Raw genomic sequence first — 57671 nt, forward strand, 5'->3', positions numbered from 1 at the left:
GGAAAAACGCTTCAAAATTACCTGCTTTGTCGGACACGACATCCGCAGCCTGGCGTTAGCTGAGCACTATTTTGGTGCCACTCACGACTGCGAAGACTCCATTCTGGTGCGTGTTCACCGCGGGACAGGGGCAGGTATTCTGTCAAACGGCAGGATTTTTATCGGCCGTAACGGCAACGTGGGCGAGATCGGTCATATCCAGGTCGACCCGCTGGGCGAGCGCTGCCATTGCGGCAACTTTGGCTGTCTGGAAACTATCGCTGCGAATGCCGCCATTGAAGGGCGAGTGCGTCATCTGCTTGAACAGGGCTATAACAGTCGCTTAACGCTTGATGACTGCAACATTGTGGCGATTTGCAAAGCGGCCAACAAAGGCGACGCGCTGGCCTGCGAAGTAATAGAGCACGTGGGCCGCCACCTTGGTAAAGCCATCTCTATTGCCATCAACCTGTTTAATCCGCAAAAGGTAGTGATTGCAGGCGAAATTATTGCAGCAGAAAAAGTCCTGCTCCCCGCCATTGAAGGCTGCATCAACACCCAGGTGTTAAAAGCGTTCCGCAAAAACCTGCCCGTCGTGCGTTCACGCCTTGACGACCGCTCCGCGATCGGCGCTTTTGCGCTGGTAAAACGCTCCATGCTGAATGGCATGCTGTTGCAGCGCCTGCTGGAAAGTTAACGCGGGCAAGCGCCGATTTGCGTTATAGTTAGAACCTTTAGATTTTGAGTTGCAGCCAGGCGACAGGGAGCCGATCCCAGGAGCTTACTTAGGTAAATGACCGGGATTAGTCAGTGCGGTCAACAGCGCTGCAGCTTGACAGATGAAGGTTATACGCCTTCTGTGAATATGAGCCGGATTAGCCAATGACCCTCCAGAATGTAATTTGTGATATTGACGGCGTGCTGATGCATGACAACGTCGCCGTACCGGGCGCCAATGAGTTTCTCGCCCGCATCCTTGAAAAAGGTTTACCGCTGGTTCTGCTGACCAACTACCCTTCGCAGACCGGACAGGACCTGGCAAACCGCTTTGCATCGGCGGGCATAGACGTGCCGGACAGCGTGTTCTATACCTCGGCTATGGCGACCGCAGATTTCCTGCGTCGACAGGAAGGCAAAAAAGCCTATGTTGTGGGTGAAGGCGCGTTAATCCATGAGCTGTATAAAGCGGGATTCACCATTACCGATATCAATCCAGATTTTGTCATCGTTGGCGAAACACGTTCCTATAACTGGGAAATGATGCACAAAGCCGCGTACTTCGTGGCAAACGGCGCGCGTTTCATCGCTACCAACCCGGATACTCATGGGCGCGGTTATTACCCGGCCTGTGGCGCGCTCTGCGCGGGCATCGAGAAAATCTCCGGCCGGAAGCCTTTTTATGTCGGCAAGCCCAGCCCCTGGATTATCCGTGCGGCGTTGAATACAATGCAGGCCCATTCCGAACATACGGTTATTGTGGGTGATAATTTACGCACCGACATTCTGGCGGGCTTCCAGGCCGGTCTGGAAACCATTCTGGTGCTCTCCGGGGTTTCGACGCTTAACGACATCGATGCGATGCCTTTCCGTCCTTCATTTATCTACCCGTCCGTGGCCGAAATCGACATCATCTGAATGCTGCCTTGCTGATGTAAAAGCGCCCGGCACCCGTCGGGCTTTTTTATGTTTCTTACTTTCCGCCCTTCTTTGGTTTACCCGCCATCAATAAAAACGCTTTAAAATTAAGAATTCGATAATTATTTAGCCTTTTTAGTCGTTAATTTTCACAAATCAGCAAACGCTATTGCGGTATTTAGTCGTGAAGCGGTAAATCACTTGCTTTCCCGCTAATGATTGCGCAAATTCGAATGCATGCAACGCAGCAACGCCGCTAAAAATAAATAAACGGCAATGCGACATCACGATTAAACAGCCTAAGCGCAGTGTTACGGAGAAAGCTCTATGTGTTCTATTTTTGGTGTGCTGGATATTAAAACCGACGCGGTTGAATTGCGTAAAAAAGCGCTGGAATTGTCGCGTCTGATGCGCCACCGCGGCCCGGACTGGTCAGGGGTTTACGCCAGCGATAGGGCGATTCTGGCCCACGAACGCCTCTCTATCGTTGACGTCAACGCCGGTGCCCAGCCGCTTTATAACAAACAACAAACCCACGCGCTGGCCGTAAACGGAGAAATCTACAACCATCAGGCGCTGCGTGCCGAATATGGCGATCGCTACGAATTCCAGACCGGTTCAGACTGCGAAGTTATCCTCGCGATGTATCAGGAAAAAGGCCCTGAATTTCTGGACGATCTACAGGGCATGTTCGCCTTCGTACTTTACGACAGCGAAAAAGACGCATACCTGATTGGTCGTGACCATATCGGCATTATCCCGCTGTATATGGGATACGACGAACACGGCAACATGTACGTTGCTTCTGAAATGAAAGCTCTGGTGCCGGTTTGCCGTACCATTAAAGAGTTCCCGGCTGGCAGCTATCTGTGGAGCCAGGACGGCGAGATCCGCAGCTATTACCAGCGCGACTGGTTCGATTACGAGGCGGTAAAAGACAACGTTACCGATAAAAACGAACTGCGCCAGGCGCTGGAAGACGCCGTCAAAAGCCATCTGATGTCCGACGTGCCATACGGCGTGCTGCTTTCCGGTGGTCTGGACTCTTCCGTTATCTCCGCCATCACTAAAAAGTTTGCCGCTCGTCGTGTAGAAGATGAAGAGCGCAGCGAGGCATGGTGGCCGCAGCTTCACTCCTTCGCGGTCGGCCTGGTAGGTTCACCGGATCTTAAGGCTGCGCAGGAAGTGGCAAACCATCTGGGCACCGTTCACCACGAAATCCATTTCACCGTGCAGGAAGGCCTGGATGCGATCCGTGACGTTATCTATCACATCGAAACCTACGATGTGACGACGATCCGTGCGTCTACACCGATGTACCTTATGTCCCGTAAAATCAAAGCGATGGGCATTAAAATGGTGCTTTCCGGTGAAGGTTCCGATGAAGTGTTTGGCGGCTACCTCTACTTCCACAAGGCGCCAAACGATAAAGAACTGCATGAGGAAACCGTGCGTAAGCTGCAGGCGCTGCACATGTTTGACTGCGCGCGTGCCAACAAAGCGATGTCTGCCTGGGGCGTTGAAGCCCGCGTTCCCTTCCTGGACAAAAAGTTCCTCGACGTGGCGATGCGCATCAACCCGAAAGACAAGATGTGCGGCAACGGCAAGATGGAAAAACATATCCTGCGTGAATGCTTCGAGTCCTATTTGCCGGCAAGCGTGGCATGGCGTCAGAAAGAGCAGTTCTCAGACGGCGTGGGTTATAGCTGGATCGACACGCTAAAAGAAGTTGCCGCAGCTCAGATAACAGATCGGCAGCTGGAAACCGCGAGCTTCCGTTTCCCTTACAACACGCCGGGTTCGAAAGAAGCTTATCTCTATCGTGAGATCTTCGAAGAATTATTCCCGCTGCCAAGCGCTGCAGAATGCGTTCCGGGCGGCCCATCCGTTGCCTGTTCTTCTGCTAAAGCGATTGAATGGGATGAAGCGTTCAAAAGCATGAACGATCCGTCGGGCCGTGCGGTGGGCGTCCATCAGTCTGCCTATAAATAAGCGCTCCATATTAAGCAACGGGCCTGCGGGCCCGTTGTTATTTCTGCATCAAACTCGCCGTTTCCCGGCCGATTTTTCGCTTAGAAATGCCCGAAATAACCGATTGTTGCCGATATTTCCACCAAGCTGTTCGCAAGCTGGTCAAACAGACCATTTCAGCCCCTTTTCGGGAAAAAATTTGTTGACGCTGTTCGGTCAACTACGCATAATGCGCCCCGCAACGCCGATAAGGTAGCGCAAAAAAAGAAGGCTACTTAGCTCAGCTGGTTAGAGCACATCACTCATAATGATGGGGTCACAGGTTCAAATCCCGTAGTAGCCACCATCTTTTTAAGCCGCGGGAGTGGCGAAATTGGTAGACGCACCAGATTTAGGTTCTGGCGCCGCAAGGTGTGCGAGTTCAAGTCTCGCCTCCCGCACCATTTTATAGCGTTGCATGGATGGGGTATCGCCAAGCGGTAAGGCACCGGTTTTTGATACCGGCATTCCCTGGTTCGAATCCAGGTACCCCAGCCAATTTTTTCGATATATGCGCGCTGCGCACGGGTTTTGGGGTATCGCCAAGCGGTAAGGCACCGGTTTTTGATACCGGCATTCCCTGGTTCGAATCCAGGTACCCCAGCCATCGAAAAGGTTGTATCGGCTACGTAGCTCAGCTGGTTAGAGCACATCACTCATAATGATGGGGTCACAGGTTCGAATCCCGTCGTAGCCACCATATTATTGGGGTATCGCCAAGCGGTAAGGCTCTGGTTTCTGATACCAGCATTCCGAGGTTCGAATCCTCGTACCCCAGCCATAAAAAAGACGTTTGCATTTGTGAACGCACCCCGTTGGGGTATCGCCAAGCGGTAAGGCTCTGGTTTCTGATACCAGCATTCCGAGGTTCGAATCCTCGTACCCCAGCCACTATAAAAAAAGCTCGCGCTCGCGAGCTTTTTGCTTTTCTGCGTTCAGCTAGCTTAAAAGGCGGTTTCCCGCCTGCTAATCATAAGCCGAGCGCATACTTAAGCGCCTGACGTTTCAACACGCCACCGCGTTCGGCAGCCATCAGACCCAGATTACGCACCACGCGTAATGGCGTAAGGTTGTTGCTAAAGCCTGCATAAAACAGATCCATGCCGCTTTGCATAATAAAGTTATCCATCTGGCGGCGGGTCTGATAGCGTTTCAAAATATGGGCATCAGCCCAGTTTTCACCGAAGCTTCGCGCGTTAATCATCACCTCAAGCAAGGCATCTACGTCGCGATAGCCCAGGTTTACGCCCTGCCCCGCCAGCGGATGAATGGTATGCGCTGCATCACCAATCAGCGCCAGACCCTGTTGCGTATACCGCAGCGCATGTCGACGAGTCAGCGGAAATGCCCCACAGGCAACCGGCGTCACCTTACCCAACCTTTGTGGGAACGTTGCGGCAATAGCTTTCTGGAGCTGTGGCATCGTCATCGATTTTAACTGGCGGATACGCGCCGGGGTGTCATACCACACCAGCGAAGCCCAGTTATCAAATAGCGGTAAGAAGGCGTGCGGCCCTGTCGGCGTAAAGTGCTGCCAGGTACTGTCGCCGGGCGCATCTTCGCACTGAACGGCGATCAGCATACAGGACTGACGGTAATCCCAGGCGTGAATGCCAATCCCGGCCCACTGACGGACTTTTGAATTCGCGCCGTCTGCGCCAATCACCATCGGCACGGTTAACGTTTCACCCTGCGCAAAGCTCAGCGTCCAGCGCCCTTCTTTACTTTGCATATGCGTTAACTGCGCCGGGCACATCAACGTGATATTTGGGTGAGCTGCCAGCGCTTTCCACAGTGCAACCTGTAAAACATGGTTTTCCACCATGTAGCCCAGCTCAGGCAGACCAAGATCCGCGGCAGTAAAAGAAACGTGCGCGCTTTCCCACTCCCAGGTTTCCAGTTGGCGATAAGCATGGCTGCGCATAGAGCGAATCGCGTCCCATACGCCCAACGATTTAAGCAAAGCCACCGAAGCGCTGCTGATTGCAGAGATACGCACGTCAGGTTGGCTGTTACTCTCAAATGCTGTCGGCGCCTGGCGTTCGATAACTGCTATCCGAAAGCCATTTTGTGCAAGCCCGAGCGCTGCCGCCGCACCGACCATTCCCCCGCCGACAACCGCGACGTCGATTGGTTGATTTGCCATGGTTATCCCGTCCTTATTTTGTCTACGCTAATTCTACCGGATTTTTAAGCGAGTTACGCAGGCTGGTCACATCTCCCGCAAAGCATTACAATACGCGCCCAAGATTTCGGGCTTAACTGAGCAATGGCAAAGTCGATGACAAAAAAACTCCATATTAAAACCTGGGGCTGTCAGATGAACGAATACGATTCATCGAAGATGGCCGATTTGCTGAACAGCACCCATGGCTATGTCCTTACGGATGAGCCAAAAGAAGCGGACGTATTGCTGCTAAACACCTGTTCTATTCGTGAAAAAGCCCAGGAAAAAGTATTCCACCTGTTAGGCCGCTGGAAACTCTTAAAGCGAAAAAATCCTGACCTTATTATCGGCGTCGGCGGCTGCGTTGCCTCCCAGGAAGGCAAGCTTATTCGCCAACGCGCTAATTATGTCGATATCGTTTTCGGGCCGCAGACGCTGCATCGCCTGCCTGAGATGATCAACAAAGTGCGCGGCACCCGTAGCCCGATCGTTGACGTCAGCTTCCCGGAAATCGAAAAATTTGACCGCCTTCCGGAACCGCGCGCGGATGGCCCGACGGCCTACGTTTCTATTATGGAAGGCTGTAACAAATACTGCACTTACTGCGTGGTGCCTTATACCCGTGGTGAAGAAGTCAGCCGCCCATGCGATGACATCCTGTTCGAAGTCGCACAGCTCGCGGCACAGGGCGTGCGCGAAATTCACCTGCTGGGCCAGAACGTCAACGCCTGGCGCGGCGCGGCTTATGATGGCGGCATCTGCTCCTTTGCTGAGCTTCTGCGTCTGGTCGCGGCGATTGACGGCGTTGACCGCATTCGCTTCACCACCAGCCACCCGATTGAGTTTACGGACGATATCATCGACGTTTATCGCGATACGCCGGAGCTGGTGAGCTTCCTGCACCTGCCGATTCAAAGCGGTGCGGATCGGGTGCTAAACCTGATGGGCCGCACCCACACGGCGCTGGAATATAAAGCTATTATTCGCAAGCTGCGCGCGGCGCGTCCGGACATTCAAATTAGCTCTGACTTTATTGTAGGCTTCCCTGGCGAAACGCAGCAGGACTTCGAGCAAACCATGAAGGTCATTGCGGATGTGAATTTTGACGTCAGCTACAGCTTTATCTTCTCTGCCCGTCCGGGTACGCCTGCGGCAGATATGGTCGATGACGTGTCGGAAGAAGAGAAAAAGCAGCGCCTGTATATTCTGCAGGATCGCATTAACCAGCAGGCAATGGAGTGGAGCCGTAAGATGGTCGGCACCACTCAGCGCATCCTGGTGGAAGGCACGTCTCGCAGAAGCATTATGGAGCTGACCGGACGCTCCGAAAACAATCGCGGGGTAAACTTTGAAGGTACTCCGGATATGATCGGTAAATTTGTTGATGTAGAGATTACTGAAGTCGCTACCAACAACTCCCTGCGCGGCAAGGTGGTACGCATCGAGGAAGAGATGGGCCTGCGCATGACAGAAACACCAGAATCAGTCATTGCACGTACCCGCAAAGAGAACGACATCGGCGTAGGCCTCTATCAGCCGTAATTCCGCCCTGCTCTGCCCATCGGATCGCTAACACGGTGAACCGATGGGCGTTTTCATTGTTTGCACTTGCATTCTGAATCCGCCACCCAAATATCAAAACCGAGGCTTGCGCCATTAACACTCGCCGTAAATAATCTCTTTATGGCCTGATGAGAGCAGGCAAGGCATGACAATGACTACTGAACCGGCCCTGAGTGACCCAGAGGATAAGTTTGAATATCGAAACACGTGAAATTACGCTGGAACCCGCAGATAATGCTCGTTTACTAAGCCTGTGCGGTCCGTTTGATGACAACATTAAACAGCTCGAACGCCGGCTGGGTATCGAAATCAACCGTCGTGAAAACCACTTCAAGCTCACCGGTCGTGCGTTACTGGTGAATGCCGCCGCTGATATCCTGCGCAATCTTTATGTTGATACGGCGCCAATGCGTGGCGAAACCCAGGACATTGACCCGGAACAAATTCACCTGGCGATTAAAGAAATTCGCGTGCTGGAACAATCGGCGGAACACGTTCCGGATTACGGCAAAGCGGTCAACATCAAGACCAAGCGTGGCGTGATTAAACCCCGCACGCCGAACCAGGCGCAGTATATCGCCAACGTGCTTGACCATGATATCACCTTTGGTATCGGCCCTGCCGGCACCGGTAAAACCTACCTTGCGGTAGCGGCCGCCGTTGACGCGCTGGAGCGCCAGGACATCAGACGTATTCTGTTGACCCGTCCGGCCGTTGAGGCAGGTGAAAAACTCGGCTTCCTGCCAGGCGATCTGAGTCAGAAAGTGGATCCCTATCTGCGCCCGCTTTACGACGCCCTGTTCGAAATGCTCGGCTTTGAACGCGTTGAAAAACTAATGGAACGCAACGTTATCGAAGTGGCACCGCTGGCCTACATGCGCGGCCGTACCCTGAACGATGCCTTTATCATTCTTGATGAAAGCCAGAACACCACCATCGAACAGATGAAAATGTTCCTGACGCGTATCGGCTTTAACTCCAAAGCGGTGATCACCGGCGACGTTACGCAGATTGATCTGCCACGCAATATGAAGTCGGGTCTGCGCCATGCCATCGACGTGCTGGCGGAAGTCGATGAAATCAGCTTTAACTTTCTGAATAGCGAAGACGTCGTACGTCATCCTGTGGTCGCCCGCATCGTCAATGCTTATGAAGCATGGGAAAACGCCGAGCAAATCCGTAAAGATGAGCTGGCCGCTGAGCGTAAGCGTGAAGCGATGGCGATTAATTCCGCCGCGCAGGAGAGCAAATGAGTCAGGTTATTCTGGACTTACAGGTTGCCTGTGAAGAAGCCGCGGGCCTGCCCGCCCAGGCGCAGTTTCAGGCATGGCTTGATGCAGTCATACCGCAGTTCCAGGAAGAATCAGAAGTGACGATTCGTCTGGTAGATGACGCGGAAAGCCACGAGTTGAATCTCACTTACCGGGGCAAAGACAAATCCACCAACGTTTTATCCTTCCCCTTTGAAGCGCCTCCGGGCATTGAACTGCCGCTGCTTGGCGATCTCATTATCTGCCGTCAGGTAGTAGAAAAAGAAGCGCAGGAGCAGGACAAGCCGCTGGATGCGCACTGGGCGCATATGGTTATCCACGGTAGTTTACACCTGCTGGGCTATGACCATATTAAGGACGAAGAAGCCGAAGAGATGGAATCCCTGGAAACAGAGATAATGCTTGCTCTTGGGTATGCCGATCCGTACATTGCCGAGAAAGAATAGTCGCCGCCGTCAACCATGACTGCGGCGCAACAGGTGCAGGTAGCGACCCATCCAACTGCCTGCTATCTATCCATAATCGAGGGGCCAAAAACCTAACGCCATGAGCGACGACAATTCACAAAACAGCGACACGCCTGCCAGTAAAAAGGGATTCTTTTCCCTGCTTCTCAACCAGCTATTTCACGGTGAGCCAAAAAACCGTGACGATCTGCTAGAGCTCATCCGTGATTCTGAGCAAAACGATCTTATCGATCAGGACACCCGCGACATGCTCGAAGGCGTCATGGATATTGCCGACCAACGCGTCCGCGACATCATGATCCCGCGCTCGCAAATGGTGACGCTCAAACACAACCAGACGCTGGACGAATGCCTCGATGTCATCATCGAATCGGCACACTCCCGCTTCCCGGTGATAAGCGAAGACAAAGATCATATCGAAGGGATTTTGATGGCAAAGGATCTGCTGCCGTTTATGCGCAGCGATACCGAGCCGTTTAGCATGGAAAAAGTGTTGCGTCAGTGCGTAGTTGTGCCTGAGAGCAAGCGTGTAGACCGCATGCTGAAAGAATTTCGTCAGCAACGCTACCACATGGCGATTGTGATTGATGAGTTTGGCGGCGTCGCAGGCCTCGTCACTATTGAAGATATTCTCGAACTGATCGTCGGTGAAATCGAAGATGAGTACGACGATGAAGAAGACAGCGATTTCCGCCAGCTAAGCCGCCACACCTGGACGGCGCGGGCCCTGGCCTCTATCGAAGATTTTAACGACACCTTTGACACCCATTTTAATGACGACGAAGTAGATACGATTGGCGGTCTGGTTATGCAGGCGTTTGGGCATCTGCCCGCGCGCGGCGAAACCATTGAAATAGATGGTTACCAGTTCAAGGTCGCCATGGCCGATAGCCGCCGTATCATTCAGGTTCACGTCAGAATTCCGGACGATTCGCCGCAACCGAAACTGGAAGATTAATTTAAAAATGGCAATTGCCTTACTACTACAGCGCCAGCGCGTGCGTCTGCTGCTGGCGCTGCTTTTTGGCGCCTGCGGGACGCTGGCCTTTTCCCCGTATGATTTCTGGCCTGCCGCCATTGTCTCTCTGGCAGGTCTTCAGGGTCTGACCCTCAACCGTCGTGCTATTCAAAGCGCCTGGATAGGCTTCTTTTGGGGGCTTGGCCTGTTTGGCAGCGGCATTAACTGGGTTTATGTCAGCATCGCGCAGTTTGGCGGTATGCCGGGGCCGGTCAACGTCTTCCTTGTGGTACTGCTCGCCGCTTACCTGTCGCTTTATACCGGTCTGTTCGCGGGTTTACTGAATAAGCTGTGGCCAAAGACAAGCTGGTGGCGTGTGGCGATTGCTGCCCCGATGCTGTGGCAGTGCACCGAGTTCCTGCGAGGCTGGGTGCTGACGGGCTTCCCGTGGTTGCAGTTCGGCTACAGCCAGATTGACGGCCCGCTCAAAGGCATAGCGCCGATTTTGGGGGTGGAAGCCGTCACCTTCCTGCTGATGATCATAAGCGGCCTGCTTGCCTTTGCCCTGCAGCAACGCAGCTGGCGTCCGGCGGTTATTGCTGCCGCCCTGCTGCTGCTGTCGTGGCCGCTGCGTTCTGTGCAATGGTTTCAGCCAGAAGAAGCGCGCGCCGTTGATATTGCTATGGTACAAGGAAATATTCCGCAGTCCCTGAAGTGGGATGAGGATCAGCTCGTTAACACGCTGAAAATCTATCTTGATAAAACCCAGCCGCAAATGGGCAAAGCCCGGCTGATTATCTGGCCTGAGTCAGCGATTCCCGACCTTGAAATCAACCAGCAGCAGTTCCTGACCATGATGGACGATCTGCTGCGCGCTAAGCACAGCGCGATGATCGCCGGTATCGTGGACGCCCGGCTCAATAAGCAAAACCGTTATGACACCTACAACACCATCATCACGCTGGGTGAAGGTAACCCGTACGGTTACAACAGCGCGGATCGTTACAATAAGAACCATCTCGTTCCCTTTGGCGAGTTTGTTCCGCTGGAATCCATCCTGCGCCCGCTTGCGCCATTCTTTGACCTGCCGATGTCCTCCTTTAGCCGGGGGCCGTATTTGCAGCCCCAGCTGCACGCCAACGGTATTAAACTGACGGCGGCCATCTGCTATGAAATTATTCTTGGCGAACAGGTGCGGGACAATTTCCGCCCGGACACCGATTTTCTGCTTACCATCTCCAACGATGCGTGGTTCGGCAAATCGATTGGCCCATGGCAGCACTTCCAGATGGCCCGCATGCGTTCGCTGGAACTCGGCCGCCCGCTGCTGCGCAGCACTAATAACGGCGTAACGGCCGTTATTAACGCCAGCGGCGACGTTGAAGCGATAATTCCTCAGTTCACCCGTGAAGTGCTCGAAGCAAAGGTCACGCCTACGACGGGTCTTACGCCTTACGCCCGCTTCGGAAACTGGCCGCTGTGGATTATCACGCTGGTCTTCGGGTTCAGCGCCGTTCTGATGAGCTTACGTAGCCGCAAGAAATCGTAATTTCCCCGTGCAAAGGCCAGCTAATCTGCTGGCCTTTTTTATTTCTGGCACATCAATTGCTTTGTAATAACTGACAAAACGTCAAATGGCGAAGTAATAACAAAGCTTCAATTACCGCTGCACCACTTTAAACCGCCGCAAGCACCATTCTGGTGCAACGGCAGATATTTGCCTTTAAACGGTGCGGCGCACTTCGCAAAAATAAACATCTGCATAGCAATAACTTTACATTCAGCTACGTTAAATGTTAACAAAAGGCGAAGATTCGCCCGTTTTTATCGCCACACAACAACAAAACACAACGCTCACATCGGGTATCAGTGCCGTCCATGGCACGAAGATTAAGGAGTTGGAAATGCAATTGAGAAAATTTGCCGCAGCAATGTTAGTTATGGGAATGAGCGTCGGGATTGCGCATGCAGAAGATGCTAAGCCTGCCGCAGCGCCAGCGGGTGACGCACAGCAAAGCACGCTGGATAAAATCAAAGCTAACGGCGTGATCGTCGTCGGCCACCGTGAATCTTCCGTCCCGTTCTCTTACTACGATAACCAGCAAAAAGTCGTCGGTTACTCTCAGGACTACTCCAACGCCATCGTTGAAGCCGTCAAAAAACAGCTTAATAAACCGGATCTGCAGGTTAAGCTGATTCCAATCACCTCGCAAAACCGTATTCCATTGCTACAAAACGGCACCTTCGACTTTGAGTGCGGTTCCACGACCAATAACCTGGAACGCCAGAAACAAGCCGCGTTCTCAGACACCATTTTCGTTGTCGGTACTCGCCTGCTGGTGAAAAAAGGCGGCCCGATTAAAGACTTCGCTGACCTGAAAGGCAAAGCGGTTGTCGTCACGTCCGGGACAACATCCGAAGTTCTGCTGCATAAGCTGAACGAAGAGAAGAAAATGGATATGCGTATTATCAGCGCCAAAGATCACGGCGACTCCTTCCGTACGCTGGAAAGCGGCCGTGCGGTTGCCTTTATGATGGATGACGCCCTGCTCGCCGGCGAACGTGCTAAAGCGAAAAAACAGGATAACTGGGAAATCGTTGGCACGCCTCAGTCCCGTGAAGCCTACGGCTGTATGCTGCGTAAAAACGATCCGGAATTCAAAAAGCTGATGGATGACACCATTGCGAAAGTGCAAACCTCCGGCGAAGCAGCCAAATGGTTTGATAAATGGTTTATGAACCCAATCCCGCCGAAAAATATCAATATGAATTTTGCCCTGTCTGACGATATGAAAGCGCTGTTCAAAGAACCAAACGATAAAGCTCTTAACTAATTAGAACCACAGGGACGGGATGAACCGTCCTCCCGATTGACGAACTGAAGCTCGGACAGACTATGCGTTGGGTGGTCGTTCCCTACCCAACGTGAAAGTACCTGATAAACCCAGGCAAAGACCTGAATAGGTACAAGCTTCTCATCAATCTTCGAGGCTAGCGCTGCTACCCTCACTTGCTGACGAACGGCCAGAAACGGAGTTTTTGGCCGTTCGGGGTAAACCAGATGACAGCATGCTTAGTTTTTAATCGTTCTGCTTTCAGCGGCCTTTAATCACGAAGTTCTTTGTCAATGGTCTTAGGGTAGCGCTGCTACCCTCATTTTTTCGGAGTCGTTTATGTCTATAGACTGGAACTGGGGAATCTTTTTACAGCCCGCCCCGTTCGGCAACACCACCTATCTGGGCTGGATCTGGAACGGCTTCCAGGTCACCGTCGCCCTTTCCATCACCGCATGGATCATTGCCTTTTTCGTCGGTTCTCTTTTTGGCATTCTCCGTACCGTTCCTAATCGCTGGCTTTCAGGCCTGGGCACGCTTTACGTTGAATTATTCCGTAATGTGCCTTTGATTGTTCAGTTCTTTACCTGGTACTTAGTGGTGCCGGAATTGCTGCCGGAAAATCTCGGCATGTGGTTTAAAGCTGAGCTGGATCCGAACGTACAGTTCTTCCTGTCGTCGATGATTTGTCTGGGCTTGTTCACCGCCGCTCGCGTCTGTGAACAGGTTCGTGCTGCCATCCAGTCGTTGCCTCGCGGGCAGAAAAACGCGGCGCTGGCAATGGGCCTGACGCTGTCGCAGGCGTATCGCTATGTCCTGCTGCCGAATGCGTATCGCGTGATCGTCCCGCCAATGACCTCTGAAATGATGAACCTGGTGAAAAACTCGGCCATCGCTTCCACCATCGGTCTGGTCGATATGGCAGCCCAGGCCGGGAAACTGCTGGATTATTCAGCCCATGCTTATGAATCTTTTACGGCAATCACGCTCGCCTACGTGCTGATTAACGCCGTTATTATGCTGGTGATGTACGTGGTGGAACGCAAAGTTCGCCTGCCTGGCAATATGGGAGGCAAATAATGTACGAGTTTGACTGGAGTTCAATTCTTCCGGCCATGCCTTACCTGATTCAGGGGCTGATTATTACCCTGAAAATCACCGTAACCGCCGTGGTTGTTGGTATCGTGTGGGGCACGCTGCTTGCCGTCATGCGTCTTTCAAGCTTTAAACCCGTCGCCTGGTTTGCCAGCGCTTACGTTAACGTTTTCCGCTCCGTGCCGCTGGTGATGGTGCTGCTGTGGTTCTATCTGGTGGTGCCAGGCTTTCTGCAAAAAGTGCTGGGCCTGTCGCCACAGACCGACATCCGCTTAATCTCCGCTATGGTTGCTTTTTCGATGTTCGAAGCCGCCTATTATTCTGAGATTATCCGGGCCGGTATCCAGAGCGTTTCTCGCGGACAGTCTAACGCTGCGCTGGCGTTAGGCATGACGCACTGGCAGTCGATGAAATTAATTATTCTGCCGCAGGCGTTCCGCGCCATGGTGCCGTTGCTGTTAACTCAGGGCATCGTGCTGTTCCAGGATACCTCGCTGGTGTATGTTTTAAGCCTCGCCGACTTCTTCCGCACCGCCTCCACCATTGGTGAACGTGACGGAACCCAGGTAGAAATGATCCTGTTTGCCGGCCTGGTCTATTTTGTTATCAGTCTTAGTGCCTCGCTGTTGGTCAGCTATTTGAAGAAAAGGACAGTGTAATGATTTCCCTGAAAAATGTTTCTAAATGGTATGGCCACTTTCAGGTGCTAACCGACTGCTCAACCGAGGTAAAAAAAGGCGAAGTGGTGGTGGTTTGCGGACCTTCTGGCTCAGGTAAGTCGACGTTAATTAAGACCGTTAACGGCCTGGAGCCGGTGCAACAAGGCGAAATTGTCGTTAACGGCACGCAGGTAAACAGTAAAAAAACGAACCTTGCCGAGCTGCGTTCCCACGTCGGCATGGTGTTCCAGCATTTTGAGCTGTTTCCTCACCTGTCGATTATTGAGAATCTGACGCTGGCGCAGGTCAAGGTGCTTAAGCGCAATAAAGCAGAGTCGCGTACAAAAGGCCTTAAGCTGCTTGAGCGTGTCGGCCTGACGGCCCATGCCGATAAATACCCGGCTCAGCTCTCTGGCGGTCAACAGCAGCGTGTGGCTATCGCGCGTGCGCTGTGCATGGACCCTGTAGCTATGCTTTTTGACGAACCGACATCGGCGCTAGATCCGGAAATGATCAACGAAGTGCTGGACGTTATGGTCGAACTGGCGCAGGAAGGAATGACGATGATGGTGGTGACCCACGAAATGGGCTTTGCCCGCAAGGTGGCAAACCGCGTAATCTTTATGGACGAAGGCAAAATCGTCGAGGATTCGAATAAAGAAGACTTCTTTAACAATCCGCGGTCCGAGCGCGCGAAAGACTTCCTGGCGAAGATCCTGCACTAAACAGAAAGCGCCTTCTGCAAAGAAGGCGCTTTTACCTTACGGCTCAAAAGGCCGACGGTGAAACTGGTTGTGCCCGCATTTCGGGCAAACCGGCAGGACGTCCGGCGTATAGATAGCCAAATGAAAATGACAGTTCTCACAGACCAGATTTCCTAACCCGACAACCTCACCGCTGTGGTAAACGCCGTGATGATTAAGATCCTGGAAAACTTCCCGCCACTCTAACTGCGTTTTATCGGTGATATCCGCCAGTTCCTGCCAGAGGCTTTCTTTAATTACGCGCATGAATACGCTGTCGGTAAACTCATCCTGGCTTTCGTTATAACTACGGGCAAACTCTTCCAGGTCGCGGCGTACCGCACGGGTGACTTCATCCACTTCCGTTTTGGTCAGCTCCCCGGTATCGTTCATGCGTTTGCGTGCGCTGGCGACCAGTCCATCAATATCGCGTTCCCCGCTGCGTAATCGTTCGGTGAGCGAGGCCACCAGTTCACGGTAAAATTGAGCAACCTTGTTCATCTTCTGTCTGCCTCCTTGAAGAGATTCCGGTATTCATGGTATGTAACCTGCTCTAATAGTAGACCTTAATCGGTCATCCCTTTGTCAGATTGTCCACAAGCCGCGTAAAAAAGCGCAAACGAGAAAAGGGCTTGAGGGGTGTCGAAAGGCTGTTTTGCCGCTGTCTTATCAGCTATGCTATGCGGATCTGAAACCTAATACGTTACAGGCTACAACTTGTAGCTGTCTTTCATTACAGGACCACTGGCCGCCATGCAAGAGCAATACCGCCCGGAAGAGATAGAATCCAACGTACAGCTTCACTGGCAAGAGAAGCGTACCTTTGAAGTCACCGAAGACGAAGGCAAAGAGAAATACTACTGCCTGTCCATGCTCCCCTATCCTTCTGGCCGACTACATATGGGCCACGTCCGCAACTACACCATTGGCGACGTTATCGCCCGCTACCAGCGTATGCTGGGTAAAAACGTTCTGCAGCCAATCGGCTGGGATGCGTTCGGCCTGCCTGCGGAAGGTGCCGCGGTAAAAAACCATACCGCACCCGCGCCGTGGACGTATGACAACATCAATTACATGAAGAACCAGCTCAAAACGCTGGGCTTCGGCTACGACTGGAGCCGCGAGCTGGCGACCTGCACGCCGGAATACTACCGTTGGGAACAGCAGTTCTTTGCCCAGCTGTATAACAAGGGGCTGGTCTACAAAAAAACGTCCGCCGTTAATTGGTGCCCGCATGACCAGACCGTGCTGGCGAACGAACAGGTTATCGACGGCTGCTGCTGGCGCTGCGACACCAAAGTTGAGCGCAAAGAAATCCCGCAGTGGTTTATCAAAATCACCGCTTATGCGGACGAGCTGCTTAACGATCTGGATACGCTGGACCATTGGCCCGATCAGGTCAAAACCATGCAGCGCAACTGGATTGGTCGCTCCGAAGGCGTGGAAATCACTTTCGACGTTGAAAACAGCGCGGAAAAGCTGAAGGTTTACACTACCCGCCCGGATACCTTTATGGGCGTGACCTATCTTGCCGTCGCTGCCGGTCACCCGTTGGCCCAGCAGGCGGCGGTAAATAATCCGGCTCTGGCTGAATTTATCGAAGAATGCCGTAACACTAAGGTTGCCGAAGCTGAAATGGCAACCATGGAGAAAAAAGGCGTCGCCACCGGCATTAACGCTATTCATCCGCTGACCGGCGAAGCGGTTCCTGTTTGGGTCGCGAACTTCGTGCTGATGGAATACGGCACCGGCGCGGTAATGGCGGTTCCTGGCCACGACCAGCGCGACTGGGAATTTGCCACCAAATATAGCCTGCAAATCAAACCGGTTATTCTGAACGCAGACGGCAGCAAACCTGACCTGTCCGCGCAAGCAATGACTGAAAAAGGCACCCTGTTCAACTCTGGCGAGTTCGACGGCCTGGACTTCCAGAGCGCCTTTAACGCGATTGCTGACAAACTGGCAGCCAAAGGCGTCGGCGAACGTAAGGTTAACTACCGTCTGCGCGACTGGGGCGTTTCCCGTCAGCGTTACTGGGGCGCCCCAATCCCGATGGTCACGCTGGAAGACGGCACCGTAATGCCAACGCCAGAAGATCAGCTGCCGGTTATCCTGCCGGAAGACGTGGTAATGGATGGCATCACCAGCCCAATCAAAGCCGATCCTGAGTGGGCGAAAACCACCGTTGACGGTAAGCCTGCGCTGCGTGAAACCGACACCTTCGACACCTTTATGGAGTCTTCCTGGTACTACGCGCGTTACACCTGCCCGCAGTACGACAAAGGCATGCTTGATGCTAAAGCAGCTAATTACTGGCTGCCGGTTGATATCTATATTGGCGGTATTGAACACGCCATCATGCACCTGCTCTACTTCCGCTTCTTCCACAAACTGATGCGCGACGCGGGCATGGTCACCTCAAACGAGCCGGCTAAACAGCTTCTGTGTCAGGGTATGGTGCTGGCAGACGCCTTCTACTATACCGGCGTAAACGGCGAGCGTAACTGGGTCTCCCCGGTAGATGCTATCGTTGAGCGCGACGAGAAAGGCCGCATTGTCAAAGCCTCTGACGCGCAGGGCCATGAACTGGTCTATGCTGGCATGAGCAAAATGTCGAAGTCGAAAAACAACGGCATCGACCCGCAGGTGATGGTGGAGCGCTACGGCGCGGATACCGTTCGTCTGTTTATGATGTTCGCCTCACCAGCAGATATGACGCTTGAGTGGCAGGAATCCGGCGTTGAAGGAGCTAACCGCTTCCTGAAACGCGTCTGGAGGCTGGCTTACGAGCACACCAGCCGTGGTGCCGCTCCTGCGCTGGATGTAACAGCATTAAACGATGATCAAAAATCCCTGCGTCGCGACGTTCACAAAACTATCGCCAAAGTGAGCGATGATATCGGCCGTCGTCAGACCTTCAATACCGCGATTGCCGCGGTTATGGAGCTGATGAACAAGCTGGCGAAGGCGCCGCAGGATGGCGACCAGGATCGCGCGTTGCTGAACGAAGCGCTGTTGGCCGTCGTGCGCATGCTGTATCCGTTCACGCCGCACGTCTGCTTCGATATGTGGCAGTCTCTGGGTGGCGAAGGCGATATTGATAACGCGCCGTGGCCGCAGGCTGATGAAAAAGCGATGGTGGAAGATTCTTTGCTGGTTGTCGTGCAGGTTAACGGCAAAGTGCGCGGCAAAATCACCGTCCCGGCTGATGCTACAGAGGCACAGGTCCGTGAACGTGCGGGTCAGGAACATTTGGTAGCGAAGTATCTTGAGGGCGTAACCGTGCGTAAAGTGATTTACGTACCGGGTAAACTGCTGAACCTGGTTGTGGGCTAAGCGCAGGAGGAACCGTGCGACATCCCTTTATTACCTTGTTAGTTACTTTGGCGGTGCTTCTCACCGCCGGATGTGGGTTTCACCTACGTGGCAGCACGCAGGTGCCCGATCAGCTGAAAACTCTGATCCTTAACTCCAGCGACCCTAACGGGCCGTTAACGCGTGAAATCCGCTCTCAGCTACGGCTAAACGGCGTGACCCTCGTTGAGGATACGAAAACCGGCGTTCGCAAAGATATTCCTTCGCTTCGCGTGCTGGGAAGCTCCTTGGGTAAAGATACCGCTTCTATCTTCCAGGACGGTCGTACCGCGGAATATCAAATGGTGATGGTAGTCAGGGCGCAGGTCTTAATTCCAGGCCATGATATCTACCCGATCAGCGCCAAAGTGTATAAGTCATTCTTTGATAACCCGCTGACTGCCCTGGCGAAAGATGCCGAGCAGGATCTGCTTATCAAAGAGATGTACACCAACGCCGCGCAACAGTTGATTCGCAAACTGCTTTCTGTCCACGCAGCGGACGTTGCGGAAACAAACAAAGCTGAAGCAAACCCGGCTGACGGCGCAGCGGTTAACGCCGAAACGACCTCCGGTCGCGTCACCACTACGCTTCCGGCCACTGCCGGTAGCCAATGATTCGGTTGTATCCTGAACAACTCCGCGCGCAGCTCAATGAAGGGCTGCGCGCGGCGTATTTGCTGCTTGGTAACGATCCTTTATTGTTACAGGAAAGTTATGATGCGGTGCGCCAGGCGGCCGTCGCTCAGGGCTTTGAAGAGCATCACCGGGTACAGATCGACACCAGCACAGACTGGCAGGCTTTATTCTCCATTTGTCAGGCGCTGAGCCTTTTCGCCAGCCGCCAGACTCTTCTGCTTCAGCTACCCGATAACGGCCCGAATGCGGCTATCAATAGCCAACTGGAAACGCTTATCGGTCTGCTGCATGACGACATCCTGCTGCTGGTTCGTGGAAATAAGCTTACCAAAGCGCAAGAGAATGCCGCCTGGTATGCCCGACTGGCGGATCGTAGCGTGCTGGTGACCTGCCAGACACCGGAACACGCGCAGCTTCCGCGCTGGGTGTCGCTGCGTGCGAAACAGATGAACCTCGCGCTGGACGATGCGGCAAATCAGCTCCTTTGCTACTGCTATGAAGGTAATCTACTGGCCCTTTCCCAGGCGCTGGAACGGCTTTCGCTTATCTGGCCGGATGGAAAATTAACGCTGCCACGCGTAGAGCAGGCGGTAAGCGATGCGGCACATTTCACGCCGTTTCACTGGATTGACGCCGTTCTTGGCGGAAAAAATAAGCGCGCCCTGCATATTTTGCAGCAGCTCAGGCTTGAAGCAAGCGAGCCGACGATCCTGCTGCGCACCATTCAGCGTGAACTGATGCAGCTGGTGAACCTCAAACGCCAGGCCGCGCATACGCCTTTGCGCACGCTATTTGACCAACAGCGGGTCTGGCAAAATCGTCGGGCGCTGGTTACCGAAGCCCTGAATCGCCTCAGCGTAGAGCAGCTTTACCAGGCCGTGCGCCTGTTAAGCCAGATTGAACTGACGCTAAAACAGGATTACGGGCAGTCGGTTTGGGCCGAGCTGGAAGGGCTTTCTTTGCTGCTGTGTCATTCTACCCTGCCGGAAATCTTTATTGATGGCTAGCCCAGTCCTTCCGCTGTGCGCGATCTACGGCGGAACATTCGACCCGATCCATTACGGGCACCTGAAGCCCGTTGCCGCGCTGGCAACGCAGGTGGCGTTGCATCGGGTTACTATTATGCCAAATAACGTTCCGCCGCATCGCCCTCAGCCTGAGGCCAATAGCCAACAGCGCAAGGCAATGGTGGAACTGGCGATTGCAGGAAATTCACTTTTCAAACTTGATGCGCGCGAACTGGCGCGATCCACGCCTTCTTATACCGTTGAGACGCTGGAAGAAGTGCGCGCCGAACAAGGCTCGCAGCAGCCTCTGGCTTTTATTATCGGTCAGGATTCGCTGCTGAGCCTGCAACGCTGGCATCGCTGGGAAAGCCTGCTCGATCTGTGTCATTTGCTGGTCTGCCAGCGTCCGGGTTACTCAGTTGCCATGGACACGCCCGGGCAACAGCGCTGGCTGGACAGACACAGCACAACTTCGGTTGACGAATTGCATGCCGCCCCTGCCGGGAAAATTTATCTGGCACAAACGCCAATGTATGACATTTCCGCCACCGCTATTCGCCAGCGGCTGGCGCAAAACCTGTCGTGCGGCGATCTTGTCCCTGCCCCGGTGCTGGCCTTTATCCAGCAACATAATTTGTATCAGCGATAGCGATGAAATTGTGGTTAGTGCGTCACGGAGAAACCCGGGCAAACCTTGATGGCTTATATAGCGGTATTTCGGAAACGGAACTTACGGAGCTGGGCATAAACCAGGCGCTGGCCGTTGGGCACATGCTGCGCGGCGTCGCTTTCGAAAAAGTACTCTGTAGCGAACTGGGCCGGGCGCAGCATACGACAAGATTAATTCTGCAAGGGCGCGATATCCCCGTTGTCACCGAGCCACGCCTGAACGAAATGAATTTTGGCGACTGGGAAATGCGCCATCATCGCTGCCTGCAACGTGAAGATGCGCAAAATTATGCCGCCTGGTGCAGCGACTGGCAAAACGTCATTCCGAAAAACGGCGAAGGTTTTCAGCGATTCAATCAAAGAGTCAGCGAATTTAGCAGGTCGATAAAATTGCGCCAGCATAATGAAGAAAATATCCTGATTGTCAGCCATCAGGGCGTGCTGAGCTTGTTCCTCGCGACGTTGCTAAATATGCCGCCCGCTTCCCTGTGGCACTTTGCTATCGAACAGGGAACGTGGAGCGCGGTGGAGATCCATAACGACTTTGTCACGCTAAAAACGCTTAATAGCCGCGCGGAATACCTGACGCTGACAAAACCCCTGACGAGTTAATCTTGTCAGCCATTGACACGGCACCTCAGGCTGTTATGCTCCGCTGCCATAATTTCCTGCCCGTAAGCATGACTTTTCGAAAACAGTTTTACAAAAATGGCGATGCAAACCAGGCCATCCGGTGGGATGATAGCCCACTTTGAGCGCCTCGCCGCCAATTTTCGGCCAGCTCAGCCAGCAATTAAGTATAATGGCTTTTGTTACGGGCCACATTGAACACTTTTATTCTCCCAGGGGGAACACTTGCAGGGTAAAGCACTCCAGGATTTCATCGTTGATAAGATCGACGATCTCAAGGGCCAGGACATCATCGCGATTGATGTTCAGGGCAAATCAAGCATCACCGATTGCATGGTTATTTGTACCGGCACCTCCAATCGCCACGTTATGTCCATCGCTGAACACGTTGTCGAGTCCGTTCGTAAAGAAGGTCTGGATGCGCTGGGCGTAAAAGGCATCAACGCGACCGACTGGGTAGTGGTGGACCTGGGCGAAGTTATCGTCCATGTGATGCAGGAAGAAAGCCGTCAGCTGTACGAACTGGAAAAGCTCTGGGGTTAATGAGTGAAGCTGCAACTGGTGGCGGTCGGAACTAAAATGCCTGACTGGGTGCAAACCGGTTTTACCGAGTACCTGCGTCGTTTTCCTAAAGACATGCCGTTTGAACTCGTTGAGATCCCGGCAGGAAAACGCAGCAAAAACGCTGATATCAAACGCATCCTCGATAAAGAAGGCGAAATGATGTTGGCGGCAGCCGGTAAAGGCAACCGCATCGTCACCCTGGATATCCCCGGTCAGCCGTGGGATACGCCACATCTTGCCACCCAGCTTGAACGCTGGAAGCAGGATGGTCGTGATGTCAGCTTGTTGATTGGTGGTCCGGAAGGACTGGCTCCGGCCTGTAAAGCCGCCGCGGAACAGAGCTGGTCGCTTTCTACGCTGACCCTGCCGCATCCGCTGGTGCGGGTTCTGGTGGCGGAAAGCCTTTATCGTGCCTGGAGCATAACGACCAATCATCCCTATCACCGTGAGTAAACATCGAGCCTGGTAAAACAAACCTACGGATGAAATTACAGAATTCTTTTCGCGACTATTCGGCTGAGTCTGCGCTCTTTGTGCGCCGGGCGCTGGTCGCTTTTATCGGCATTTTGCTGTTGACCGGCGTGCTTATCGCCAACCTTTATAATCTGCAAATCGTCCGTTTTACCGACTACCAGACCCGCTCAAACGAAAACCGCATCAAGCTGGTGCCGATCCCGCCAAGCCGCGGAATTATTTACGACCGTAACGGCACGCCGCTTGCGCTCAACCGCACCATCTATCAGGTCGAGATGATGCCGGAGAAAGTGGATAACGTGCAGGCCACGCTTGACGCGCTGCGCCCGGTGGTCGATCTCACCGATGACGATATCGCCAACTTTAAAAAAGAGCGCGCCCGCTCGCACCGCTTTACGTCCATTCCGGTAAAAACGAACCTGACCGAAGTGCAGGTCGCCCGTTTTGCCGTGAATCAGTACCGTTTCTCTGGCGTGGAAGTGAAAGGCTATAAGCGTCGCTACTATCCGTATGGTTCCGCGCTGACCCACGTCATTGGCTACGTATCTAAGATCAACGACAAAGACGTTGAACGCCTCGACAAAGACGACAAGCTCGCCAACTATGCCGCAACCCATGATATCGGCAAGCTGGGTATAGAGCGCTATTACGAAGAGGTGCTTCACGGGCAAACCGGCTATGAAGAGGTTGAGGTTAACAACCGCGGTCGCGTTATCCGTCAGCTTAAAGAAGTGCCGCCGCAGGCCGGGCACGATATTTATCTGACTATCGATCTGAAATTACAGAATTACATTGAAACCCTGCTGGCAGGCAGCCGTGCGGCCGTAGTGGTTACAGACCCACGCACCGGCGGCATTATGGCGCTGGTTTCTATGCCGAGCTATAACCCAAACCTGTTCGTTGACGGTATCTCCACGAAAGATTATTCCGGGCTGCTTAACGATCCGAACACGCCGCTTATCAACCGGGCAACGCAGGGCGTCTATCCGCCAGCCTCAACGGTTAAACCTTATATGGCCGTGTCTGCGCTGAGCGCGGGCGTGATCAACCGTAACACCTCGCTGTTCGACCCGGGCTGGTGGCAGCTTCCAGGCTCCGAGAAACGCTATCGTGACTGGAAAAAGTGGGGCCACGGCCGCCTGAACGTTACCAAATCTCTCGAAGAGTCAGCGGATACCTTCTTTTATCAGGTCGCCTACGACATGGGCATCGACCGCATCTCCGAGTGGATGGGCAAATTTGGTTACGGGCACTTCACGGGCATCGACCTTTCCGAAGAGCGTTCGGGCAATATGCCTACGCGCGAATGGAAGCAAAAGCGCTTTAAGAAGCCGTGGTATCAGGGCGATACCATCCCGGTTGGCATCGGCCAGGGTTACTGGACAGCCACGCCGATTCAGATGAGCAAGGCGATGATGATCCTGATTAACGATGGCATCGTACGCGTCCCTCATCTTCTACAAAGCACCGCCGAAAACGGCAAACAGGTTCCCTGGACGCAGCCGGTGCAGCCGCCTGTCGGCGACATTCACTCAGGATTCTGGGAGATAGCCAAAGACGGCATGTACGGCGTCGCCAACCGTCCGAACGGTACGGCGCACAAGTATTTCGCGAATGCGCCCTATAAAGCCGCGGCAAAATCCGGTACCGCGCAGGTATTTGGCCTGAAGGCCAACGAAACTTACAACGCGCATAAAATTGCCGAGCGTTTACGCGACCACAAATTAATGACCGCATTTGCTCCCTATGAGCATCCGGAATATGCCGTGACCATCATTCTGGAAAACGGCGGCGTCGGTCCTGCGGTAGGTACGATTATGCGTCAAATCCTCGACCACCTGATGCTCGGGGATAACAACACGGATTTGCCGGCTGAGGCGCCTGCCGCACCCGGCTCTGAGGATCAATAACCATGACTGACAATCCGAATAAAAAGTCGCTGTGGGATAAAATCCATATCGACCCGCTTTTCCTGGTCACTATCCTTGCGCTGCTGGTCTTCAGCGCGCTGGTCGTCTGGAGCGCCAGCGGCCAGGATATGGGCATGATGGAGCGTAAAGTCGGCCAGATCCTGATGGGCCTGATGGCGATGATTGTTATGGCTCAGATCCCGCCCCGCGTCTATGAAGGCTGGGCGCCTTACCTGTATATCATCTGTATTATTTTGCTGGTCGCGGTTGACGCCTTCGGGGCTATCTCTAAAGGTGCGCAGCGCTGGCTGGACTTGGGCATCGTGCGCTTCCAGCCGTCAGAGATTGCGAAAATCGCCGTCCCGCTGATGGTTGCTCGCTTTATTAACCGCGACGTTTGCCCGCCGACGCTGAAAAACACCGGTATCGCACTGGTACTGATCTTCATGCCAACGCTGCTGGTCGCGGCCCAGCCGGACCTTGGAACCTCCATTCTGATTGCGGCTTCAGGCCTCTTCGTCCTGTTCCTCTCCGGCATGAGCTGGCGTTTAATTGGTATCGCGGTGCTGCTGCTCGCGGCCTTTGTCCCGATTCTTTGGTTCTTCCTGATGCACGACTACCAGCGTGCGCGCGTGATGATGCTGCTCGATCCGGAAACCGATCCGCTCGGGGCGGGCTATCATATTATTCAGTCCAAAATTGCGATCGGCTCCGGCGGCTTGCGGGGCAAGGGCTGGCTACACGGTACGCAGTCGCAGCTTGAGTTTCTTCCCGAACGCCATACGGACTTTATTTTCGCCGTGCTGGCAGAAGAGCTGGGGCTGGTTGGCGTCCTGGTATTACTGGCTCTTTACCTGCTGCTTATTATGCGTGGGCTATATGTCGCCGCCCGGGCACAAACAACCTTCGGCCGCGTTATGGCAGGCGGGTTAATGCTGATTTTATTCGTATATGTGTTTGTTAATATTGGCATGGTTAGTGGTATCTTACCGGTGGTCGGCGTGCCGTTGCCGCTGGTGAGTTACGGGGGCTCGGCCCTCATAGTACTGATGGCCGGGTTTGGTATCGTGATGTCGATACATACCCACAGAAAGATGTTGTCGAAAAGCGTGTAACGAGGTGCGCAATGGTTAAGCATTGGCCAGGAATTTTTGTAGCAGCCGCCATTCTGGCTGGCTGTTCGTCCGGTGATGACGAACAACCGCAGGTAAACCAGCAGCCGCAACCAGCGGTTTGTAATGGTCCGACGGTAGAAATTAGCGGTGCTGAACCGCGCTATGAGCCGTTGATTCCTTCGGTGAATCAGGATTACGAAAATAACGGTAAAAGCTACAAGATTGTCCAGAATCCGGCCAATTTTAGCCAGACTGGCCTGGCGGCTATCTATGATGCGGAACCCGGAAGCAATCTGACGGCCTCAGGCGAACCCTTTGATGCCATGGCGCTGACAGCCGCGCATCCAACGTTGCCTGTCCCAAGCTATGCGCGCATAACCAACCTCGCTAACGGCCGCATGATTGTGGTGCGCATTAACGACCGTGGCCCTTACGGCAACGATCGCGTGATTTCGCTTTCCCGAGCCTCTGCGGATCGCCTTAACACGTCGAACAACACTAAAGTAAGAATCGACCCGATTCTGGTGGCGCAAGACGGCACCCTGTCAGGTCCGGGTACCGCCTGTACCACCATAGCTAAACAAACTTATGCCCTGCCCGCTCGCCCGGATTTAAACACCGGCATGGGAAGCGCCTCTTCTGCTCCAGTGGATGCGCCGCAAGGCGATGTTCGCGCCATCAGTAACGCTTCGTTGCAAAGCGAAGAGACAACCGGTGCACCAGTGAACAGCGGCGGTTTCCTGGGTGCGGCAACGCCGCTTGCGGCAGGCGTTATTGAAACCGAAGAACCCGCGCCAGCACCGGCCGCTGAGGCTCCAGCTCCAGCCCCAGCCCAGCAAACTGCCGCGCCTGCTGCTCCGCAGGCTCCTGTGACGGCCCCAGGTTCCGTACAGGGGTCCGTTCAGGCCGCAGCGCCAGCCGCAGCTTCAGGGCGCTACGTGGTTCAGGTAGGTGCCGTAAGCGACCAGGCGCGCGCAACGCAATGGCAGCAGAAACTCAGCCAGCAATTTAATGTGCCGGGCGCTGTTTCAAGCAACGGCGCGGTTTATCGTGTGCAGCTCGGCCCCTTTGGCAGCCGTAGCGAAGCCGCAGCATTGCAGCAGCGGCTGATGAGCGAAGCTCAGCAACAGTCATTTATTACCAACGCACCTGCTATGTAAGAGAAACTTACCGGCATCCACAATGCGTAAATTAGTGTAAAGCTCATTAACAAATCATGCGCAAAGTCGGATGCCAGTAAAAATCGCTTTTGCTATAGTAAGGCACTTTTTTAATTCCATCACGGATGTCGTTGTTCTTATCATGAATACAGCCCTTCCTGTACGTTTTGTTAAGCGCCTGGCGCTCTCTACGGCCCTTACTCTTAGTGCTTTGGCTTGCGCTCAAGCTGACGACCTGAACATTAAAACAATGATCCCAGGCGTTCCGCAGATTGATGCGGAAGCGTACATCCTGATCGATTACAACTCAGGGAAAGTGCTGGCCGAATCTAACGCTGACGCCCGCCGCGATCCGGCAAGCCTCACCAAAATGATGACCAGCTATGTAATTGGTCAGGCGATGAAAGCTGGCAAGTTCGATGAGAACGCGGTAGTCACCGTGGGCAACGACGCCTGGGCGACCGGCAACCCGGTCTTTAAAGGCTCATCGCTGATGTTCCTCAAACCCGGCATGCAGGTGCCGGTGGCTCAATTGATTCGCGGGATTAACCTGCAGTCCGGTAACGATGCCTGCGTGGCGATGGCCGACTTTGTCGCCGGCAGCCAGGATGCCTTCGTTGGCCTGATGAACAGCTATGTTTCCGCCCTTGGCCTGAAGAACACCCATTTCCAGACCGTTCACGGCCTGGACGCCGACGGGCAGTTCAGCTCCGCACGCGATATGGCGTTGATCGGGCAGGCCCTGATTCGCGACGTGCCGAACGAATACAGCATCTATAAAGAAAAAGAGTTTACTTTTAATAACATCCGTCAGATGAACCGTAACGGTCTGCTGTGGGATAAGAGCCTGAACGTTGACGGTATCAAAACTGGCCACACCGATTCTGCAGGTTACAACCTGGTCGCCTCCGCAACCGAAGGGCAGATGCGCCTGATTTCCGCAGTAATGGGCGGGCATACCTATAAAGGCCGCGAAACCGAAAGCAAAAAGCTGCTTACCTGGGGCTTCCGCTTCTTCGAAACCGTTTCTCCGCTGAAAGCCGGGAAAGAATTTTCCTCTGAGCCAGCCTGGTTTGGTGATAACGACCGTGCGTCCCTTGGCGTGGATAAAGACGTTTACCTGACCATCCCGCGCGGCCGGATGAAAGACCTGAAGGCCAGCTATGTGCTGAACACGCCAGAACTGCACGCTCCGCTACAGAAAAATCAGGTTGTCGGCACCATTAACTTCCAGCTTGACGGCAAAACTATCGAACAGCGTCCGCTGGTGGTGCTGCAAGAAATGCCGGAAGGCAATTTCTTTAGCCGAATCATCGACTACATCAAACTGATGTTCCACCACTGGTTCGGTTAATAATTGAACGCTTGAAAGTGTGAATAACGTCCCCATATACTGTTCATCACTGCAACTCCCGCCCTGGCGCGGGAGTTATTATTTATTGCCGTAACGCTGGAGCTACCATGAAAACCAATCTTAAAGAACTGCTCGAATTCCCTACGCCGTTTACTTACAAAGTAATGGGACTGGCGAAGCCGGAGCTGGTTGATCTGGTCGTTGAGGTGGTGCAGCGCCACGCGCCGGGCGACTACACGCCGCAGGTCAAACCAAGCAGCAAAGGCAACTACCATTCAGTTTCCATTACCATCACGGCCACCCATATCGAGCAGGTAGAAACCCTGTACGAAGAGCTGGGCAATATCGAAATCGTCCGTATGGTGCTGTAATGTCTCACCCGGCGTCAGCCGGGTGTTTCCATTGCGCTGTGGTATAATCCGCCCACCTTTTATTACCTGCCGGGGACAGTATTTTGTCTCAAGAAACCATTCTGATTCGCCAGCTCGGCCTCAGGCCTTATGAACCTGTTTCACAGGCGATGCACGACTTTACCGACACGCGCGATGAAACAACCCGCGATGAAATCTGGCTGGTAGAACACCCCAGCGTCTTTACCCAGGGCCAGGCGGGAAAAGCGGAGCACGTTTTGTTACCGGGCGATATCCCCGTTATCCAGAGCGACCGTGGCGGCCAGGTAACCTATCACGGTCCGGGCCAGCAGGTGATGTATGTCCTGCTGAATCTGCGGCGCAGAAAGCTCGGCGTGCGTGAATTAGTCACCATCCTTGAGCAAACCGTCGTTAATACCCTCGCTGATATCGGCATCGAAGCCTACCCACGCGCTGATGCGCCGGGAGTCTATGTTGCAGGGCGGAAAATCTGCTCTCTGGGCCTGAGGATCCGTAAAGGCTGCTCGTTCCATGGCCTGGCGCTGAATATCGATATGGATCTGGCGCCGTTTTTGCGCATCAACCCCTGTGGTTATGCCGGACTTGAGATGACTCAGGTAAAAGATCTTAAGCCGGGGATGGCGGTCGCAGATATTCAGCCGCGGCTGGTGGCCAGGCTGATTGAGCTGCTGGATAATCCTCAAACTGAATACGTTGATGCCTGATTAATGGCTTCCCTGAAAATGTCAGACTCCTGTGTGAAATCATTCACACAGGTCAGTCACTTATCCCTGCCTTTATAAGCAATACACCTGAAGCACCTCCTTGCCCGGCCCGGTTTCAGCGCCTGTAGCGGCCATCAACTCCCCTATCATCGTCTATGATTATTCTCATATGTTGCCTGATGCTGGGACAATCGGACACCGTTTCAACATCACCACTCTGAGGAAGCGCCATCTTTTATGGCGGCCAGACGAGCTGCGACCCGTTACGGCATCCGGACCACAAGGCAGGATTAAGCGATTAAAGCTCGCATCACCGGTTCAAATACCGCGCGATGCCGTCCATTGCTCATCTCTGGGTTAAAAGAGGCAATTGAATGGAGTCCAAATCATTTCCTAAAAGTTGGGGGGCTGAATACGTAGCCGCCAACGAAGTTCGTTTTCGTCTCTGGGCGCCCGGTCAGGAAAAGGTCACGCTCAGGCTTTCCGGCGAAGAGCGAGAGATGCGCCAAAGCGGCAACGGCTGGTTCGAACTGCAGGTAACCGGCGTTTCACCGGGTGCGGAATATAACTTTGTTCTTGTCGACGGCACGGTCGTGCCGGATCCGGCCTCCCGCGCCCAAAAGGCGGATGTTAACGGCCCTTCACTCGTCATCGACCCAACCCGCTACCGCTGGCAAAACAGCGCATGGCGCGGCCGTCGCTGGATAGAGACGGTAGTCTACGAGATGCATATCGGCACCTTCACGCCGGAAGGCACGTTCCGTGCTGCGATAGATAAACTGCCTTATCTCGCCGAACTCGGCATCACTATGATTGAGGTTCTGCCCGTCTCGCAGTTCGGCGGCAGCCGTGGCTGGGGCTACGACGGCGTGCTGCTCTATGCGCCGCATTCCGCCTATGGCGCGCCGGATGATTTCAAAGCCTTTATCGATGCCGCGCATGGTTATGGCCTCTCGGTGGTGCTCGATATCGTGCTCAACCACTTCGGCCCGGAGGGCAACTACCTGCCGCAGCTGGCGCCCGATTTCTTTCATCAGGAGCGCTCAACGCCGTGGGGCGCCGGCATCGCCTATGACGTTGAAGCAGCCCGCCGCTATATCCTGGAGGCGCCGCTCTACTGGCTGGAGGAGTATAACCTTGACGGCCTTCGCTTCGACGCTATCGATCAGATCGAGGATAGTTCCGACAAGCACGTGCTTGTCGAAATTGCCGAACGTATCCGCGCCGGAATTATCGACCGCCCAATCCATCTGACCACCGAAGACAGCCGCAACGTCATCTTCCTGCATCCGCGCGGGGAAGCAGGATCGGCGCCGCTCTTCACCGGCGAATGGAATGATGACTTCCACAATAGCGTCCATGTATTCGCCACCGGCGAAACGCACGCTTACTACCAGGATTTTGCCAGCGAGCCGGAAAAACTCGTTGCGCGGACGCTGGCGGAAGGCTTCGCTTATCAGGGCGAGATCTCGCCGCAGACGGGCGAGAAGCGCGGCGTGAAAAGTACCGGACAGCCGCCGTTCGCCTTCGTTGACTTTATCCAGAATCATGACCAGGTGGGCAACCGCGCCCGGGGCGAAAGGCTGATTGAACTGGCCGGTGCCGACCGCACTAAGGTTCTGCTCGCCGCACTGCTCTTCTCGCCGCATATCCCGCTGCTTTTTATGGGCGAGGAATATGGCGAGACCAGGCCCTTCCTGTTCTTCACCGATTTTCATGGCGCTCTTGCGAAAACAGTGCGCGAGGGGCGCGCGAAGGAGTTCGCGGGCCACGCCGGTCATCAGGGCGAAAGCGTGCCCGATCCGAATGCCGAAAAAAGCTTTGCAATGTCAAAGCTTGACTGGAAGAAGTCGGGGAGCGAAGAAGGCAAAGCATGGCTGGCTTTCACCCGTGAACTGCTGGCGCTGCGCCAGAAACATATCGTGCCGTTGCTTGCCACGGCCGAAGGCGATGCCGGCAGGGTAGTGAAAACAGCGGAAGGTTTCCTCGCCGTTAGCTGGACCTTCCCGCAAGGCATGCTGTCGATGGCGCTCAATATTGGCGAGGAAACCCGGCCGCTGCCCGATTTGCCTGGCGAGACCATTTTCGTCTGGCCGAAAGCGGCAGATGCGCTGCCGCAGCATTCTATCCTTGTCCGACTTGCCCAGGGAGACGTCAAGTGAACATCCCAACCGCGACTTACCGCATTCAGTTCCGCAACGGCATGACTTTCGACCGCGCCGCAGGCCTTGTCCCCTATCTGAAGCGGCTTGGTATCAGCCATCTCTATGCCTCGCCTGTTTTTACCGCCACGGCCGGTTCCACCCACGGCTATGACATAACCGACGCCAATGAGATAGAACCTGCTATCGGCGGTCGGGAAGGCTTCGACCGTATGGTAAAGGCGCTAAAGCAGGCCGGACTCGGTCTGATCCTCGATATCGTGCCGAACCACATGGCCGCCTCGCTGGAAAATGCATGGTGGCGCGACGTCATTGAGAATGGCGCCAACAGCCGCTACGCCCACCATTTTGATATCGACTGGTCGCGTCGCCTGACCCTGCCCTTTCTCGGCGACACCTTCGAGAACGCGCTGGAAAATGGCGAGATCGCCATCAAGCCCGATCCGAAAACCGGCAGACCCGCTTTCGCCTGTTTTGATAGCTTCTACCCGCTGGCACCCGAAACCTGGCAGGGCCGCGAGGCCGAACTTCTGAAGCTCACCGACAGGACGGAGATCGCCGACCTGCATGAGCGCCAGCCCTGGCGGTTAATCTCCTGGCGGGATGCGCCGCGCTACCTTTCCTACCGTCGCTTTTTCGAGATAACCGGGCTTGTTGGCGTCCGGGTTGAGGAAAAGCGCGTTTTCGACGATACACACCGGCTGATCCTTGAACTGGTCCATTCCGGCGCGGTCGACGGGCTGCGGATAGATCATGTGGACGGGCTGGCTGACCCGCAGGCCTATCTGGAACGTCTCCGCCAGCAGGCCGGGCCGGAGTGCTACATCACGGTTGAAAAAATCCTTGGCAAGGGCGAACAGCTTCCGGCGGCGTGGCCGGTTTCCGGCACCACCGGTTACGAATTTATCGAATCGCTCTCCGATGTGCTGGTGGATGGCGACAGGATCCGCGACCTGCGCACGGCCTGGCATAACGTGATGGGCAAGTCGGTAAATATGGTAGCCGAACTGCGTGCGGCCAAGCTGCTGATGGTAACCAGGAACTTCGAAGGTGAATTCACCAGGCTGCTGACGCTTGCCATGGCTATCGCCGGAACGGAGAAGGTGCCGCTTGAGGAACAGGCCGTTCTGCCAGCCCTGCGCGAACTGCTGATCGCCTTTCCGGTCTACCGCACCTACGGTACGGCGGAGGGGCTGCCGACGGAAAGCTACGACATGCTGCAAGGGGTAGCCGAAAGGGTGAGAACCAGCGCGCATGCTCCTGCTCCTGAGGCGCTCGATTTCCTTACCCGCATCCTCGCAGGCGAGGTTTCCGCCGAGGCTTCCGACGAGGCCGCCACCTTCCGTATCCGCTTCCAGCAGCTAACGGGTCCGCTGATGGCGAAATCGGTGGAGGATACGCTCTTCTTCCGCCAGAACATGGAGCTTGCTCTGAACGAAGTGGGCGCCGAACCGATACCGCGCGCCTTCTCGCTTAACCGCTTCCATGCGGAGATGAAAACGCGGCTCGAACGGCAGCCGGATGCGCTTTCAGGCACCTCGACCCATGATACCAAGCGCGGAGAAGATGCCCGCGCGCGGCTTTACACACTCACCGAAGCACCGGAGCGCTGGGCCGAATGCGTTGCCCGCTGGTGCCAGATGAACCAGGCCAAAGTTATCAGGCTCGAAGACGGCACGGCACCCAAACCGTCCGTCGAATGGATGCTCTATCAGGCGCTGGCCGGCGTCTGGCCGCCCAGGCTTCACCCACAAGACGAGGCGGGACTGCGGGCGCTTGAAGCGCGGTTTATTGCCTTTGTGGAAAAAGCGCTGCGGGAAGCGAAGCTGCGCACCGACTGGGGCGACAGCAACGACGCCTATGAAAAAACGGTGCTCGACTATGCCCGCCACCTGCTCTCACCGGCCAACCAGACCTTTTTGCAGGATTTTTCCGACTCCTTGCAACCCTTTATCCGCGCCGGTCTGGTCAATAGCCTCACCCAGACGGTTATCAAGCTGACGGCGCCGGGCGTACCGGATATCTACCAGGGGAGCGAGGCGCTTAATTTCAGCCTGGTCGATCCCGATAACCGGCGTGAACCCGATTTCGCCGCGCTCGCACGGATGCTTGATGAAGATAAAAAAGTGGCCTTTGACGTCAATGAAGACCGGAGCGGCCAGCTAAAGCAGCATCTTATCGCCAGGCTCCTGCGTTTGTGCCAGCAGAAGCCGACGCTGTTTCGCAGGGGCGATTATCTGCCGCTTACCGCCACCGGCAAGCAGGCGGAGAACCTCATCGCCTTCGCCCGGGCGGAAAACGACGATGCGCTGATTGTCATCGCGCCGCGCCTCGTCTTCAGCGCGCTCCAGGAAAACCTGACGATATCGTCTGCGGATGCGGAAATCGCCTTACCCGATCAGCTTGCTCACCGCCGCTACCGCAACATTCTCAGCGGAGAAGAGCTATCCCTGGGCGACCGTATCGACGCAGAAATGATCGATTGTTTTACGGCCAGCGTGTTGGTAAGCATATGATTTTAATTCTATAAGAACATCATAAGTCGCTGTTATGCATGAAAATTCAATGAGGAAGAATAAATGACAAACGGTAAATCTTTTGAAATCATAGCGGGATCCAGCCATCTACTCGGCGCCAATTTCGATGGCGAGGGCGTCAATTTCGCTCTCTTCTCAGCGCACGCGGAGCGCGTCGAACTCTGTCTTTACGATCCGAGCGGCAAGATCGAAATCGCAAAAATGGAGCTGCCGGAGTACACCCATGAGATCTGGCATGGTTATGTGCCGGGTCTGAAACCCGGTGCGCTCTATGGCTTTCGCGTCCATGGCCCTTACGATCCCCAAAACGGCCACCGCTTTAATCCCAACAAGCTTCTGATCGATCCCTATGCGCGCGAGCTTGTCGGCAACATCGAGTGGAATGAAGCGCATTTTGCCTACGATCTGTTGCATAAGGATAAGGACCTGACTTTTGATACACGCGATAGCGCGCCGTTTATGCCGAAGTGTCGGGTTATCGATCCTGATGAATGCAACTGGCAGGGAAACAATCGCCCGGAGATTCCGTGGCCAAAAACGGTTCTCTACGAAACCCATGTAAAAGGCTTTACGCAGCTTAACTCCGCCATTCCTGAGAAACTGCGCGGCACCTTTGAAGGTATGAGCCACAAAGCCTCCGTCGACTATATCAAAAGTCTCGGTATCACCTCGGTTGAACTGCTGCCGGTCCACTGGTTCCCGGACGATCAGCATCTGCTTGATAAGGGACTGAAGAATTTCTGGGGCTATAACTCGCTCGGCTTCTTCGCGCCAGCCTCGCGCTATTACGGGCCAAAGGGTATCCAGGGCTTTCGCGATATGGTGCGCACGTTTCACGATGCCGGTATCGAGGTGATCCTTGACGTGGTTTACAACCACACGGCGGAAGGCAACGAGCTTGGCCCAACCTTGTCGTTAAAGGGTATCGACAACTTTTCCTATTACCGCACCCTGACCAACAGGCATCGCTATTACATCAACGACACCGGCACGGGTAACACCGTAAATACTTCACATCCGCGGGTGCTGCAGATGGTGATGGATTCGCTGCGTTACTGGGCGGAATCGATGCATATCGACGGTTTCCGCTTCGATCTCGGTACTATCCTTGGCCGCGAGCCGGGAGGTTTTAATGAGCGCGGCGGCTTTTTCGACGCGATAATCCAGGACCCGGTACTTTCCAGGCTGAAGCTGATTGGCGAACCCTGGGACATCGGCCCGGGCGGCTATCAGGTCGGCGGCTTCCCGCCAGGCTGGGCGGAGTGGAACGATAAATACCGTGACACGGTGCGTGAATACTGGCGGGGCGATAATGTCCCGACCGATTTTGCCGCCCGCCTGCTCGGTTCCGGCGATCTTTACGATCAGCGCGGAAGGCGGCCCTGGGCGAGCGTTAACTTTGTCACCGCCCACGACGGCTTTACGCTCAACGATCTGGTTTCCTATAACGAAAAGCACAACGAGGCAAACGGCGAGGAGAACAATGATGGTCACAACGACAACCGTTCTTACAACTACGGTGCCGAAGGCCCTACCGAAGACGAGGGTATTAATGCGGTTCGCGACCGCCAGAAGCGTAATTTCCTCGCCACGATGATCTTTTCCCACGGCACGCCAATGCTGCTGGCCGGCGACGAGTTCGGCCGCAGCCAGATGGGCAACAATAACGGTTACTGCCAGGACAGCGAAATCTCCTGGGTCCGCTGGGACAATCTGCCGGAAAGCAGCGAGGCGCTGCGCGAGTTCACGCGCCAGCTGCTTAAGCTTCGGGCCAGGCAGCCGTTGCTCCGCCGTGAGAACTGGCGCGACGGCATGATTATCAAGTGGTTCAACGCGGGCGGCGGCCCCCAGCAGCCGGAGCACTGGGACGAGGGTTCAACGCTCGGTGTTTATATCGGCCGCCCGGATCTCCAGCAACAGGAAGGTATCTGGCACGACGTGCTGATGTTGTTCAATCCTTTCGAAGGCAACGTGCCGTTCCGTATCCCACAGTTCGGTGAGGGCGGCTGGGTGCTTGAAGTTACCACCTCCGATACCGCAAAGCGCGGCCTCGTCATCACCAGGGAAAAGGATTTCGAGCTTGAAGGGCGCAGCATTGCCCTGTTCAGGCGGCCTTAAATAGTACAGGCGGAACGGCCGGGCAGCAGGCCGGTCGTTCTCCGTTACCCTGGCGCAGGACGCGCCCGGCGGGACGCTTTTCGCCAGCCGTTAACCTCTAAAGCACACAAAGCAACAACTCATTTACAATTCTTTCCCCATTTCCTGCGCATCTCGGCTGATTTATTCACGCCAGTGATGCTATACTCCGGGGCGCAATTCAAAAATAGTTGATAAATAAAACACTAACTTGAATTCAATCAGACTGACCTCGTTATCCGCAACTGGAACACGCACCATATGAGTAAACCCATTGTAATGGAACGCGGCGTTAAGTACCGCGACGCCGATAAAATGGCTCTGATCCCGGTTAAAAACGTGGTGACAGAGCGCCAGGAGCTGTTAAGAAAGCCAGAATGGATGAAGATCAAACTTCCATCTGACTCTACCCGCATCCAGGGTATCAAAGCGGCAATGCGTAAAAACGGCCTGCATTCCGTGTGCGAAGAAGCCTCCTGCCCGAACCTGGCTGAGTGCTTTAACCACGGCACCGCCACTTTTATGATCCTTGGCGCAATCTGTACTCGTCGTTGCCCATTCTGTGATGTTGCCCATGGTCGCCCTGTTGCGCCGGATGCCAACGAACCCGTTAAGCTTGCACAGACTATCGCTGATATGGCGCTGCGCTACGTGGTTATCACTTCCGTTGACCGCGATGATTTACGCGACGGTGGCGCGCAGCACTTCGCCGACTGTATTTCCGCCATCCGCGAGAAAAACCCGACGATCAAAATCGAAACGCTGGTCCCGGACTTCCGTGGCCGTATGGATCGCGCTTTAGAGATCCTTACCGCAACGCCGCCAGACGTGTTCAACCATAACCTGGAAAACGTGCCGCGTATTTACCGCAAAGTACGTCCGGGCGCGGACTATAACTGGTCGCTGAAACTGCTGGAGCGTTTTAAAGAAGCCCATCCGGATATCCCGACAAAATCGGGTCTGATGGTAGGCCTTGGCGAAACCAACGAAGAAATCGTTGAAGTGATGCGTGATTTACGCCGTCACGGCGTGACAATGTTGACGCTGGGGCAGTATTTGCAGCCAAGCCGTCACCATCTGCCGGTGCAGCGTTACGTGAGCCCGGATGAGTTCGAAGAGATGAAAGCCGAAGCGTTAGCTATGGGCTTTACTCACGCCGCCTGCGGCCCGTTTGTTCGCTCTTCTTACCATGCAGACCTGCAGGCCAAAGGCATGGAAGTCAAATAGTAGCGTTACAAAAAGTTACATATAATCCGCAGGGTAATAAAAAACCGGCTCTCAGAGGCCGGTTTTTTTATCTCAATGTCTGCAAATAATGCAGAAATCAGTCTTTGTGCGAGATGCGTTCCGCCGGAGCTTCGGCGCCGGAGGCTGGCTTAGCGCTGCTTTCGTCATCGTTCATGGCCTTTTTAAAGCCCTTGATAGCCGCGCCGAGATCGCCGCCTAACGAGCGCAACTTCCTGGTACCAAATAACAATACAATCAGTGCGCCAATTACCAGCAGCTTGGTAATGCTAATCTCTCCCATACCTACCTTCTTAAGTCATGCTTGCCGTGGATACGGCGAAAAATAAACCGGGCTAATTAACGGCTATTTGCCCGTGCGACACAATAGCAATCTGTAACAAGGTGAATCAAGCCCTGTTTAAAAAAACATCAGCACAGACGAGGCGCTGCGAAACGGCGATTCTTCAGTACCGGCAACATCGCCCGTACGGATGCAACGCGTTCGCTGGCAAGCTCGGCATAAAGCAGGGCTGGCGTTTCTGCCGCGCTGGCAATAGTCACGCCAAGCGGATCGATAACCTTACTCTGACCAATGTTTCTGTTGCCACATTCGCCGGATGCTACCACATAACAGGTGGTATCGAGCGCACGCGCGGTCAATAATGTTGACCAGTGCAGCTCTTTATGCGGCCCACGCAGCCAGGCCGCCGGTAAAACAAGCACCTCGGCCCCCGCTAAAGCCAGACTCAGCGCCATTTCCGGAAAACGCAGATCGTAACAGGTGAGCACTCCTACTTTCATCCCCGCCACGTCAATTAATGGCGCGAGCTGGTCACCGGCATCAACTAAACGGGACTCCTGCACGTTAAACGCGTCATAAAGATGAATTTTCTGGTAGCGGCCGATAACTTCACCAGCACGCAAAACCAGCAGAGTATTAGCCGCTCTGCCCGCCGTGGTGCGTAGATGAAGCGTAAAAACCGTGGTTAGCTTATTTTTACGGCTTTCCTCAAGAAGAACATGAAGGTATTCACCGTTGGCTTCCTGCGCAGAATTCACCGACATATCAGGATCTTTGTCGTCTCGCGCTAAAATGGCTTCCGGTAAGACCAGCATATCGGCTCCCTGCAAAGCCGCCTGCGCCATTAACGCTATGCAAGTACGCGCGTTATCCTGCCAGACATTACCCACTGCAAACTGCCCCACCGCGACTTTCATTCCCGTTCCCCTGCCCGTGACGTTTAATTTCAGTATATCGGCTGTAAATGAGATTGTACGAGCGCTACACTCCTGACTTCTAAATTATGAAAACAGGAAAGCGTAGTGTTACAGATACTGGCGGCCGTATTTATCGGAGGCGGAACGGGCAGCGTGATACGCTGGTTTTTGAGCCTGAAACTCAATCCCGTTCACGGCGCGATCCCGATTGGCACATTAACAGCAAACCTTTTGGGCGCGTTTATTATTGGTATGGGATTAGCCCTGTTCAGCCGCCTTACCCATCTTGATCCCTTCTGGAAACTGCTTATCACCACCGGTTTTTGTGGCGGTTTGACAACGTTTTCTACTTTTTCGGCAGAGGTTGTTTTTTTGCTGCAGGATGGACGCCTTGCCTGGGCCGCCCTGAACGTTCTGCTTAACCTGGCGGGCTCATTTATGATGACCGCGCTCGCATTCTGGCTGGTTTCCGTTGCGGCCAGCCACTAAAAGCTAACGCGTTAAGGTTGGCTTAATGATTGTCTGCCACCATCCGGAAAAACGAAAAAAGGGGCGTCAAAGGACAATGAAAGAGCGAGTCGTTGGCTGGGGAGCAGTGCTGCTGAGTGCGTTGATCGTGGTATGCTTTTTGAAAATGTATCTGTTTGCCTGATCGACAGACGAAAAAAACCCGCCTTAGCGGGTTTTTAAATTCTGCTGGTAGCGACTAGATAGCCATTACGTTTGCAGCAGAAGGGCCTTTGGCACCGTTAGTGATTTCAAACTCAACGCGCTGGCCTTCAGCCAGGGTTTTGAAACCATTGCTCTGGATTGCAGAGAAATGTACGAACACGTCTTTGCTGCCATCTTCCGGAGTAATGAAACCAAAGCCTTTGGACTCATTAAACCACTTAACGTTACCTTTAATCTTAGACATCAAAATTACCTTTACATGAAAAATAGACACAAATGCTGTGTCGCACATCAGTACAACAATTGTGATGGGTTTTGTCCAGTACCGAAATGAGAAAAAGTGACAAAAGTCGCTAATTTTTTTATCAATTGCCGATTACCCCTTGTTTTTAAAAGGGTATAAAAAACGGGTGATGTTGAGCCGTCGCCGATATCGGTTTAGAACTGAAAACGCATCCAGGCAAAATAGACGTTACCGTTGTTATAAGTCCCTGGAATATAAGTCATCTGGAAGATTACTGGGCCATAACCTGCTGAGGCTAAAGGCAAAATAACCGGGACGGGAATATACTTCCAGTTATCGCGTGCGGTGGCGCCAACGGTATACCCTAACCCCAGATGAAAATGCTCATCCGCTAACGGACGCCAGGTTTTTTCCCAGCCGTAACCGCCAATGGGCTCCCATTTGTTATAAGAATCCTTAAAAGCCATCAGGTAGATGCCGTGCCAGTTGCCTTTTTCATCCCAGCGGGACTGACCAAAACCGCCGCCCCACGGATGTTCGTTATAACGATCGGTTTTCTCTTTATCATAGGCAAAACGGGCATGCCAGGTAATGGCCGGAACATAAAGATCGTAACGTTCGGGTTCGTTCCATGTTTGCGAGACGCCGGAAGAAAAAGCGTGCCAGGTTTTGCTGAACTCGCCCTCCTCTGCCGCGCAAAGGCCGGGCGCAATAGCTAAAGAAGTCATAAAGGAATTAAAGAGTAATAGCTTATTATTCAAATTCACATACCACATACCGATCCGCTACAAGGCCTGACGAAGCTTAAATTAATAGAATCTATAAGGGACAGGGATTACTCTTAAAATCACCGGCAGATTTTTAAATCTGATGCAGTATTTTTTTAGCTAGCTAACAGGCATCCTGTCTTTAAGCCAATCCTCCGCAACCTTTTATCAGCCGCAGAGGATTAAGAAGCCAACTACTTTTCTTTTTTCAGTAATAGATAAAGCGCCGGGATCACCAACATAGAAAGCAGTGGAGCGGTAACCATGCCACCAATCATCGGCGCCGCAATACGTCGCATCACCTCCGACCCGGCGCCATCGCCCCACATAATCGGCAGCAAGCCTGCCATAATAGTCGCCACCGTCATGATTTTTGGTCGCACACGCAGCACCGCGCCTTCATGGATCGCCCGCATCAGCATCAGGTTACCACCTTCAGGATCGGCAATTTTATGTTTAGCGAAGGCATGATTTAAATAAAGCACCATAATAACGCCAAATTCCGCCGCCACTCCGGCTAAAGCGATAAAACCAACGGCACCGGCGACAGATAAATTATACCCTAATAAATAGAGCAGCCAGACGCCGCCTATTAATGAAAAGGGTAGCGTTCCCATAATTAATAACGCATCGCCGATGCGGGAAAATGTCACGTAAAGCAGGACAAAAATGATTGCCAGCGTAAAAGGCAAAACGATTTTTAATTTCTCAATTGCTCGCTCAAGATATTCAAATTGTCCCGACCAGGATAACGTCACGCCCTGCGGTAATTTCACCTGCTCAGATACAACCTTCTGCATCTCCTCTACGGCCGATTTCAGGTCACGTCCGCGCAGGTCAACATAAATCCAGTTAGACAGCCGGGCGTTCTCGCTTTTCAGCATTGGTGGGCCGGCGGTAATGGCGATATCTGCCAGCTCAGAGAGCGCGATCTGGCTACCGTTCGCCGTCACAACCGGCATATCACGCAGCTGCTGCACGTTGTCACGTATTCCACGCGGGTAGCGTACGTTGATGGGATAACGCTCTCGCCCTTCTATCGTCTCGCCGATATTTTGCCCGCCCACTACCGTCGCCACCAGCGATTGCAGTTCTTTAACGGAGACGCCAAACCTTGCCGCCTTACGCCGGTCGATAGTAATGTCCACGTAGCGCCCACCGGCCAGCCGCTCTGCAAGGGCCGAGGTTACGCCCGGGACCTGCTTCACCACGCGTTCGATTTGCCCGGCTACCTGTGCAATCGCCGCAATATTATTGCCGTTCACTTTAATCCCTACGGGGCTTTTAATGCCCGTCGCCAGCATATCCAGGCGGTTGCGAATCGGCGGCACCCATACGTTGGCGATACCCGGCACGTTCACCACGCTATCCAGCTCGCTCACCAGTTTGTCCATAGTCATGCCGGCTCGCCACTGTTCGCGTGGTTTGAAGCGAATAGTCGTTTCAATCATCGTTAAGGGTGCCGGGTCCGTCGCGGTTTCTGCCCGCCCCGCTTTACCAAAGACGGTTTCCACTTCCGGTACGGTTTTAATCAGCCGGTCGGTTTGTTGCAGGAGCCGTCCCGCCTCGCGAGCTGAAATACCCGGCAGCGTAGAGGGCATATAAAGGAGATCTCCTTCATCCAGCGGCGGCATAAACTCACTGCCCAGACGGCTTAGCGGCCAGAGTGTCGCAGCCAGCAAAATACCCGCTATCAGCAGCGTGGTTTTAGGACGCGCCAGAACCGTGTCGAGCAGCGGCTCATAAACCGCAATTAACCAGCGGTTGAGAGGATTAGCTTTCTCATCGGGGATTTTCCCGCGAATGAAATAGCCCATCAGCACCGGCACCAGCGTAATCCCAAGCCCGGCGGCAACCGCCATGGCGTAGGTTTTAGTAAACGCCAGCGGTGAGAACATGCGGCCTTCCTGCGCCTCCAGCGAAAACACCGGAATAAACGACAGCGTGATAATCAGCAAACTACAAAACAGCGCCGGGCCCACTTCCACCGCCGCCTGCTCCGAAATCCGCCAGTAGTCTGCACTTCCCGGTTGCTTATCGGGATTTTCATGCCGCCACTGCTCCAGCACCTTGTGCATATTTTCAATCATCACGATGGCCGCATCCACCATCGCGCCGATAGCAATCGCGATGCCGCCGAGCGACATAATATTGGCGTTCACCCCCTGGTAATGCATGACGATAAACGCACCCAGAATGCCAAGCGGCAAGGTGATTATCGCCACCAGCGCCGAACGGAAGTGGAATAAAAATAAAATGCAAATCGCAGCGACAACGATGAACTCTTCGAGCAGCTTGTGGGAAAGCGTTTCAATCGCGTTTTCAATCAGCTGGGAGCGATCGTATACCGGCACAATTTCGACGCCGGCAGGCAGGCTTTTCTTTAGCTGTTGGATTTTCGCTTTGACCGCGTTAATCGTCTCAAGCGCATTTTTGCCGTAGCGCATAACGATAATGCCGCCCGCAACTTCTCCCTCGCCGTTAAGCTCTGCGACCCCACGGCGCATTTCCGGCCCCAGGCGCAGCGTCGCCACGTCCGAAAGCAGCACCGGCACACCTTCGCGCGTGGTAATGACAATCTGTTTAAAATCATCCAGATGCTTCAGATAGCCCGCCGTGCGCACCATATATTCGGCTTCGCCCATCTCAATGACCGACCCGCCGCCTTCCTGATTTGCGCTTTGCACGGCGTCAGTAACCCGATCGTGAGTGATATTCAGGGCGCGCATCCGCTGTGGATCGAGCACAATCTGATACTGCCGGACCATGCCCCCAACGCTCGCCACCTCTGAAACGTTCGGAACAGTTTTTAGCTCGTACTTCAGCGTCCAGTCCTGCAACGCACGCAGATCCGCCAGGCTATGTTTGCCGGTCCTGTCCATCAGCGCGTATTCATAGACCCAGCCCACTCCCGTCGCATCTGGCCCCAGAGACGCTTTTGCTTCAGCAGGAAGCTGCGACTGCGCCTGGCTTAAATACTCCAGCACGCGGGAGCGCGCCCAGTACGGATCGGTTCCGTCATCAAACAGGATGTAAACGTATGAATCACCGAACATCGAAAATCCGCGCACCGTTTTTGCTCCGGGCACGGAAAGCATGGTGGTCGTCAGGGGATAAGTCACCTGATCCTCCACCACCTGCGGCGCTTTTCCCGGATAGCTGACCCGAACAATGACCTGAACATCAGAAAGATCGGGCAGCGCATCAAGCGGCGCACGCTGCAAAGACCAGAGTCCCCACGCCGCCAGGCCTGCTGCCGCCAGCAGCACCAGCAGGCGATTTTTAAGCGACCAGCGAATAACTGCGGCAATCATTTCATTGCCCCCGCCATCGGCATCAGATGGGTGATAACCGCGCCCGCTTTTTCATCCATCGTGAAGCTGAACATCACCTCCTCACCCACCTTCACACGCTGTGCGTCAGCCGGAGATTGCAGGGAAAAGTCCATGGTCATCGCCCCCCATTTCAGCGCCGGAATCGGCTGATGAGAGAGCGTCACCGCTTCATCCTCAATGGCCTTCACCACGCCCTGGCCCTGATATTCCACTTTCTGCGCGGCGGCAGATTCCTCCTGCGGCAGCGCGCTGCGCAAACTGGCCTCGGAGTCAATCAGGAACTGGCCAGAAGTCACCACCTTATCGCCCGCTTTCAAACCCTGCTTAATTTCGACCCAGCCATTTTCTGTAGCACCCGCCACCACGTTTACCGGACTAAAATAGCCTTCTCCCGCAGCTACCAGCACGCGGCTTTCGCTTCCTGTCTCGATTAATGCCTCCTCAGGAATAGCCAGCACCGCCGTTCGCGGTTGCCCGTTAGCCAACTTAACATTGAGATACATACCCGGTTTTAGCTTCGCATCTGGATTGTCCAGCACGATGCGCGCCTTAAGCGTGCGCGTTGTGGTTTCCATATTCGGGAGTAATTCGCTAATGCGTCCGTGGAAAGCCTCGCCCGGCCAGCTATCGGACTGGGCAATAATCTCGCTACCGACCTGAAGCGCCCGGGCCTGCGTCTGTGGATAGTCGATAACAATCCATACCGACTCAAGGCTTGCTATCTCAAACAGCGGCGCGGTTGCTGCAACCTGAGCGCCTTCGCGCGCGTCGAGTTTATTGATGTAACCCGCCTGTTTAGCCCGCACGGTAATTCGCGTTTGCGGTTTACCGCTGCGTTCAACCTGACGGATAACCTCCGCCGGCATAAATTGCAGTTGCAGACGTTCCCGCGCCGCGGCGCTCAATGCGCTGTCACCCAGCTTGCGTACCGCCAGATATTCCTGCTGGGCGGCTGTCCACTCGGGGATCCAAAGCTGGGCCAGCGCCTCGCCGCTTTTTACAAACTGCTGCGGAGCTTTCACAAACAGCTTTTCGACCACGCCATTCGCGCTGGCGGAAATAACCTGTAGGCTGCGTTCATCCGTGGTCACCGTCGCGAAAGCAGCAAGCTGATAGTTCAACGTTTTTCGCTCAACGCCTGCGGTTTTAATCCCCAGATTCTGCTGCTGGCGAGCGCTGACGCTCACCCCGCCTTCATCCGCCGTTTCATCGGCATAGCGCGGCACCAGATCCATATCCATAAAGGGTGATTTACCCGGCTTATCAAAGCGCTGCCCGGGAGTCATTGGGTCGTACCAGTACAGCACCTTGCGCTCCGGCTGCACGCTTGCCGCTGGCGCCTGATGGTTTTGTTTTCCAGCGTAGTAACCGGCGCCTGCCGCAACGACAATCGCCGCCGCCAGCAGGGAGAGCTGAAGAGAAGTTTTCATAACGTATTTTCCTGCGGCGTCAGATAGCGGATGGCAGCCCAGGCCTGGGCTACGGCTTTCTCGGCGTTGCTGGCGGTCAGTTCGGCGTCCAGCAGCGCACGGCGTGCATCAAGAAGTTCGGCAAGCGAGGATTGCCCCGAGCGATATTGCGCTTCGAGCAGCGAAAGACGCTGGCGCTGTAACGGCAGGATTTCCTTCTGCTGGCGCTGCCAGAGCGTCCGGGCATATTGATATTCCGCCACCAGGCTGCGCACCAGCGCCACGTGTTCACGTTTAGCCAGCGCCAGTTGGTCGTTAGCCTCTCTCGAGCGGGAGACGTCCGCCGAATAATCCTTGTCCTGGCGTTGCGATCTGAACATCGGCAGATCGACGGTGAACATCACGCCCGCCATATCGTCATAATCATCCGCGCGATGCGCGTAATAAACTTCCACGCCCACGTCCGGTTTTGCCGCCACGGCAGACTGAGCGGAGCGCGCTTTCGCTACGTCTGCTTCACGCGCCGCCTGCACCACTTCGGGATGTTCCATCACGCCCTGCTCCAGTAACGCCGGATCGGCAGGTAAACGCTGATAACGAGGCATAGCCCCGCTTGCCGCATCCACCTGCTCACCGGTCAGTTGCAGCAGGCGAGTCTGCGCGAGCGTAACGTCACGCTCGGCAAGCGTGACTTTGTCTTGCATGCCCAGTAGCGTCATGTGGATATCCACCACGCCTGAAGCAGGCGAACTGCCGCTGGCGACCGTGGCTTTCTGCACAACGGCCTGACGTTTGGTTTCGGCTACCAGTTTGCGGGCGGACGCCAGCGCCTTTGTGGACAATGCTAAATCAAGCCACGCCTGTGCCGTCGCACGCTGAAGCGTGGCGCGAATCACTTCGGCCCTGGCCTTGCTGCTGGCGGACTGGGCGAGGATGACTTCGGCTTTACGGTCGCGTTTCTCGCGGCTTATATAATCCTGCATGATGCCGATGCGCTGCATGGTCATCCCTTCGCGGGTAAAGCGATGACCGTTACTGCCCTGCACCGGGACATTTTCAATGCCAAATTTCAGCTTCGGATCGGGCAATTCGCGTGCGGAATCCGCCATCGCATTAAGCGCATTGCTTTGGTTACGGTTCGCTGATAGTTCAGCGGAATACCGTTCAGCGGCGGTCAGGGTCTGTTGCAGGCTTAATTCTGCCGCGTTAGCGGCGGCAGAAACGGACGCGGCAAACAGCACCCCACCGAGCCACAGGCTCAGGGAACGTTGTTTCATGATGGCCTCGATTACTTAGTCGGCGTAACCGAGGTGAGCCGATAGCCGTCACCCTGCTGGCTAAAGGTGAAATCAACCGTATCGCCTGCTTTTAGCTGCGGCAATATGCCTTTAGCCGGAAGGCTAAAAGTCATCGTCATCGCAGGCCAGTTCAGCGCAGGCACGGGTTTGTGGGCGATAGAAAGGGAATCGGCAGCCACTTTTTTCACCACGCCGTGGCTTTGATAAACCTCAGCGGCGGGCATTTCGTGGGGCATGGCCATATCGTGAGTAGCGGCATTCGCCACGGAAGCAGACAGCGCGATAGCTGCAAGGATACGAGCAAAAATTACAGGCATAAAAATCTCCAGAACACAGGTCAAAGGGGTGGGCAAAACGCCCGGAAACCGTGACGGTGCTGGAGTTATTCTCTAAAGCGACAAAACCGAATGGTGGCCGGAGGGCCGGTTGCGGGGGGAGCAAGCTGCGAGACGGGCATCGCCGCAGGCGCGCAGTCAGGCACCATCAGCGCCAGCGTATCGGTCACCGGAAGCGCCACCACATCGCTGTGGCCGTTATCCTTGTGCATGACGTCTGGTATGCAGTGCTTCTCGCAAAGCGGGCCGCTGATTTTCGCCATTGACGGGTGACCATCCGCCATCAGCATATGTTCGCTATGCTGAATGCTTACCGCCTGGGCGCTGACATCTATCGGGCAATCGTGTGAAGCCACCGCCGCCTGGCTGTTGACAAAGAGCCAGCCAAACGCCAACAGCAGCATCAAAAGATGCTTTCTGAAAAAGCGTAAACGGCTTGTCGACCAGTAAGCGGATTGCAAAATATAAATCCCGAAAATAGATGTGGCGGAAGTATAAGCACGACTCCTTTATATTTTAAAGTTTTTTTAGCCTGCTTTACGTTCAGGATTTTAATTAACAAACCGTTAATATAAATTTAATTTTATTATTACCGAATAGTTAATTAATTCATGGGCCGCAGGAAAAATCCGTAACCACAAGCAATAAGTAAATGTCACAATTGCCGGGCTGCTTGCAAAAGCGTCACGTAATATGAGCAGAGTGGTTGAAAGTTGACGCTCATCAGAAAATCGCGTTAATCGCTCAGGCACATTTTTACCGCTTTGCAGAATACTGCAAAGGTCACTATGGTTTATTTTTCAGGCATTCGGTTGCGTTCAGGCCCGGCAAACCGCGGCGGGCGCAACGGGGGATATTATGCTTACTTTGCTGGAATTACTTATTGGGGTTGTGGTAATCGTTGGCGTAGCTCGCTACATCATCAGGGGTTACTCCGCCACCGGCGTTCTCTTCGTCGGCGGCTTATTATTACTGATCGTCAGCGCCTTAATGGGCCATCAGGTATTACCTGACAGCGCTGAAAGTACCGGCTACAACGCGACCGATATTGTCGAATACGTAAAAATCCTGCTGATGAGTCGCGGGGGCGATCTCGGCATGATGATTATGATGCTATGTGGATTTGCTGCTTATATGACCCATATTGGCGCAAACGACATGGTGGTAAAGCTCGCGTCAAAGCCGCTGAAATTTATTAATTCACCGTATATTCTGATGATTGCCGCCTATTTCGTGGCGTGCCTGATGTCGCTGGCGGTTTCTTCCGCAACCGGCCTCGGCGTGCTGTTAATGGCAACGCTGTTCCCGGTCATGGTCAACGTGGGCATCAGTCGCGGCGCGGCGGCGGCAATTTGCGCCTCTCCGGCTGCGATTATTCTTTCCCCAACGTCCGGCGATGTGGTGCTGGCTGCCAAAGCCGCTGAAATGTCGCTGGTGGATTTTGCCTTTAAAACTACCGTGCCTATTTCCGTCGCCGCCATTGTTGCCATGGCGATTGCCCACTTCTTCTGGCAACGCTATCTGGATAAAAAAGAGCACATCAGCCATGAAGTGCTCGACATCAGCGAAATTCAGACCACCTCGCCGTCGTTTTACGCCATTCTCCCCTTTACGCCCATCATCGGCGTGCTGATTTTTGACGGCAAATGGGGCCCGCAACTGCATATTATTACCATTCTGGTTATCTGCATTCTGCTGGCGGCGCTCATCGAATTTTTCCGTAGTTTCAGTACGCAAAGCGTTTTTTCCGGGCTTGACGTGTGCTATCGCGGCATGGCGGATGCCTTTGCTAACGTGGTGATACTGCTGGTTGCAGCGGGCGTCTTTGCGCAGGGGCTGAGCACCATTGGCTTTATTCAGAGCCTGATTTCAATTGCCACATCGTTTGGTTCCGCGAGTATTATTCTGATGCTGGTGCTGGTGATTCTGACCATGCTGGCTGCGATGACCACCGGCTCCGGTAACGCGCCGTTCTATGCCTTCGTTGAGATGATTCCAAAACTTGCCCACTCTTCGGGCATCAACCCGGCATATCTGGCCATCCCAATGTTGCAGGCCTCTAACCTGGGCCGCACTATCTCCCCGGTTTCCGGCGTGGTGGTCGCCGTCGCGGGGATGGCGAAAATCTCGCCGTTCGAAGTGGTTAAGCGCACCTCTGTGCCAATTGCCGTCGGTCTGCTGGTGGTGATTATCGCCACTGAGATTCTGGTGCCTTCGGCAGCGTTGCTTCCCTGATCCTTACCACGGTGAATAAGCGCCTCAGCGAGGCGCTTTAGGCTGCTGATAAAAGAAGGAAAAGCGTGGTTTTTCCTTCTTGTGCTTAACAGCTGAAAAGCAATCCTTTGATTTTCCTTATTTTTATTCGGCGGCATAGGTTCAACCTGTGCTGTTTGAGAGTTTGTCATCAGTCTGAAGCGCCTCTGTAAGACGCTTTTTTATGGTTTAATAAGCTCCTTTCTGGACATTATCACCTCACGGAACCTCATCATGTGGCAAAACGCGCTTGTCCTGACCACCACGCTTGCAACCAGCCTGCTTGCCCACGCCGAAACTCTGCATCCGAAACAGTACGGTGATTTCGCTACTTATGTACTGGCGCTCTCCTGGCAGAGCGGTTTTTGTCAGAACCTGCATGAGCGTAAGCGGAAAGAGCCTGGCGAATGCAAACTCCAGCAGGAACAGGCGGACAAGCGGACATTTCTCACCGTGCATGGCCTGTGGCCCGGCCTGCCAAAATCGGTTTCCTCACGCGGCGTGGATAACAAACTCTGGATGCGCTACGGCTGCGCCACACGTCCTGTTCCGAATATGGCGGAAGCTCGCGGTTCGCAAAAATGTAGCGCTCCGGCTCCGGATTTATCAGCGGATATCGCAGCAAAGCTTTCTGGCGTGATGCCGGGCGCGGGCGGTCATTCTTGCCTTGAGCGCTATGAGTTTGCTAAGCACGGCGCATGTTTCGGCTTTGACCCGAACGCCTACTTTGGCACCATGGTGCGCCTTAACACGCAATTCAAACAAAGCGCCTTCGGTGGGTTCCTGGCGCAAAATTATGGCAAAGTCGTCACGCGGAAAGCGTTCAATAAAGCGCTGAAGAAAAGCTGGGGAAGCGATGCGGTGAAGGCGGTAAAGCTGACCTGTAACGGCAATCCGGCGTATCTGACGGAAATGCAGGTAACGCTTGAGGCGGCAAAAATTAACGATCCGCTAAGCGACGCCTCCTTCGCCAGGCAAAAAAATCCAGGCAACTGCGCTAAGCAGTTCCGCCTGGATGCAGTGGGTTACTGATTATCCCGCAACGCGCGCCTCGTCTGCGGCTGGCTTACGGCTACTTTCCGGCGTCAGATCGCAGTTTTTTGGCAGCGTTAAGGTTATCAATGCGGCAATCACCAGGGAACCTGCCAGCGCGCATACCGCCACGTTTTGCCCGTAGAGATATATCATCATTCCGACCAGCCAGGGCCCGCAAAATCCGCCCAGGTTTCCCAGCCCGTTAATCACACCGCGCGCCCCACCGGCCACCTCCGGCGAAGCAATACGCCCTGGAATAGACCAGAAAGGACTGGTTGCGGCTTTGAGGAAAAATCCGCATGCCACCAGCGCAATATATGCGGCAACGATGTTATGCCGCAGCACAACCGAGGCCAGCAGCGCGGCTGCGAAACAGAGCAGTGAAATCATCACCCATCGACGGCGTTTCCCGGTTTTATCGCTGAGCGTTGAAATGACGTAGATGCCGATAATCGTCGCCACAAAGGGCAGGATCGCCAGCAGTCCAACACCGGCCATGTTCGCACCGGTCAGATTCTTCAGGATGGTCGGCAGCCACAGCGTATAGCCGTAATCGCCCGTCTGATAGAAAAAGTTCAGCGCCACCAGCTTCATCAAACCGCTGTTGCGGAACACATCACGCAGGGGCGCTTTGCTCACCGGCTGTTTCAGGCTGCGCGCCTGACGGTCGCTTTCCAGCTCGGCCAGCAAATAGTCGCGTTCTGCGGCAGGCAGCCAGCGCGCTTGCTGAGGACGGTCGCTGATAAGCCCCCACCATATTGCCAGCACCACGATCGACAGCAGCCCTTCGATGATAAACAGCCAGCGCCAGTCCAGCCCCTGAATAATCGCCCCGGAAATCGGCGCTGTGACCATGCCGCCAATAGGCGCAAACATCATCACAAAAGCGTTGGCGCGGCCGATTTCCCGCTCCGGGAACCAGTTGCTGATCATCGTCAGCACCACGGGTAACATGCCGCCTTCGGCAACGCCGAGTACAAAACGCAGCACCAGCACCTGATAATTATTGGTCACAAATCCCGTAGCGATAGACACCACGGCCCAGGCAACCAGCGACCAGGCAATAAACTTCTTACCGCTGCCGTTAACGGCAATGCGCCCACCGGGGATCTGCAAAAACAGATAGCCGATAAAAAAGATCCCGCTGGTGAGGCCAGCCATTTGGCTGGTAATAGCTAAATCGGCTTCCATTCCACCGGGTAGCGCAAAACTAATGTTCACCCGGTCCATAAAGGAAATAATACAGGCGATTAAAACAGGCGCGACCACGCGCCACCAACGAGTGCCGGGAATTTTCTTTTCCATGGTATTTTTCCATGACGATAAAAGACATTGCCCTTTTTAATAAAGGGCGCCGGTAAATTAATTAATGCGGTGCGGCAGCGGCCGGTGGTTGAAATAAGCGTCCACGTTTTCGAAAACAATATTACTCATACGTTGACGAGTTTCGTGCGTAGCGCTGGCAACGTGCGGTTGTAATACTACGTTATCCATGGCGATAAATTCTGCGGGCACCTTCGGCTCCTGGGAAAAAACGTCAAGCCCGGCTCCGGCAATATCGCCATTTTGCAGAGCAGCAATTAAATCCGGCTCATTAATAATGCTGCCGCGGGCGATATTAATCACCAGCGCATGATTAGGTAGCGCCTGAAAAACCTGACGATTTACTATTCCCAGGCTTTCCTTGCCGCCTGAAACCGCAACGATGAAAAAATCGCTGTTCTTCGCAAGGCTAAGCACGTCTTCGCACCAGCGGTACGGCAGCGCCGCATCTGCCTGCCGGTCCGTGTAATAGATCTCCATATCAAACCCGGCGGCGCGGCGGGCAATGGCGCGGCCAATGTTACCCATGCCAAAAATCCCGATGCGTTTGCGGCTCACCTGCGTTGCCAGCGCCGGGTTTTCCTGTAACCAGCGTCCTTCACGTACAAAGCGGTCGCCCTGGCAAAGCTTACGGGCGCTGCTGAGTAATAATCCGAAGGCTAAATCAGCAACGTCATCGGTCAGCGCACCTGCGGTGATAGTCACAGCAATGTTGCGGCGGCGGGCATAGTCCAAATCCACCGCATCGGTGCCGACGCCGAAAATGGCGATGACGCCAGCCTGCGGCAGATTTTCCAGCACGGCGGTGGTTACGCCAACGTCGCCACGCGTTACCACAGCGCCAATCTGTGCGCCGTTTTCAACAAGCCAGGAGGCGGCGTCCGGCTGCTGATAAAGGCGATGAACGGTGTAATGCGCATCAAGCCGTTGCAAAAGCGCATCCATCACAGGAGCAATAAGTAATACATGTTGGGCAGGTTGTGACATGGTTCCCCCGGTTAAGTCGTTAAGGCAAAATTTCTGCTTAACATCAAAACCGTTTTAAGCGCAGGGTTTTGCGACACAGGTCACGTGAATTTATGTTAGAAAACCCTGTTACCGTTAGCGTGATCGCTTCAGCACTTTGCAAACTACAGCGTACCGCCGAGGGATAAGCGGTAGTGTAAATCGACCCGTTCGATGGTCGGTTGCCCGTTGATTTTCTTGAGCAAAATCTCGGTGGCCACTTTGCCTATCTCAAAGCGCGGGGTAACCACGCTTGCAAGCTTCGGCACCGTAACCTGGCCAATTTCCAGCCCGTGAAATCCGGCGATGCCGAGCTGTTCCGGCACGCGGATATTTCCCGCCTGGCATTCCTGTAACACTCCTGCGGCAAGATCGTCGTTGGTGCACAGAATGCCGTCCATATCCGGGTACATCTGTCGCGCCATCGCCATCATACCGGTGCCAACGCTGACGGACGAAACCTTGTTCGGCATGAGTCGCCCGTTCGCCAGACCCGCGTCCGCCATGGCTTTGCAGTAGCCCTCATAGCGTTTGATATCCCGCACGTCGGCCATTGAACCAAAGTAGATGATACGTTTTTTACCGCTGGCAATCAGCGTATTGGTCATATCAAAACCGGCGCGGAAGTTATCAAAACCGACGTTAATACGCCCGCTGTTCGCAACTAAATCCATCACTTCCGCGACCGGAATGCCGGCGGCGGTTAAATACTTTTCGGTACGCAATGTATGCACAGTTTCGGTCAGGATTAATCCTGCGACGTTAAAACCCAGCACCGTAGCGATTTGCTCTTCTTCACGCTCGCGGTCGTAATCATAATTAACCACCAGCGTCTGGTAGCCTGAACGGGCTGTTACAGATTCAATGCCTGCCAGTAAATCGGCAAAAATCTGGTTATGAAAGGAGGGAATGATCACGCCGATACGCGGCTGCATATTGCTTGCCAGCGCCCGATTTTCCGGGTCCGGCATATAATTCACTTCCGCCATCACTGCGGCAATGCGGGCGGCGGTTTCCGGGGCGACCTTATCCGGCGTGCGCAAATAGCGGCTGACGGTCATTTTCGTGACCCCGGCCAGGGCGGCGATATCCTGCAAGGTAATGCGCTGGTACTTCATCTGGCTTTCCTGATAACCACGCGGAAAAAGGATTATGCCCCGCAATGCCGACAAAAGAAAAGCCGCCGCGCTTCACACTCCAGGTATCATGCGGGCGTAACACTATTCACAGTGATCTGCTTCACAGTTTTGCAGCGGCTGAACCGCTTTGATAGGAGGCATTGATTACCACGCATTAAATACTGGAACCCCACTATGAATAACTTATTTACGCTCGACAATAAGCGCGTATTAATTACCGGCTCCGCGCAGGGTATTGGCTTTTTATTAGCCCAGGGGCTGGCCGAACAGGGCGCTGAAATTATTATCAACGATATTACCGCCGAGCGCGCCGAGCATGCGGCGATGAAATTACGCGATTGCGGCTATACCGCATGGGTATCAGCTTTTAATGTTACCGACCCGGAAGCTGTAGAATCAGCAATTGAAAATATCGAACAGGAGATTGGCCCGATTGACGTACTGATAAATAACGCCGGTATTCAACGTCGTCATCCCTTTACCGAATTCCCGGTCAACGAATGGAACGATATTATCGCCGTCAACCAGACCGCGGTATTTTTAGTTTCGCAGTCCGTTTCCCGCCGCATGGTGAAACGCCAGGCCGGGAAAATCATCAATATTTGTTCCATGCAAAGCGAGCTGGGGCGCGACACCATCACGCCATACGCCGCTGCGAAAGGCGCGGTAAAAATGCTTACCCGCGGCATGTGCGTGGAGCTGGCTCGCTACAATATCCAGGTCAACGGTATCGCTCCGGGCTATTTCAAAACCGAGATGACCAAAGCGCTTGTCGAAGACGAAGCCTTCACACAGTGGCTGTGCAAACGTACTCCGGCTGCGCGCTGGGGCGATCCGCAGGAGCTGATTGGCGCCGCGGTGTTCCTTGCAAGCAAAGCATCAAACTTCGTCAACGGACATCTGCTGTTTGTTGATGGCGGCATGCTGGTTGCGGTCTGAGGAGTAGCGAATGATTATCGACAAATTAAGCAATGCGGCAAGCAACCCGGTTTATCCGCAGGCGATCCGCCACGCGCTACGGGCCATTGTAGCTAACAAACCGCAGCAGCTTGCCAACGGCAAATACCCCATCGAAGGTGAACTGATCTATTTCTCCGTCTTTGATGGCAAAACCAAACCGCTGGAAGAGCAGCGCCCGGAATTGCATGCCCGCTACATCGATATACATATTGTGCTTGAAGGTGAAGAGTTAATTGGTGCAGCACCGATAGAACAACGCCAGCAGCCAGACGGCGAATTCGACGAGCAAAACGATATTGGTTTCTTCAGGGGCATGGGCTGCGAAACGCTAATTAAACTACTGCCGGGCGACCTGGCGATCCTTTTTCCCGGCGAACTTCATCGCCCAATGGCAACGTCCGGCACGCCTGGCGCGCTGAGGAAAATCGTGGCGAAGATTGATGTGAATCTGATAAAAGAATAGCGCTTAGGCGGGTGCCGAGCACGTTCACCCGCCCTCCACCACAAACTGATTAAGAATGCCCGGCCTTCCACTCGTCGATCATCTCATCGGTCACCTCTTTTTTATAGCAAACAGGCGAATAGCCCCCTTCTCTACTCCAGGCGCTGCGACCGCCACACTGCCGTCCATTACGCATACTGTTATAGGGACAAGGGCAGTTGCCGGGGTAAGCCGCAATCGAAGCATCGATAATTTGCTGTTTAATATCGTCTTTGCTTTGCGCAGCATTGGCGGGATTTACCGCAGCCAGAAAGGCGCAAACCATGAACGCTGTCACCGATAAAGCGTTGCATTTCACCAAGTTACATCCTTTTGCGTAAGATGCAGAATTCTGTTCAGGACAGAATCTTACGCCGGTGAGTAACGACCCAATCAATGCAACACCGCGCCATTAACCGCTTATATTAACGTTAAATATGGCCATCCATTTGTCACGAGTGAACAGCCGCTTTCAGAAATTCAGGGTAGGCAAGCGCCGCCTACCCTGTTGCTCAAATCCTGTAAACCCGGGTCTCCCAGGCGTGCAGCCTGTAATCCTCATCCACCTGCGGATAATTACCCAGTACGCAATGCATCCCCTGAAGCGACAACTCCATATCCGACCAGCTTGCGGCTTTCGAAGACATATTGCACAGCACCAAAAAGGTGTCATCTTCCCGCTCGCGACGATAGGCATAAATCTGCTCGTGCTGCGGCAGTTCCAGCGCGTAGCGCCCGTAAATCAGCGTTTGCTCCTGTCGGCGCAGCTGGATCAGCGCACGATAGAAGTTCAGTACCGAATTCGGATCCTGTTGCTGGGAGGCGACGTTAATCATTTCGTAATTGGCATTGACCGGGAACCACGGCTCACCGTCGCTAAACCCGGCGTTGGGCCAGTTATTCCACTGCATCGGCGTGCGGGAGTTATCGCGTCCCGTATTGGTCAGAAATGCGATGATCTCTTCCTCGCTTCTGCCCTGCGCGGCTAATTCCCGCCACATGTTTTTCGCTGACACATCGTCAAAATCTTCTATCCCGCCAAAGCGGGTATTGGTCATGCCGATTTCCTGGCCCTGGTAGATAAACGGCGTGCCCTGCATCAGGAAATAAAGCGCGGCGATGCAGGTGGCGCTTTCCCGCCAGTGGTGCTCGGTATCGCCCCAGCGCGACGTGATGCGCGTCAGATCGTGATTTTCGACATACAGCGCATTCCAGCCTTTTCCTTCCAGCGCCTCCTGCCAGGCGGTAAAGATTTTCTTCAGCACGGCAGGTTCCGGCCGTAATCCTTCTTCCGGCTCCCACAAACGCACATGTTCAAACTGGAATACCATGCTCAACCTGTTGCGGTGCTCACCGACCCATTCCTCGGCGCGATCCGCAAACAGGCCGTTCATCTCGCCGACGGTGACGATATCGTAATGTTTGAACACGTTGCGACTCATATCATCTACGTAGTCCAGCAGCCCATCGTAATTCAGATGGCTTTTCATCGACGGGGCATAGCGTAACTTGTCCGGGTTAGGAGCATCGGCAAGCAGCGGCTCTTTTTTCATATGGGCGATAGCGTCGATGCGGAATCCGTCGATGCCTTTATTCAGCCACCAGCGCATCATGTCGTAAACCGCCGCGCGCATATCGTGATTTTCCCAGTTTAAATCCGGCTGACGACGGGTAAACAGATGCAGGAAATACTGCTCTGTCTGGGGATCGAATTCCCAGGCCGAGCCTTTAAAAATGCCCTCCCAGTTGTTAGGTTCCGCCCCGTTTTTACCCTCACGCCAGATGTACCAGTCACGCTTTGGATTATCGCGTGAGGAGCGGGACTCAAGAAACCACGGATGCTCATCGGAGGTATGATTCACCACCAGATCGATAATCAGCCGCATATCGCGCGCGTGCACGCCTTCCAGCAGCCGGTCGAAATCCGCCATGGTGCCGAACTCATCCATAATGGCCTGATAATCGCTGATATCGTAGCCGTTATCATCGTTAGGTGACTTGTACATCGGGCAGATCCAGATCAGATCGATGCCGAGGTCTTGCAGATAATCGAGTTTCTCGGTGATGCCGTTCAGATCGCCAATACCATCGCCGTTACTGTCTTTAAAACTGCGCGGATAAATCTGGTAGGCCACCGCCTCTTTCCACCAGCTCGCCATCGTTACCTCCCGATAAGTAGTGCAAATGATTCATAAGGCTGAAGCTCAAGGCTTACCGCCAGGGCGTCACGCGGCGCATAATTGCTGACCAGGCATTCACCGTGCCAGGCCTGCATCTCCTCAGGAATATCAAGCGTGAGGTGCTCGCGAGAAAAGTTATTCACCACCAGCAGCCGCTCTTCACCCAGCGTTCTTAACCAGGCGAATACCTGCGGATGCTCTTTTAAAATCGGCCTGAAGTTACCGTAAACCAGAATCGGATACTGCTTACGCAGCGCCACCAGCTTCTGGTAATGCCACAGAATGGAATCAGGCTCGGCCAGGGCTGCGGCAACGTTGATTTCACGGTAGTTGGGATTGGCCGCAATCCACGGAATGCCGGTAGTAAATCCGGCATTCGGGCTGTCGTCCCACTGCATTGGCGTGCGCGCGTTATCCCGCCCGTTGGCGTGTATCCCGGTCATCATCTCATCATGACTGACGCCGCCTGCCAGCCGCTCTCTGTAGAGGTTCAGGCTTTCGATATCGCGATATTCTTCGATAGTGGTGTAGCGCACGTTGGTCATCCCGATCTCTTCGCCCTGATAGATATAAGGCGTGCCCTTCAGGCAATGCAGCGCGGTG

General features: G+C 54.2%; 51 protein-coding genes and 7 tRNA genes (2 of these 58 only partly in view). 41 read left to right on the top strand and 17 right to left on the bottom strand.

The features are described from left to right. The 10 genes from nagC to E2L00_RS07530 form a co-directional block, all read left to right on the top strand. Positions 1-676, top strand: the 3' portion of a protein-coding gene (gene nagC / locus E2L00_RS07485; RefSeq protein ID WP_167609168.1) for a DNA-binding transcriptional regulator NagC. Its footprint begins 545 nt before the window's first position; 676 of the gene's 1221 nt are visible here — the last part of the coding sequence; the start codon falls outside the window, past its left edge; the stop codon is at positions 674-676. Between the two features lie 185 nt (positions 677-861). Continuing rightward, on the top strand, positions 862-1614 hold the full coding sequence (locus tag E2L00_RS07490) for an HAD-IIA family hydrolase (RefSeq protein ID WP_167609171.1): 753 nt from the start codon (positions 862-864) through the stop codon (positions 1612-1614). Positions 1615-1941: 327 nt separating this feature from the next. Further along, complete coding sequence (asnB, locus tag E2L00_RS07495; protein ID WP_167609174.1) at positions 1942-3606, top strand: asparagine synthase B; 1665 nt, start codon at positions 1942-1944, stop codon at positions 3604-3606. Between the two features lie 248 nt (positions 3607-3854). Continuing rightward, a tRNA-Met gene (locus E2L00_RS07500) sits at positions 3855-3931 on the top strand. Positions 3932-3943: 12 nt separating this feature from the next. Further along, a tRNA-Leu gene (locus E2L00_RS07505) sits at positions 3944-4028 on the top strand. Positions 4029-4047: 19 nt separating this feature from the next. Next, positions 4048-4122, top strand: a tRNA-Gln gene (locus tag E2L00_RS07510). 34 nt (positions 4123-4156) lie between these two features. Continuing rightward, positions 4157-4231: transfer RNA gene (locus tag E2L00_RS07515), tRNA-Gln, on the top strand. Between the two features lie 16 nt (positions 4232-4247). Beyond that, a tRNA-Met gene (locus E2L00_RS07520) sits at positions 4248-4324 on the top strand. 6 nt (positions 4325-4330) lie between these two features. Then, positions 4331-4405, top strand: a tRNA-Gln gene (locus E2L00_RS07525). Positions 4406-4440: 35 nt separating this feature from the next. Further along, positions 4441-4515 (top strand) — tRNA-Gln (locus E2L00_RS07530). A gap of 79 nt (positions 4516-4594) precedes the next feature. Here the strand turns inward: E2L00_RS07530 and ubiF are convergent. Next, a complete protein-coding gene (gene ubiF / locus E2L00_RS07535; protein ID WP_167609177.1) occupies positions 4595-5770 on the bottom strand; it encodes a 3-demethoxyubiquinol 3-hydroxylase in 1176 nt (391 codons plus the stop codon). Positions 5771-5905: 135 nt separating this feature from the next. Between ubiF and miaB the strand changes: the two genes are divergently transcribed. The 9 genes from miaB to E2L00_RS07580 all read left to right on the top strand — a co-directional run bounded on the left by miaB (position 5906) and on the right by E2L00_RS07580 (position 15363). Continuing rightward, positions 5906-7333, top strand: a complete 1428-nt coding sequence (gene miaB, locus E2L00_RS07540; RefSeq protein ID WP_167609180.1) for a tRNA (N6-isopentenyl adenosine(37)-C2)-methylthiotransferase MiaB — start codon at positions 5906-5908, stop codon at positions 7331-7333. A gap of 212 nt (positions 7334-7545) precedes the next feature. Further along, on the top strand, positions 7546-8607 hold the full coding sequence (locus E2L00_RS07545; protein WP_167609183.1) for a PhoH family protein: 1062 nt from the start codon (positions 7546-7548) through the stop codon (positions 8605-8607). Next, positions 8604-9071, top strand: a complete 468-nt coding sequence (ybeY, locus tag E2L00_RS07550; protein ID WP_167609186.1) for an rRNA maturation RNase YbeY — start codon at positions 8604-8606, stop codon at positions 9069-9071. The genes E2L00_RS07545 and ybeY overlap by 4 nt, the downstream gene beginning before the upstream one ends. Positions 9072-9171: 100 nt before the next feature. Further along, entirely contained in the window at positions 9172-10050 is an 879-nt protein-coding gene (gene corC, locus E2L00_RS07555; RefSeq protein ID WP_167609189.1) for a CNNM family magnesium/cobalt transport protein CorC, read from the top strand. A 7-nt stretch (positions 10051-10057) separates the two neighbouring features. Next, positions 10058-11599 (top strand): apolipoprotein N-acyltransferase, encoded by a 1542-nt coding sequence (gene lnt / locus E2L00_RS07560; RefSeq protein ID WP_167609192.1) that lies wholly within the window; start codon positions 10058-10060, stop codon positions 11597-11599. A 355-nt stretch (positions 11600-11954) separates the two neighbouring features. After that, positions 11955-12884, top strand: a complete 930-nt coding sequence (locus E2L00_RS07565; RefSeq protein WP_167609194.1) for an amino acid ABC transporter substrate-binding protein — start codon at positions 11955-11957, stop codon at positions 12882-12884. Between the two features lie 339 nt (positions 12885-13223). Then, positions 13224-13964, top strand: coding sequence for an amino acid ABC transporter permease (locus E2L00_RS07570; protein WP_167609196.1), 741 nt, complete (start codon positions 13224-13226; stop codon positions 13962-13964). Next, positions 13964-14638: a glutamate/aspartate ABC transporter permease GltK gene (gene gltK / locus E2L00_RS07575; RefSeq protein WP_167609199.1), complete on the top strand. Its 675-nt coding sequence runs from the start codon at positions 13964-13966 to the stop codon at positions 14636-14638. The genes E2L00_RS07570 and gltK overlap by 1 nt, the downstream gene beginning before the upstream one ends. Beyond that, positions 14638-15363 carry an amino acid ABC transporter ATP-binding protein gene (locus E2L00_RS07580; RefSeq protein ID WP_167609202.1) on the top strand — a complete coding sequence of 242 codons (726 nt, stop codon included), beginning with the start codon at positions 14638-14640 and terminating at the stop codon, positions 15361-15363. The genes gltK and E2L00_RS07580 overlap by 1 nt, the downstream gene beginning before the upstream one ends. A 36-nt stretch (positions 15364-15399) precedes the next feature. Here E2L00_RS07580 and E2L00_RS07585 read toward each other — a convergent pair whose 3' ends face one another. Beyond that, positions 15400-15882: a zinc ribbon-containing protein gene (locus tag E2L00_RS07585; protein WP_167609205.1), complete on the bottom strand. Its 483-nt coding sequence runs from the start codon at positions 15880-15882 to the stop codon at positions 15400-15402. A gap of 252 nt (positions 15883-16134) precedes the next feature. On the opposite strand from E2L00_RS07585, the gene leuS reads away from it, so the two are divergent. The 17 genes from leuS (at position 16135) to lipA (ending at position 37414) form a co-directional block, all read left to right on the top strand. Beyond that, a complete protein-coding gene (gene leuS, locus E2L00_RS07590; RefSeq protein WP_167609208.1) occupies positions 16135-18717 on the top strand; it encodes a leucine--tRNA ligase in 2583 nt (860 codons plus the stop codon). Between the two features lie 14 nt (positions 18718-18731). Beyond that, the gene (lptE, locus tag E2L00_RS07595; protein ID WP_167609211.1) at positions 18732-19352 is read left to right on the top strand and encodes an LPS assembly lipoprotein LptE; all 621 of its coding nucleotides are present in this window, start codon (positions 18732-18734) and stop codon (positions 19350-19352) included. Then, complete coding sequence (holA, locus tag E2L00_RS07600) at positions 19349-20380, top strand: DNA polymerase III subunit delta (protein ID WP_167609214.1); 1032 nt, start codon at positions 19349-19351, stop codon at positions 20378-20380. The genes lptE and holA overlap by 4 nt, the downstream gene beginning before the upstream one ends. Further along, complete coding sequence (nadD, locus tag E2L00_RS07605) at positions 20373-21029, top strand: nicotinate-nucleotide adenylyltransferase (RefSeq protein ID WP_167609217.1); 657 nt, start codon at positions 20373-20375, stop codon at positions 21027-21029. Before holA ends, nadD begins: the two co-directional genes overlap by 8 nt. A 2-nt stretch (positions 21030-21031) precedes the next feature. Then, positions 21032-21661: an adenosylcobalamin/alpha-ribazole phosphatase gene (locus E2L00_RS07610; protein WP_167609220.1), complete on the top strand. Its 630-nt coding sequence runs from the start codon at positions 21032-21034 to the stop codon at positions 21659-21661. Positions 21662-21904: 243 nt separating this feature from the next. Next, positions 21905-22222 (top strand): ribosome silencing factor, encoded by a 318-nt coding sequence (gene rsfS, locus E2L00_RS07615; RefSeq protein WP_167609223.1) that lies wholly within the window; start codon positions 21905-21907, stop codon positions 22220-22222. Positions 22223-22225: 3 nt separating this feature from the next. Next, positions 22226-22696, top strand: coding sequence for a 23S rRNA (pseudouridine(1915)-N(3))-methyltransferase RlmH (rlmH, locus tag E2L00_RS07620; protein WP_121267148.1), 471 nt, complete (start codon positions 22226-22228; stop codon positions 22694-22696). Between the two features lie 29 nt (positions 22697-22725). Beyond that, on the top strand, positions 22726-24627 hold the full coding sequence (gene mrdA, locus E2L00_RS07625; RefSeq protein WP_167609226.1) for a peptidoglycan DD-transpeptidase MrdA: 1902 nt from the start codon (positions 22726-22728) through the stop codon (positions 24625-24627). A gap of 2 nt (positions 24628-24629) precedes the next feature. Then, entirely contained in the window at positions 24630-25742 is a 1113-nt protein-coding gene (gene mrdB, locus E2L00_RS07630; protein WP_167609229.1) for a peptidoglycan glycosyltransferase MrdB, read from the top strand. Positions 25743-25753: 11 nt separating this feature from the next. Further along, a complete protein-coding gene (rlpA, locus tag E2L00_RS07635) occupies positions 25754-26902 on the top strand; it encodes an endolytic peptidoglycan transglycosylase RlpA (protein WP_167609232.1) in 1149 nt (382 codons plus the stop codon). Positions 26903-27044: 142 nt separating this feature from the next. Further along, the gene (gene dacA, locus E2L00_RS07640; RefSeq protein ID WP_167609235.1) at positions 27045-28256 is read left to right on the top strand and encodes a D-alanyl-D-alanine carboxypeptidase DacA; all 1212 of its coding nucleotides are present in this window, start codon (positions 27045-27047) and stop codon (positions 28254-28256) included. Between the two features lie 107 nt (positions 28257-28363). Continuing rightward, positions 28364-28627 (top strand): DUF493 family protein YbeD, encoded by a 264-nt coding sequence (gene ybeD / locus E2L00_RS07645; protein WP_121267153.1) that lies wholly within the window; start codon positions 28364-28366, stop codon positions 28625-28627. Between the two features lie 83 nt (positions 28628-28710). Further along, a complete protein-coding gene (gene lipB / locus E2L00_RS07650) occupies positions 28711-29352 on the top strand; it encodes a lipoyl(octanoyl) transferase LipB (protein ID WP_167609238.1) in 642 nt (213 codons plus the stop codon). A gap of 374 nt (positions 29353-29726) precedes the next feature. After that, positions 29727-31514 (top strand): malto-oligosyltrehalose trehalohydrolase, encoded by a 1788-nt coding sequence (treZ, locus tag E2L00_RS07655; RefSeq protein ID WP_167609241.1) that lies wholly within the window; start codon positions 29727-29729, stop codon positions 31512-31514. Between the two features lie 41 nt (positions 31515-31555). Further along, a complete protein-coding gene (treY, locus tag E2L00_RS07660) occupies positions 31556-34030 on the top strand; it encodes a malto-oligosyltrehalose synthase (protein ID WP_201279357.1) in 2475 nt (824 codons plus the stop codon). Positions 34031-34093: 63 nt separating this feature from the next. Then, entirely contained in the window at positions 34094-36169 is a 2076-nt protein-coding gene (glgX, locus tag E2L00_RS07665) for a glycogen debranching protein GlgX (protein ID WP_167609248.1), read from the top strand. Positions 36170-36448: 279 nt separating this feature from the next. Further along, positions 36449-37414, top strand: a complete 966-nt coding sequence (lipA, locus tag E2L00_RS07670; RefSeq protein ID WP_167609251.1) for a lipoyl synthase — start codon at positions 36449-36451, stop codon at positions 37412-37414. 97 nt (positions 37415-37511) lie between these two features. On the opposite strand, the gene tatE is transcribed toward lipA, so the two are convergent. Together tatE and E2L00_RS07680 are read right to left on the bottom strand one after the other, a co-directional pair. After that, positions 37512-37715, bottom strand: coding sequence for a twin-arginine translocase subunit TatE (tatE, locus tag E2L00_RS07675; protein WP_167609254.1), 204 nt, complete (start codon positions 37713-37715; stop codon positions 37512-37514). A 128-nt stretch (positions 37716-37843) separates the two neighbouring features. Further along, entirely contained in the window at positions 37844-38632 is a 789-nt protein-coding gene (locus E2L00_RS07680; RefSeq protein WP_167609257.1) for a deaminated glutathione amidase, read from the bottom strand. A 105-nt stretch (positions 38633-38737) separates the two neighbouring features. Between E2L00_RS07680 and crcB the strand changes: the two genes are divergently transcribed. Then, complete coding sequence (gene crcB / locus E2L00_RS07685) at positions 38738-39121, top strand: fluoride efflux transporter CrcB (RefSeq protein WP_167609260.1); 384 nt, start codon at positions 38738-38740, stop codon at positions 39119-39121. Between the two features lie 217 nt (positions 39122-39338). Here crcB and cspE read toward each other — a convergent pair whose 3' ends face one another. The 7 genes from cspE to E2L00_RS07720 all read right to left on the bottom strand — a co-directional run bounded on the left by cspE (position 39339) and on the right by E2L00_RS07720 (position 47096). Further along, positions 39339-39548: a transcription antiterminator/RNA stability regulator CspE gene (gene cspE, locus E2L00_RS07690; protein WP_012542460.1), complete on the bottom strand. Its 210-nt coding sequence runs from the start codon at positions 39546-39548 to the stop codon at positions 39339-39341. 194 nt (positions 39549-39742) lie between these two features. Further along, entirely contained in the window at positions 39743-40276 is a 534-nt protein-coding gene (pagP, locus tag E2L00_RS07695; protein WP_167609263.1) for a lipid IV(A) palmitoyltransferase PagP, read from the bottom strand. 233 nt (positions 40277-40509) lie between these two features. Continuing rightward, positions 40510-43629 carry an efflux RND transporter permease subunit gene (locus tag E2L00_RS07700; protein ID WP_167609266.1) on the bottom strand — a complete coding sequence of 1040 codons (3120 nt, stop codon included), beginning with the start codon at positions 43627-43629 and terminating at the stop codon, positions 40510-40512. Further along, positions 43626-45080 carry an efflux RND transporter periplasmic adaptor subunit gene (locus E2L00_RS07705; RefSeq protein WP_167609270.1) on the bottom strand — a complete coding sequence of 485 codons (1455 nt, stop codon included), beginning with the start codon at positions 45078-45080 and terminating at the stop codon, positions 43626-43628. Before E2L00_RS07705 ends, E2L00_RS07700 begins: the two co-directional genes overlap by 4 nt. Continuing rightward, positions 45077-46336, bottom strand: a complete 1260-nt coding sequence (locus tag E2L00_RS07710) for a TolC family protein (RefSeq protein WP_167609273.1) — start codon at positions 46334-46336, stop codon at positions 45077-45079. The genes E2L00_RS07705 and E2L00_RS07710 overlap by 4 nt, the downstream gene beginning before the upstream one ends. Positions 46337-46347: 11 nt before the next feature. Further along, complete coding sequence (locus E2L00_RS07715) at positions 46348-46674, bottom strand: copper-binding protein (protein WP_167609276.1); 327 nt, start codon at positions 46672-46674, stop codon at positions 46348-46350. 65 nt (positions 46675-46739) lie between these two features. Beyond that, a complete protein-coding gene (locus tag E2L00_RS07720) occupies positions 46740-47096 on the bottom strand; it encodes a hypothetical protein (RefSeq protein ID WP_167609279.1) in 357 nt (118 codons plus the stop codon). 454 nt (positions 47097-47550) lie between these two features. On the opposite strand from E2L00_RS07720, the gene dcuC reads away from it, so the two are divergent. After that, the gene (gene dcuC / locus E2L00_RS07725; RefSeq protein WP_167609282.1) at positions 47551-48927 is read left to right on the top strand and encodes an anaerobic C4-dicarboxylate transporter DcuC; all 1377 of its coding nucleotides are present in this window, start codon (positions 47551-47553) and stop codon (positions 48925-48927) included. A gap of 252 nt (positions 48928-49179) precedes the next feature. Next, positions 49180-49977, top strand: a complete 798-nt coding sequence (gene rna, locus E2L00_RS07730; RefSeq protein ID WP_167609285.1) for a ribonuclease I — start codon at positions 49180-49182, stop codon at positions 49975-49977. Here the strand turns inward: rna and E2L00_RS07735 are convergent, their stop codons facing one another. The 3 genes from E2L00_RS07735 to E2L00_RS07745 all read right to left on the bottom strand — a co-directional run bounded on the left by E2L00_RS07735 (position 49978) and on the right by E2L00_RS07745 (position 53426). Further along, positions 49978-51285, bottom strand: a complete 1308-nt coding sequence (locus tag E2L00_RS07735) for an MFS transporter (RefSeq protein WP_167609288.1) — start codon at positions 51283-51285, stop codon at positions 49978-49980. Positions 51286-51342: 57 nt separating this feature from the next. Continuing rightward, positions 51343-52290, bottom strand: a complete 948-nt coding sequence (locus E2L00_RS07740) for a 2-hydroxyacid dehydrogenase (protein ID WP_167609291.1) — start codon at positions 52288-52290, stop codon at positions 51343-51345. Positions 52291-52433: 143 nt separating this feature from the next. Beyond that, positions 52434-53426 carry a LacI family DNA-binding transcriptional regulator gene (locus E2L00_RS07745; protein WP_167609295.1) on the bottom strand — a complete coding sequence of 331 codons (993 nt, stop codon included), beginning with the start codon at positions 53424-53426 and terminating at the stop codon, positions 52434-52436. 195 nt (positions 53427-53621) lie between these two features. Between E2L00_RS07745 and idnO the strand changes: the two genes are divergently transcribed. Further along, the gene (idnO, locus tag E2L00_RS07750) at positions 53622-54386 is read left to right on the top strand and encodes a gluconate 5-dehydrogenase (RefSeq protein WP_167609298.1); all 765 of its coding nucleotides are present in this window, start codon (positions 53622-53624) and stop codon (positions 54384-54386) included. Positions 54387-54396: 10 nt separating this feature from the next. Next, entirely contained in the window at positions 54397-54870 is a 474-nt protein-coding gene (locus E2L00_RS07755; protein WP_167609301.1) for a NanQ anomerase/TabA/YiaL family protein, read from the top strand. Positions 54871-54919: 49 nt separating this feature from the next. Here the strand turns inward: E2L00_RS07755 and E2L00_RS07760 are convergent, their stop codons facing one another. The 3 genes from E2L00_RS07760 to E2L00_RS07770 form a co-directional block, all read right to left on the bottom strand. Next, positions 54920-55174: a hypothetical protein gene (locus E2L00_RS07760; protein WP_167609687.1), complete on the bottom strand. Its 255-nt coding sequence runs from the start codon at positions 55172-55174 to the stop codon at positions 54920-54922. A 226-nt stretch (positions 55175-55400) separates the two neighbouring features. Next, positions 55401-57047, bottom strand: coding sequence for a glycoside hydrolase family 13 protein (locus E2L00_RS07765; RefSeq protein WP_167609304.1), 1647 nt, complete (start codon positions 57045-57047; stop codon positions 55401-55403). A 2-nt stretch (positions 57048-57049) separates the two neighbouring features. Further along, positions 57050-57671 carry the final stretch of an alpha,alpha-phosphotrehalase gene (locus E2L00_RS07770; RefSeq protein ID WP_167609307.1) on the bottom strand. 1019 nt of this gene lie beyond the right edge of the window, so the window shows 622 of its 1641 coding nt (coding positions 1020-1641); its start codon lies off the right edge, out of view; the stop codon is at positions 57050-57052.

The sequence above is a fragment of the Cedecea colo genome (assembly GCF_011808225.1).
Classification (GTDB): Bacteria; Pseudomonadota; Gammaproteobacteria; order Enterobacterales; family Enterobacteriaceae; genus Dryocola; species Dryocola colo.

Coding starts and splice junctions, on each gene's coding strand:
- E2L00_RS07490 (WP_167609171.1), top strand. CDS start 862: ATGACCCTCCAGAATGTAATTTGTGATATTGACGGCGTGCTGATGCAT.
- asnB (WP_167609174.1), top strand. CDS start 1,942: ATGTGTTCTATTTTTGGTGTGCTGGATATTAAAACCGACGCGGTTGAA.
- ubiF (WP_167609177.1), bottom strand. CDS start 5,770: ATGGCAAATCAACCAATCGACGTCGCGGTTGTCGGCGGGGGAATGGTC.
- miaB (WP_167609180.1), top strand. CDS start 5,906: ATGACAAAAAAACTCCATATTAAAACCTGGGGCTGTCAGATGAACGAA.
- ybeY (WP_167609186.1), top strand. CDS start 8,604: ATGAGTCAGGTTATTCTGGACTTACAGGTTGCCTGTGAAGAAGCCGCG.
- corC (WP_167609189.1), top strand. CDS start 9,172: ATGAGCGACGACAATTCACAAAACAGCGACACGCCTGCCAGTAAAAAG.
- lnt (WP_167609192.1), top strand. CDS start 10,058: ATGGCAATTGCCTTACTACTACAGCGCCAGCGCGTGCGTCTGCTGCTG.
- E2L00_RS07565 (WP_167609194.1), top strand. CDS start 11,955: ATGCAATTGAGAAAATTTGCCGCAGCAATGTTAGTTATGGGAATGAGC.
- E2L00_RS07570 (WP_167609196.1), top strand. CDS start 13,224: ATGTCTATAGACTGGAACTGGGGAATCTTTTTACAGCCCGCCCCGTTC.
- gltK (WP_167609199.1), top strand. CDS start 13,964: ATGTACGAGTTTGACTGGAGTTCAATTCTTCCGGCCATGCCTTACCTG.
- E2L00_RS07580 (WP_167609202.1), top strand. CDS start 14,638: ATGATTTCCCTGAAAAATGTTTCTAAATGGTATGGCCACTTTCAGGTG.
- E2L00_RS07585 (WP_167609205.1), bottom strand. CDS start 15,882: ATGAACAAGGTTGCTCAATTTTACCGTGAACTGGTGGCCTCGCTCACC.
- leuS (WP_167609208.1), top strand. CDS start 16,135: ATGCAAGAGCAATACCGCCCGGAAGAGATAGAATCCAACGTACAGCTT.
- holA (WP_167609214.1), top strand. CDS start 19,349: ATGATTCGGTTGTATCCTGAACAACTCCGCGCGCAGCTCAATGAAGGG.
- nadD (WP_167609217.1), top strand. CDS start 20,373: ATGGCTAGCCCAGTCCTTCCGCTGTGCGCGATCTACGGCGGAACATTC.
- E2L00_RS07610 (WP_167609220.1), top strand. CDS start 21,032: ATGAAATTGTGGTTAGTGCGTCACGGAGAAACCCGGGCAAACCTTGAT.
- mrdA (WP_167609226.1), top strand. CDS start 22,726: ATGAAATTACAGAATTCTTTTCGCGACTATTCGGCTGAGTCTGCGCTC.
- mrdB (WP_167609229.1), top strand. CDS start 24,630: ATGACTGACAATCCGAATAAAAAGTCGCTGTGGGATAAAATCCATATC.
- rlpA (WP_167609232.1), top strand. CDS start 25,754: ATGGTTAAGCATTGGCCAGGAATTTTTGTAGCAGCCGCCATTCTGGCT.
- dacA (WP_167609235.1), top strand. CDS start 27,045: ATGAATACAGCCCTTCCTGTACGTTTTGTTAAGCGCCTGGCGCTCTCT.
- ybeD (WP_121267153.1), top strand. CDS start 28,364: ATGAAAACCAATCTTAAAGAACTGCTCGAATTCCCTACGCCGTTTACT.
- treZ (WP_167609241.1), top strand. CDS start 29,727: ATGGAGTCCAAATCATTTCCTAAAAGTTGGGGGGCTGAATACGTAGCC.
- treY (WP_201279357.1), top strand. CDS start 31,556: ATGACTTTCGACCGCGCCGCAGGCCTTGTCCCCTATCTGAAGCGGCTT.
- glgX (WP_167609248.1), top strand. CDS start 34,094: ATGACAAACGGTAAATCTTTTGAAATCATAGCGGGATCCAGCCATCTA.
- lipA (WP_167609251.1), top strand. CDS start 36,449: ATGAGTAAACCCATTGTAATGGAACGCGGCGTTAAGTACCGCGACGCC.
- tatE (WP_167609254.1), bottom strand. CDS start 37,715: ATGGGAGAGATTAGCATTACCAAGCTGCTGGTAATTGGCGCACTGATT.
- E2L00_RS07680 (WP_167609257.1), bottom strand. CDS start 38,632: ATGAAAGTCGCGGTGGGGCAGTTTGCAGTGGGTAATGTCTGGCAGGAT.
- cspE (WP_012542460.1), bottom strand. CDS start 39,548: ATGTCTAAGATTAAAGGTAACGTTAAGTGGTTTAATGAGTCCAAAGGC.
- pagP (WP_167609263.1), bottom strand. CDS start 40,276: ATGACTTCTTTAGCTATTGCGCCCGGCCTTTGCGCGGCAGAGGAGGGC.
- E2L00_RS07700 (WP_167609266.1), bottom strand. CDS start 43,629: ATGATTGCCGCAGTTATTCGCTGGTCGCTTAAAAATCGCCTGCTGGTG.
- E2L00_RS07705 (WP_167609270.1), bottom strand. CDS start 45,080: ATGAAAACTTCTCTTCAGCTCTCCCTGCTGGCGGCGGCGATTGTCGTT.
- E2L00_RS07710 (WP_167609273.1), bottom strand. CDS start 46,336: ATGAAACAACGTTCCCTGAGCCTGTGGCTCGGTGGGGTGCTGTTTGCC.
- E2L00_RS07715 (WP_167609276.1), bottom strand. CDS start 46,674: ATGCCTGTAATTTTTGCTCGTATCCTTGCAGCTATCGCGCTGTCTGCT.
- E2L00_RS07720 (WP_167609279.1), bottom strand. CDS start 47,096: ATGCTGCTGTTGGCGTTTGGCTGGCTCTTTGTCAACAGCCAGGCGGCG.
- dcuC (WP_167609282.1), top strand. CDS start 47,551: ATGCTTACTTTGCTGGAATTACTTATTGGGGTTGTGGTAATCGTTGGC.
- rna (WP_167609285.1), top strand. CDS start 49,180: ATGTGGCAAAACGCGCTTGTCCTGACCACCACGCTTGCAACCAGCCTG.
- E2L00_RS07735 (WP_167609288.1), bottom strand. CDS start 51,285: ATGGAAAAGAAAATTCCCGGCACTCGTTGGTGGCGCGTGGTCGCGCCT.
- E2L00_RS07740 (WP_167609291.1), bottom strand. CDS start 52,290: ATGTCACAACCTGCCCAACATGTATTACTTATTGCTCCTGTGATGGAT.
- E2L00_RS07745 (WP_167609295.1), bottom strand. CDS start 53,426: ATGAAGTACCAGCGCATTACCTTGCAGGATATCGCCGCCCTGGCCGGG.
- idnO (WP_167609298.1), top strand. CDS start 53,622: ATGAATAACTTATTTACGCTCGACAATAAGCGCGTATTAATTACCGGC.
- E2L00_RS07755 (WP_167609301.1), top strand. CDS start 54,397: ATGATTATCGACAAATTAAGCAATGCGGCAAGCAACCCGGTTTATCCG.
- E2L00_RS07760 (WP_167609687.1), bottom strand. CDS start 55,174: ATGGTTTGCGCCTTTCTGGCTGCGGTAAATCCCGCCAATGCTGCGCAA.
- E2L00_RS07765 (WP_167609304.1), bottom strand. CDS start 57,047: ATGGCGAGCTGGTGGAAAGAGGCGGTGGCCTACCAGATTTATCCGCGC.